Source organism: Streptomyces sp. NPDC107562 (assembly GCF_055657325.1).
In genome coordinates, this window is sequence record NZ_JBVKBE010000007.1 from 276,052 (window position 1) to 332,731 (window position 56,680).

The 56,680-nt window shown below is 71.8% G+C and carries 50 protein-coding genes, 1 tRNA gene and 1 pseudogene (2 of these 52 running past the window's edge); 26 read left to right on the forward strand and 26 right to left on the reverse strand.

The features are described 5' to 3' along the window. The 3 genes from ACZ7LV_RS21570 to ACZ7LV_RS21580 form a co-directional block, all read left to right on the forward strand. Window positions 1-128, forward strand: partial view of an LLM class F420-dependent oxidoreductase gene (locus ACZ7LV_RS21570; RefSeq protein WP_471941352.1) — the final stretch only. The gene continues 718 nt to the left of window position 1, outside the view; 128 of the gene's 846 nt are visible here — the last part of the coding sequence; the start codon falls outside the window, past its left edge; it ends in the stop codon at window positions 126-128. A gap of 142 nt (window positions 129-270) precedes the next feature. Further along, window positions 271-2,856: a bifunctional FO biosynthesis protein CofGH gene (locus ACZ7LV_RS21575; protein ID WP_471941353.1), complete on the forward strand. Its 2,586-nt coding sequence runs from the start codon at window positions 271-273 to the stop codon at window positions 2,854-2,856. Between the two features lie 75 nt (window positions 2,857-2,931). Beyond that, on the forward strand, window positions 2,932-3,501 hold the full coding sequence (locus tag ACZ7LV_RS21580; protein ID WP_471941354.1) for a hypothetical protein: 570 nt from the start codon (window positions 2,932-2,934) through the stop codon (window positions 3,499-3,501). Here ACZ7LV_RS21580 and ACZ7LV_RS21585 read toward each other — a convergent pair. Next, a complete protein-coding gene (locus ACZ7LV_RS21585; protein ID WP_471941355.1) occupies window positions 3,494-4,009 on the reverse strand; it encodes a DUF2165 domain-containing protein in 516 nt (171 codons plus the stop codon). The genes ACZ7LV_RS21580 and ACZ7LV_RS21585 overlap by 8 nt on opposite strands. Before the next feature lie 113 nt (window positions 4,010-4,122). Between ACZ7LV_RS21585 and ACZ7LV_RS21590 the strand changes: the two genes are divergently transcribed. From ACZ7LV_RS21590 to ACZ7LV_RS21610, 5 genes are all read left to right on the forward strand, one after another. Beyond that, window positions 4,123-7,416 (forward strand): tetratricopeptide repeat protein, encoded by a 3,294-nt coding sequence (locus ACZ7LV_RS21590; protein WP_471941495.1) that lies wholly within the window; start codon window positions 4,123-4,125, stop codon window positions 7,414-7,416. A gap of 176 nt (window positions 7,417-7,592) precedes the next feature. Then, a complete protein-coding gene (locus ACZ7LV_RS21595) occupies window positions 7,593-8,708 on the forward strand; it encodes an ADP-ribosylglycohydrolase family protein (RefSeq protein ID WP_471941356.1) in 1,116 nt (371 codons plus the stop codon). 99 nt (window positions 8,709-8,807) lie between these two features. Beyond that, on the forward strand, window positions 8,808-9,230 hold the full coding sequence (locus ACZ7LV_RS21600; protein WP_471941358.1) for a TM2 domain-containing protein: 423 nt from the start codon (window positions 8,808-8,810) through the stop codon (window positions 9,228-9,230). After that, window positions 9,223-9,648, forward strand: a complete 426-nt coding sequence (locus ACZ7LV_RS21605; RefSeq protein ID WP_471941359.1) for a DUF2752 domain-containing protein — start codon at window positions 9,223-9,225, stop codon at window positions 9,646-9,648. The genes ACZ7LV_RS21600 and ACZ7LV_RS21605 overlap by 8 nt, the downstream gene beginning before the upstream one ends. 236 nt (window positions 9,649-9,884) lie before the next feature. After that, entirely contained in the window at window positions 9,885-10,148 is a 264-nt protein-coding gene (locus ACZ7LV_RS21610; protein WP_401681914.1) for a TM2 domain-containing protein, read from the forward strand. Window positions 10,149-10,220: 72 nt separating this feature from the next. Here ACZ7LV_RS21610 and ACZ7LV_RS21615 read toward each other — a convergent pair whose 3' ends face one another. Both ACZ7LV_RS21615 and ACZ7LV_RS21620 read right to left on the reverse strand, forming a co-directional pair. After that, window positions 10,221-11,783: a sodium:solute symporter family protein gene (locus tag ACZ7LV_RS21615; RefSeq protein ID WP_471941360.1), complete on the reverse strand. Its 1,563-nt coding sequence runs from the start codon at window positions 11,781-11,783 to the stop codon at window positions 10,221-10,223. A gap of 148 nt (window positions 11,784-11,931) precedes the next feature. Then, window positions 11,932-12,720, reverse strand: a complete 789-nt coding sequence (locus tag ACZ7LV_RS21620; RefSeq protein ID WP_471941361.1) for an SDR family oxidoreductase — start codon at window positions 12,718-12,720, stop codon at window positions 11,932-11,934. A gap of 76 nt (window positions 12,721-12,796) precedes the next feature. Between ACZ7LV_RS21620 and ACZ7LV_RS21625 the strand changes: the two genes are divergently transcribed. Then, a complete protein-coding gene (locus ACZ7LV_RS21625; RefSeq protein WP_471941362.1) occupies window positions 12,797-13,627 on the forward strand; it encodes a hypothetical protein in 831 nt (276 codons plus the stop codon). Here ACZ7LV_RS21625 and ACZ7LV_RS21630 read toward each other — a convergent pair whose 3' ends face one another. Next, window positions 13,628-15,490 carry an MFS transporter gene (locus tag ACZ7LV_RS21630; protein WP_471941363.1) on the reverse strand — a complete coding sequence of 621 codons (1,863 nt, stop codon included), beginning with the start codon at window positions 15,488-15,490 and terminating at the stop codon, window positions 13,628-13,630. A 204-nt stretch (window positions 15,491-15,694) separates the two neighbouring features. After that, window positions 15,695-18,100: a D-alanyl-D-alanine carboxypeptidase gene (locus ACZ7LV_RS21635; RefSeq protein ID WP_471941364.1), complete on the reverse strand. Its 2,406-nt coding sequence runs from the start codon at window positions 18,098-18,100 to the stop codon at window positions 15,695-15,697. Between the two features lie 234 nt (window positions 18,101-18,334). Between ACZ7LV_RS21635 and ACZ7LV_RS21640 the strand changes: the two genes are divergently transcribed. The 3 genes from ACZ7LV_RS21640 (at window position 18,335) to ACZ7LV_RS21650 (ending at window position 20,867) form a co-directional block, all read left to right on the forward strand. Continuing rightward, entirely contained in the window at window positions 18,335-19,087 is a 753-nt protein-coding gene (locus ACZ7LV_RS21640; RefSeq protein WP_471941366.1) for a GOLPH3/VPS74 family protein, read from the forward strand. 539 nt (window positions 19,088-19,626) lie between these two features. Further along, window positions 19,627-20,484, forward strand: a complete 858-nt coding sequence (locus tag ACZ7LV_RS21645) for a helix-turn-helix domain-containing protein (protein WP_471941367.1) — start codon at window positions 19,627-19,629, stop codon at window positions 20,482-20,484. 191 nt (window positions 20,485-20,675) lie between these two features. Then, entirely contained in the window at window positions 20,676-20,867 is a 192-nt protein-coding gene (locus ACZ7LV_RS21650; protein WP_141311170.1) for a DUF397 domain-containing protein, read from the forward strand. Between the two features lie 116 nt (window positions 20,868-20,983). On the opposite strand, the gene ACZ7LV_RS21655 is transcribed toward ACZ7LV_RS21650, so the two are convergent. From ACZ7LV_RS21655 to ACZ7LV_RS21665, 3 genes are read right to left on the reverse strand one after another with little or no spacing between them, the layout of a single operon-like run. Next, window positions 20,984-21,880, reverse strand: coding sequence for a MerR family transcriptional regulator (locus ACZ7LV_RS21655; protein WP_471941369.1), 897 nt, complete (start codon window positions 21,878-21,880; stop codon window positions 20,984-20,986). A 52-nt stretch (window positions 21,881-21,932) separates the two neighbouring features. After that, on the reverse strand, window positions 21,933-22,442 hold the full coding sequence (locus ACZ7LV_RS21660) for a glutathione peroxidase (RefSeq protein WP_471941371.1): 510 nt from the start codon (window positions 22,440-22,442) through the stop codon (window positions 21,933-21,935). Continuing rightward, window positions 22,439-23,431, reverse strand: coding sequence for an ArsR/SmtB family transcription factor (locus ACZ7LV_RS21665; protein WP_471941373.1), 993 nt, complete (start codon window positions 23,429-23,431; stop codon window positions 22,439-22,441). The genes ACZ7LV_RS21660 and ACZ7LV_RS21665 overlap by 4 nt, the downstream gene beginning before the upstream one ends. A gap of 124 nt (window positions 23,432-23,555) precedes the next feature. Between ACZ7LV_RS21665 and ACZ7LV_RS21670 the strand changes: the two genes are divergently transcribed. Next, complete coding sequence (locus ACZ7LV_RS21670; RefSeq protein ID WP_471941374.1) at window positions 23,556-24,746, forward strand: MFS transporter; 1,191 nt, start codon at window positions 23,556-23,558, stop codon at window positions 24,744-24,746. A 232-nt stretch (window positions 24,747-24,978) separates the two neighbouring features. Further along, on the forward strand, window positions 24,979-26,310 hold the full coding sequence (locus tag ACZ7LV_RS21675; protein WP_471941376.1) for a phosphatase PAP2 family protein: 1,332 nt from the start codon (window positions 24,979-24,981) through the stop codon (window positions 26,308-26,310). 73 nt (window positions 26,311-26,383) lie between these two features. Here the strand turns inward: ACZ7LV_RS21675 and ACZ7LV_RS21680 are convergent, their stop codons facing one another. From ACZ7LV_RS21680 to ACZ7LV_RS21690, 3 genes are all read right to left on the reverse strand, one after another. After that, entirely contained in the window at window positions 26,384-26,989 is a 606-nt protein-coding gene (locus ACZ7LV_RS21680) for a hypothetical protein (RefSeq protein ID WP_471941377.1), read from the reverse strand. 66 nt (window positions 26,990-27,055) lie between these two features. Further along, window positions 27,056-27,499: a hypothetical protein gene (locus ACZ7LV_RS21685; RefSeq protein ID WP_471941379.1), complete on the reverse strand. Its 444-nt coding sequence runs from the start codon at window positions 27,497-27,499 to the stop codon at window positions 27,056-27,058. 614 nt (window positions 27,500-28,113) lie between these two features. After that, window positions 28,114-28,620, reverse strand: coding sequence for a hypothetical protein (locus ACZ7LV_RS21690; RefSeq protein WP_471941380.1), 507 nt, complete (start codon window positions 28,618-28,620; stop codon window positions 28,114-28,116). Between the two features lie 119 nt (window positions 28,621-28,739). Between ACZ7LV_RS21690 and ACZ7LV_RS21695 the strand changes: the two genes are divergently transcribed. Continuing rightward, a complete protein-coding gene (locus ACZ7LV_RS21695) occupies window positions 28,740-29,750 on the forward strand; it encodes a LysR family transcriptional regulator (protein WP_471941381.1) in 1,011 nt (336 codons plus the stop codon). A 186-nt stretch (window positions 29,751-29,936) separates the two neighbouring features. Further along, a pseudogene (locus ACZ7LV_RS21700) lies at window positions 29,937-30,151 on the forward strand (site-specific integrase); the annotation flags it as partial. Between the two features lie 50 nt (window positions 30,152-30,201). Here ACZ7LV_RS21700 and ACZ7LV_RS21705 read toward each other — a convergent pair. The 3 genes from ACZ7LV_RS21705 to ACZ7LV_RS21715 form a co-directional block, all read right to left on the reverse strand. Further along, a tRNA-Arg gene (locus tag ACZ7LV_RS21705) sits at window positions 30,202-30,277 on the reverse strand. Window positions 30,278-30,395: 118 nt separating this feature from the next. Next, window positions 30,396-32,069 (reverse strand): IclR family transcriptional regulator domain-containing protein, encoded by a 1,674-nt coding sequence (locus ACZ7LV_RS21710; protein ID WP_471941383.1) that lies wholly within the window; start codon window positions 32,067-32,069, stop codon window positions 30,396-30,398. Between the two features lie 186 nt (window positions 32,070-32,255). Further along, window positions 32,256-33,539, reverse strand: a complete 1,284-nt coding sequence (locus ACZ7LV_RS21715; RefSeq protein WP_471941385.1) for a M6 family metalloprotease domain-containing protein — start codon at window positions 33,537-33,539, stop codon at window positions 32,256-32,258. Window positions 33,540-33,831: 292 nt separating this feature from the next. Between ACZ7LV_RS21715 and ACZ7LV_RS21720 the strand changes: the two genes are divergently transcribed. Then, complete coding sequence (locus ACZ7LV_RS21720; RefSeq protein ID WP_401681852.1) at window positions 33,832-34,479, forward strand: TetR/AcrR family transcriptional regulator; 648 nt, start codon at window positions 33,832-33,834, stop codon at window positions 34,477-34,479. Window positions 34,480-34,682: 203 nt separating this feature from the next. Continuing rightward, on the forward strand, window positions 34,683-36,212 hold the full coding sequence (locus ACZ7LV_RS21725) for an MFS transporter (protein WP_471941387.1): 1,530 nt from the start codon (window positions 34,683-34,685) through the stop codon (window positions 36,210-36,212). Between the two features lie 252 nt (window positions 36,213-36,464). On the opposite strand, the gene ACZ7LV_RS21730 is transcribed toward ACZ7LV_RS21725, so the two are convergent. Further along, window positions 36,465-36,992: a MarR family winged helix-turn-helix transcriptional regulator gene (locus tag ACZ7LV_RS21730; protein WP_471941388.1), complete on the reverse strand. Its 528-nt coding sequence runs from the start codon at window positions 36,990-36,992 to the stop codon at window positions 36,465-36,467. A 109-nt stretch (window positions 36,993-37,101) separates the two neighbouring features. On the opposite strand from ACZ7LV_RS21730, the gene ACZ7LV_RS21735 reads away from it, so the two are divergent. Next, window positions 37,102-37,893: a dioxygenase family protein gene (locus ACZ7LV_RS21735; protein ID WP_471941390.1), complete on the forward strand. Its 792-nt coding sequence runs from the start codon at window positions 37,102-37,104 to the stop codon at window positions 37,891-37,893. Between the two features lie 96 nt (window positions 37,894-37,989). On the opposite strand, the gene ACZ7LV_RS21740 is transcribed toward ACZ7LV_RS21735, so the two are convergent. After that, entirely contained in the window at window positions 37,990-38,508 is a 519-nt protein-coding gene (locus ACZ7LV_RS21740; RefSeq protein WP_471941392.1) for a GNAT family N-acetyltransferase, read from the reverse strand. A gap of 183 nt (window positions 38,509-38,691) precedes the next feature. Between ACZ7LV_RS21740 and ACZ7LV_RS21745 the strand changes: the two genes are divergently transcribed. Next, on the forward strand, window positions 38,692-39,690 hold the full coding sequence (locus ACZ7LV_RS21745) for a sigma-70 family RNA polymerase sigma factor (RefSeq protein ID WP_401681840.1): 999 nt from the start codon (window positions 38,692-38,694) through the stop codon (window positions 39,688-39,690). Between the two features lie 449 nt (window positions 39,691-40,139). After that, window positions 40,140-40,829, forward strand: a complete 690-nt coding sequence (locus tag ACZ7LV_RS21750; RefSeq protein WP_471941393.1) for a TetR/AcrR family transcriptional regulator — start codon at window positions 40,140-40,142, stop codon at window positions 40,827-40,829. 262 nt (window positions 40,830-41,091) lie between these two features. Here the strand turns inward: ACZ7LV_RS21750 and ACZ7LV_RS21755 are convergent, their stop codons facing one another. After that, window positions 41,092-42,066, reverse strand: coding sequence for a helix-turn-helix transcriptional regulator (locus tag ACZ7LV_RS21755; RefSeq protein ID WP_471941395.1), 975 nt, complete (start codon window positions 42,064-42,066; stop codon window positions 41,092-41,094). A 63-nt stretch (window positions 42,067-42,129) separates the two neighbouring features. Between ACZ7LV_RS21755 and ACZ7LV_RS21760 the strand changes: the two genes are divergently transcribed. From ACZ7LV_RS21760 to ACZ7LV_RS21775, 4 genes are all read left to right on the forward strand, one after another. After that, on the forward strand, window positions 42,130-43,662 hold the full coding sequence (locus tag ACZ7LV_RS21760) for an MFS transporter (protein ID WP_471941396.1): 1,533 nt from the start codon (window positions 42,130-42,132) through the stop codon (window positions 43,660-43,662). A gap of 263 nt (window positions 43,663-43,925) precedes the next feature. Further along, window positions 43,926-44,687 (forward strand): DeoR/GlpR family DNA-binding transcription regulator, encoded by a 762-nt coding sequence (locus ACZ7LV_RS21765; protein ID WP_471941397.1) that lies wholly within the window; start codon window positions 43,926-43,928, stop codon window positions 44,685-44,687. Then, window positions 44,684-45,631 (forward strand): 1-phosphofructokinase, encoded by a 948-nt coding sequence (pfkB, locus tag ACZ7LV_RS21770; RefSeq protein ID WP_471941399.1) that lies wholly within the window; start codon window positions 44,684-44,686, stop codon window positions 45,629-45,631. The genes ACZ7LV_RS21765 and pfkB overlap by 4 nt, the downstream gene beginning before the upstream one ends. A gap of 253 nt (window positions 45,632-45,884) precedes the next feature. Next, window positions 45,885-47,942: a PTS fructose transporter subunit IIABC gene (locus ACZ7LV_RS21775; protein ID WP_471941401.1), complete on the forward strand. Its 2,058-nt coding sequence runs from the start codon at window positions 45,885-45,887 to the stop codon at window positions 47,940-47,942. 55 nt (window positions 47,943-47,997) lie between these two features. On the opposite strand, the gene ACZ7LV_RS21780 is transcribed toward ACZ7LV_RS21775, so the two are convergent. From ACZ7LV_RS21780 to ACZ7LV_RS21795, 4 genes are all read right to left on the reverse strand, one after another. Beyond that, window positions 47,998-48,744 (reverse strand): DUF6227 family protein, encoded by a 747-nt coding sequence (locus tag ACZ7LV_RS21780; protein ID WP_471941403.1) that lies wholly within the window; start codon window positions 48,742-48,744, stop codon window positions 47,998-48,000. 222 nt (window positions 48,745-48,966) lie between these two features. After that, window positions 48,967-50,181: a L,D-transpeptidase gene (locus tag ACZ7LV_RS21785; protein ID WP_471941405.1), complete on the reverse strand. Its 1,215-nt coding sequence runs from the start codon at window positions 50,179-50,181 to the stop codon at window positions 48,967-48,969. A 151-nt stretch (window positions 50,182-50,332) separates the two neighbouring features. After that, on the reverse strand, window positions 50,333-51,361 hold the full coding sequence (locus ACZ7LV_RS21790; RefSeq protein WP_471941406.1) for a P1 family peptidase: 1,029 nt from the start codon (window positions 51,359-51,361) through the stop codon (window positions 50,333-50,335). Window positions 51,362-51,442: 81 nt separating this feature from the next. Further along, the gene (locus ACZ7LV_RS21795) at window positions 51,443-52,681 is read right to left on the reverse strand and encodes a low temperature requirement protein A (protein WP_471941408.1); all 1,239 of its coding nucleotides are present in this window, start codon (window positions 52,679-52,681) and stop codon (window positions 51,443-51,445) included. Between the two features lie 98 nt (window positions 52,682-52,779). On the opposite strand from ACZ7LV_RS21795, the gene ACZ7LV_RS21800 reads away from it, so the two are divergent. Continuing rightward, entirely contained in the window at window positions 52,780-52,962 is a 183-nt protein-coding gene (locus ACZ7LV_RS21800) for a hypothetical protein (RefSeq protein ID WP_471941409.1), read from the forward strand. A gap of 82 nt (window positions 52,963-53,044) precedes the next feature. On the opposite strand, the gene mscL is transcribed toward ACZ7LV_RS21800, so the two are convergent. The 5 genes from mscL to ACZ7LV_RS21825 all read right to left on the reverse strand — a co-directional run. Further along, entirely contained in the window at window positions 53,045-53,530 is a 486-nt protein-coding gene (mscL, locus tag ACZ7LV_RS21805) for a large conductance mechanosensitive channel protein MscL (RefSeq protein WP_471941411.1), read from the reverse strand. A 141-nt stretch (window positions 53,531-53,671) separates the two neighbouring features. After that, a complete protein-coding gene (locus ACZ7LV_RS21810) occupies window positions 53,672-54,262 on the reverse strand; it encodes a hypothetical protein (protein WP_471941413.1) in 591 nt (196 codons plus the stop codon). A 261-nt stretch (window positions 54,263-54,523) separates the two neighbouring features. Then, window positions 54,524-55,357, reverse strand: coding sequence for an S-methyl-5'-thioadenosine phosphorylase (locus tag ACZ7LV_RS21815; protein WP_471941415.1), 834 nt, complete (start codon window positions 55,355-55,357; stop codon window positions 54,524-54,526). Window positions 55,358-55,463: 106 nt separating this feature from the next. Then, a complete protein-coding gene (locus ACZ7LV_RS21820) occupies window positions 55,464-55,784 on the reverse strand; it encodes an FmdB family zinc ribbon protein (RefSeq protein ID WP_471941416.1) in 321 nt (106 codons plus the stop codon). 67 nt (window positions 55,785-55,851) lie between these two features. After that, window positions 55,852-56,680, reverse strand: partial view of an MFS transporter gene (locus ACZ7LV_RS21825; protein ID WP_471941418.1) — the 3' portion only. 446 nt of this gene lie beyond the right edge of the window; 829 of the gene's 1,275 nt are visible here — the last part of the coding sequence; its start codon lies off the right edge, out of view — the gene reads right to left on this strand; its stop codon occupies window positions 55,852-55,854.

Consider the following 56,680-nt stretch of genomic DNA (forward strand, 5'->3'; position numbering starts at 1 on the left):
TCCACCCCGCCCCGGGCAAGCTCGCGCACTACGCGGAACTCGGCATCGAGGAGGTCGTCGTACAACTGCCGCCGGCCGGGGAGGCGGAGGTGCTGCGGGTGTTGGACGCGTACACCCCGTACGTGTAGCCGACCGGGCGGGGAGCCGGCCGAGCGGCGCCAGGAACCGCGCGACCGGCCCCGACGCACCCGCGCCCGGCGGCGCACCTCGCCCCCCAGGACCGACCCCGTCCCTCCCTGGAGCCGCGGAGCCCGACCGTATGCTCGAAGAATGACGACTTCCGCGACCTCCGGAACCGGACCCACCGAGAACTCCCTGCGTCGCGCCCTCAAACGCGCCCGTGACGGCGTCGCCCTCGACGTCCGTGAGGCGGCCGTACTGCTCCAGGCCCGCGGCGAGGCCCTCGACGACCTCGCCGCGTCCGCCGCCCGGGTGCGGGACGCGGGACTGGAGGCGGCCGGCCGGCCCGGCGTCATCACGTACTCGAAGAGCGTCTTCATCCCCCTCACCCGGCTGTGCCGGGACAAGTGCCACTACTGCACGTTCGTCACCGTGCCGGGCAAGCTGCGCCGCGCCGGGCACGGGATGTTCATGTCGCCCGACGAGGTCCTCGACATCGCCCGCAAGGGCGCGGCCCTCGGCTGCAAGGAAGCCCTCATCACCCTCGGCGACAAGCCCGAGGACCGCTGGCCCGAGGCCCGCGAATGGCTCGACGCGCACGGCTACGACGACACCATCGCCTACGTCCGCGCCGTCTCCATCCGCATCCTGGAGGAGACCGGCCTGCTGCCCCACCTCAACCCGGGCGTCATGAGCTGGACGGACTTCCAGCGGCTGAAGCCCGTGGCGCCGAGCATGGGCATGATGCTGGAGACGACGGCCGAGCGTCTGTGGTCGGAGCCCGGCGGCCCGCACCACGGCTCCCCGGACAAGGAACCGGCCGTCCGGTTGCGGGTGCTGGAGGACGCGGGCAGGTCCTCGGTCCCCTTCACCTCCGGCGTCCTCATCGGCATCGGCGAGACCTACGAGGAGCGCGCGGAGTCCCTCTTCGCGCTGCGCCGCGTCTCCCGGACGTACCACGGCGTCCAGGAGCTGATCATCCAGAACTTCCGTGCCAAGCCGGACACCGCGATGCGCGGCATGCCGGACGCCGAACTGGACGAACTGGTCGCGACGGTGGCCGTGGCCCGGCACATCATGGGCCCCTCGGGCTGCCTCCAGGCCCCGCCCAACCTGGTCGACTCCGAGTACGAGCGGCTGATCGGCGCCGGCATCGACGACTGGGGCGGCGTCTCCCCGCTGACCATCGACCACGTGAACCCCGAACGCCCCTGGCCGCAGATCGAGGAGTTGGCCGCCAGGTCCGCCGCCGCCGGCTTCGAGCTGCGCGAACGCCTGTGCGTCTACCCGGAGTTCGTGCGGCGCGGGGAGCCCTGGCTGGACCCCCGCCTGCGTCCGCACGTGGCGGCGCTCGCCGACCCGGAGACGGGCCTCGCGCGGTCCGGGGCGCTGCCCGAGGGGCTGCCCTGGCAGGAGCCGGACGAGGCGTTCGTCTCCTCCGGCCGCACGGACCTGCACACCGCCATCGACACCGAGGGCCGCACCTCGGACCGCCGCGAGGACTTCGACGAGGTCTACGGCGACTGGGGCGCCCTGCGTGAGGCCGCCGCCCCCGGCATGGCCCCGGAGCGCATCGACACCGACGTGCGCGCGGCGTTGCGCACGGCGGCGGACGACCCGACACGGCTGACGGACGAGGAGGCGCTGGCGCTGCTGCACGCGGACGGTCCGGCGCTGGACGCCCTGACCCGCGTCGCGGACGACGTGCGCAAGTCGGTCAACGGCGACGACGTGACGTACATCGTCACCCGCAACATCAACTTCACCAACGTCTGCTACACGGGCTGCCGCTTCTGCGCCTTCGCGCAGCGCCGCACCGACGCCGACGCGTACACGCTCTCCCTGGACCAGGTCGCGGACCGCGCCCAGCAGGCCTGGGACGTCGGCGCGGTGGAGGTCTGCATGCAGGGCGGCATCCACCCCGACCTGCCCGGCACCGCGTACTTCGACATCGCCAGAGCGGTCAAGGAACGCGTCCCCGGCATGCATGTGCACGCCTTCTCGCCGATGGAGGTCGTCAACGGCGCGGCCCGCACCGACCTGTCGATCCGGGAGTGGCTGAGCGCCGCCAAGGAGGCGGGCCTGGACTCCATCCCGGGCACGGCGGCGGAGATCCTGGACGACGAGGTCCGCTGGGTCCTCACCAAGGGCAAGCTGCCCACGGCGACCTGGATCGAGGTCGTCACGACGGCGCACGAACTGGGCATCCGCTCCTCGTCCACGATGATGTACGGCCATGTCGACCAGCCCCGCCACTGGCTGGGCCACCTGCGCACGCTGGCCGGCATCCAGCAGCGGACCGGCGGTTTCACCGAGTTCGTGACGCTGCCGTTCATCCACACCAACGCGCCCGTCTACCTGGCGGGCATCGCCCGCCCCGGTCCGTCGGTGCGGGACAACCGCGCGGTGACGGCGATGGCCCGGCTGCTCCTGCACCCGCACATCCCGAACATCCAGACAAGCTGGGTCAAACTGGGCGCGGACGGTGCGGCGGAGATGCTCCGCTCCGGCGCCAACGACCTGGGCGGCACCCTCATGGAGGAGACGATCTCCCGTATGGCGGGCTCGTCCTACGGCTCCTACAAGTCGGTGCGCGACCTGGTGGCGGTGGCCGAGGCGGCGGGCCGGCCGGCCCGCCCGCGCACCACGCTGTACGGCGAGGTCCCCGAGGAGCGGCAGCAGGCGGCGGCGGCCTCCGACGGCCACCTGCCCGAGCTGCTGCCGGTGCTGGACTGAGGGCGGGGCGTTCAGGCGCGCACAGTACGATGATCCGACCCTCGGTGTGTCGGGGGTCGGAGACTGAGGAGATGCGTGCCCGTGCCTGCCCGACGGCTTCCCTCCTGGGCCTGGGTGTCCGGCCTGACCGCGGGGGCGATCGCGGCGGTCGCCGTGCTGGCCGTGCAGGCCGGACAGGGGCAGCGCCCCGCCGCGGCGGCCACCCGGCCCAGTCCTTCGGCGTCCGTCAGCGTCAAGCCCAAGCCGAGCAAGCCGGCCCCGCCGGCCGTGCCCGACGGCTCCGGGACCGGACGGCGGATCGTGTACGCGCTGGGGGAGCGGCGGGTGTGGCTGGTCGACGCCAGTGACAGCACCCGCCGGACGTTCACGGTGTGGCCCGGCACGGTCGACCCCGACCCCGGCGCCTACACGGTCGGGACCCGGACCGACGCCACCACCGGCTCCGACGGCGTGGAGATCGAGCACATCGTCTACTTCGCCGCCAAGTCCGGCGTCAACATCGCCTTCTCCGCCGCGGTGGACGGCTCCTCGCCCCCGCCGGCCGCGTCCGGCACCCAGACCGGCGGTATCCGCATGAAGTCGGCGGACAGCTCGGCGCTGTGGACGTTCGGGACGGCGGGGACGAAGGTCACGGTCGTCAAGTAGTCGGTTCCGCCTGGCCGGTGGGCAGGTGGTTCACCAGCAGGACGACGCCGCTGACGAGGAAGATCCGGGTCGCCGCGTCCAGCCCGTTCCAGTTCTCCGACTGCCACATCGCGAACCACTCGCCGCCGATCGCGAGGAACCCGGCGCCGAACAGCGCCATCACCATGAGCAGCCCGTACGTCGACACCCGCCGTGCCAGCGGGTGCGGGCCGCGGACCCAGAGCCACGTGCCGGCGACGAGGACGAGCGCGGCGACGGTCTCCCACACGATGATCGCGACGTACGCCGCGTCCTGGAGCGCGGTGTCCGTGACGGCCCGCCACATCAGGTCCTCGTCCTTGAACGTGGTGTCCATGGCGAGAACATGGCGGACGAAGTCCTGGTTGGTCCCGAAGTCCGTGATGTTCCCGAAGGCGACGAGGGCGAGGTAGAGGGCCACGGATCCGGTGAGGACGGTGGCGGCTATGGGGATCGTGCGTCTGCTGGTGCGCGTGGTGGTTGTGGACATGCCTCTTCTCTTACCAGTGCCACGCGGCGTCCAAGCACGGTGCGTCAAAATGGTGGCACTGCTCTGGAGGGACGGACCGAGGGGGCCTACGGGTGGCGGGGACGCGACTGTCGATGCAGGAGCTGATCAAGCTGCGCAGACGCGTCGGATTCGTGGGGCGGGGCATGGAACGGGCCGCGTTCGGGGCGAACTTCGACGCACCGTGCGAGGACGAGCGGCATCGCTTCCGGTTCCACGTGCACGGCAACGCGGGGGTCGGGAAGACCTTTCTGGTCAGGGAGCTGGAGCACATCGCCCGCGAGAGGGGCGCCCTCACCGCCTACGTCGACGAGGGCGTCGGCAGCGTGCCGGAGATGATGGCCGCTGTGAGCAGCCAGTTCGCGGCACAGGGACACCGGTTCAAAGAGCTGGATCGCTTGCTCGCCGCACACAGGGACCGGCGCCACGAGGCGGAGGCCGCGATGGCGGCGCTCCAGCCGGAGCCCGAGGGACCGTCGGCCGGCAGCTTGGCCGCCGCTCGGGCCGGTCTCGTCGGGCTGGGCATGGTGCCGGTGGTGGGCCCCTTCGCCGGTGCTCTCGACGCGGACCGGCTCGCACAGGGCGCCGACCGGGTACGAGCCGGCGTCAGCGCACGCTTCCGCAGCCAGGAGGACGCGCAGCTGGTCCTCGATCCGGAACGGGTCCTCACGCCGGTCCTGCTCGGCCAACTGGCGGAGGTGGCGGCCGCCGTGCCCTGGATCGTCCTCTTCCTGGACACGTACGAGCTCACCGGGCCGTTCCTCGACGGCTGGCTGCACCAGGTCATGACCACGGACCGGCACGGCGCCCTGCCTGCCACGGTCGTCGTGGTCACCGCCGGGCAACTCCCCCTGGACAGCGCCCGCTGGGGTGGCTTCGCGGACTTCGTCACCGACGTGCCCCTCGGGCCGTTCACGGAGACGGAGGCGCGCGGGCTGCTGGCGGAGAAGGGAGTGGTCGCCGAGCCGGTGGTCGAGGAGGTCCTGCGGCTCACCGGTGGGCTGCCCGTGCTCGTCTCGACCCTGGCGGAGCAGCGCCCGGACGACCCCGCGGACATCGGTGACCCCAGTGCCACGGCGGTCGAACGCTTCCTGAAGTGGGAGCACGACCCGGCGCGCAGGGCGGTGGCCCTGGCCTGCGCACTGCCCCGGCGCCTCGACATGGACGTGTTCCGGGCGCTCGTGGACCGCCCCGTGGAGGAGGCGGAGGCCCTCTTCGGATGGTTGCGAGGCCTGGCGTTCGTCGACGACCGGGGCGACCGGCTGCGCTACCACGACCTGGTACGCGAGCCGATGCTGAGGTTGCAGCGACGCCGCTCACCACGCGGTTGGACCGAGCGGCACGAGAAGCTCGCGCAGGTGTACGGCGGCTGGCGTGAGGAGGCAGGGCGGGGCCTGGGCGACCTCGCGGTGTGGAAGCAGGAGGAGTGGCGCGCACTGCGGCAGGAGGAGACGTATCACCTGCTGTGCGCTCGGCCGTCCGCGGCGCTCGGTGATGCGTTGCGGGAAGTGGTGGAAGCCTGTCGCACGCACGTGGTGGTCGGCCGTCACTGGGCGCGCATGCTGGACGACGCCGGCTGGGCCACGGGGGCCTCGGACCTCCGTGACTGGGGCGGGCGGCTGCGCGAGGCGCTCGCCGACGAGGCGGACGGCGCGGTGAAGGCCATGGACCTCCTGCTGTCCCGCCCCGGACTCGACACCAAGGGCCGGGCCACGGCGCACGCGCTGCGCGGCACCAGACTGCGCAACGACGGGGAGTACGGGCGGGCCCTGCTCGAGTACGACCAGGCGATCGGACTCGATCCGGAGCTTTCCAGGGCCTATTACGGCCGGGGCTTCACCCATCAGCTGCGCGGCGACCTCCCGGCGTCCCTGGCGGACCTCGACCGTGCGAACGAACTGGCTCCGCAGGAAGGTTGGATCCTCGCCGCCCGTGGTGAGACGTGCCGTATGGCGGGCCGGTACGAGGAGGCCGTGGCCGACCTGGACCGCGCCGTGGCCCTCGATCCGACCGATCTCTATTCCCTGGCGTGCCGGGCCGAGAGCCGACAGGCGCTCGGACAGTACGACGAGGCCATGGCCGACCTGACGCTGGCGCTCACCGTGGACGGGGACTACGTGTGGGGCCTCGTGTACCGGGCCTCTCTTCTGGCGGCCCAGGAGGAGTGGGAAGCCGTCTTCGCCGATCTGGATCGGGCGGCCCGCATCGTGCCCGACTCGCCCTGGGTCGCGTGGGAGCGGGGCGAGGCCTACCGGCTCGCAGGCCGGTTCGAGGACGCCGTCGCCGAACTCGGCCGGGCCCTGTCCCTCGATCCCGATGATGACGAGGCCCTGGCGAGCCGCGGAGTGGCCCTGCACAGACTGGACAGGCCGCAGGAGGCGCTGGCCGACCTCGATCGGGCCCTTGAGCTGGATTCCGACTATGTGTGGGCTCTGGTGATGCGAGCCTCGGTGCGCCGCGAACGGGGAGACGGGGAAGGCGCCTTCGAGGACCTTCGCCGAGCCGTCGCCCTGAATCCGGACAGCGCCTGGGCCGGCGTCGAACTGGCGGAGGCCTATCGCATCGCCGGCCGGCACGAGGAGGCGCTGGCCGTCCTGGGGGATGTGCTGGAACGCGACCCGGACAGCGCCGCCGCGCTGGCGAGTCTGGGTGCGACACACCGGGCGGTGAAGGCACATACCGAGGCCCTGCGTTGTCTGGATCGCGCCCTGGAGCTGAAACCGGACTACGGATGGGCCCATGCCGGACGGGCGCAGGTCTGCCTGGCGGTCGGGCGGACCGAGCAGGCGCTGGCCGACCTCGACCGGTGCGTGGCGCTGGGCTGGGACGCGGACTGGGCGCGCTCCGAGGCCGTCGAGCTGCTGATGCGGTGCGACCGATGGGACGAGGCGCTGGTCAGACTGGCCGAAGCGGGCCGGACGGCGGTGTCCCGAAGCCCTCTCGACGAGTTGTGGTGCGAGACCTACCGGCGCGCGGGGCAGTGGGCGGCGGCGCGCTGGTACGCCGAGCGCATGCGTTCGCAGGACCCGGTCGGCGGCACCATCAGTCTGGCTCTGACAGTCGGTCGCTCCCAGGGACTTCGAGCCTCGGCGCCTCTTTGGCGGGAGCTGGCGCGACTGCTGGAAGACGAAGACACCGTGGCGGGTCCCTTGCGACTGTGCCTGGCGGGGTGGCCGCTCGGCGACTGGGGCCGGGCCGACCGGGGGCTGTCCGAGCTGCTGGCCTCGGCTCCTGACTGGAACCTGCTGGCGGCATTGGCCGACCTCCTCACCGAACTGCTGGGCAGCCCGGATGCCGACCGGGCTCGCCTGTCCCCACGCCTGGCAGCGGTGGCGGCGGCGCGCGACGCGGTGCGGACGCGGTACGCGGCACGACCCGCGAGCAGCTGAATGCCGCCACGGCGGATGGTCACGGCGTACGCGAACCGTTCGGCGTGGCTCGTAACCGACCAATCGCGACCATTGTTTTCAGAACTCGCATACCGATCCGCCCCCTGAACCGATCGTTCCCCGTCGAATACAGTGCTGAGCTGTCGTACGTACGGACGGTGCCCTGGGGAGGTCTGGTGGATGCGACAGCGGGCGCCGTGTGGGGTCGCACCGAGCAGCAGGACTTCCGTAGCCGGGTGCGCGGAACGCTGCTCGGTGTCGCCGTGGGGGACGCGCTCGGCGCGCCCGTCGACGGGCTGGACATCGACGGGATCCGGGCGGCGCACGGCCCGGAGGGCGTCGTGGACCTCGCCCCGGCCCACGGCAGACGCGGCGCCGTCACCCACCTCACCCAGCTCACGCTCTTCTCCGTGGACGGGCTGATCCGCGCCCAGGTCCGCCGCGACACCGGCGCCTGGCACCCGCCGACCGACCTGCACCGGGCGTACCTGCGCTGGGCCACCACCCAACGGGACTGGGGCCCGGACGAGCGCCGCAAGGACGACGGATGGCTGGCCCGTGAGGAGTGGTTGTACGCCCCCCGGGACCCCGCCCGCCACCTGCTGCTCGGACTCGGCGACGAGATCATGGGCACGCTGGAGGCCCCCAAGAACCCCGGCGAGACCGGCCCCGAGGCCGCCGCACGCTCCGCGCCCTTCGGGCTGCTCGTCGGCTGGGAGCCCCACCTCGTGGTGCAGCTCGCGGTGGAGTGCGCCGCCCAGACCCACGGCCACCCCACCGCCTACCTCGCGGCGGGCGCGTACGCCGCGATGGTGCACACCCTGGCGCGCGGTGAGAGCCTGGACGGCGCGGTGCAGCGGGCGCTGGCGCTGCTCGCCGCCCGGCCCGGCCACCAGCCGGTCTCCACCGCCCTCCAGATGGCTCTGGGCGCCGTACGGCAGGGCATTCCGACTCCGGACCGGGTCGCCGACCTGGCCGGTGACGGCGCCGCGGACCGGCTCGTCTCCGCCGCCGTCTACTGCGCCCTGGTCGGCGAGGACGTACGGCACGGACTGCGCCTGGCCGCCAACCACGACGGCCCCTCCGCCACCACCGCCTCCCTCACCGGCGGCCTCCTCGGCGCCCTGCACGGCGAGACCGCCCTGCCCCCGGCCTGGCTCGCCGAACTGGAGGGCCGCGCCACGATCCTCGAACTCGCCGACGACTTCGCGATGGAGATGACCCAGGGCCCGGCCCTGCACACCCCGGCCTCCGCGTCCCAGGCCTGGCTGTCCCGCTATCCGCGGGGCTGACCTGCGGGGGCGGGTTCCCTCCCGGTGGTCCCCTCCTGCAAGATGACCTTCGTTCATCTCATATGCCTCTTGAGCGATCACCAACGGGAGAAACCTCACGTGTCCGAGCAGCCGCAGCAGCCCCCGCAGCCGCCCCAGCCCCCTCCGTCCGGGTACGGCTACCCCGGCGCGGGGCCGTACGCGGGCGGCGGCCCCGGCCCGTACGGATACCCCCCGCAGTACCAGCAGCAGCCCGGCTACGCCGGCCCGCTTCCGCCCGGTACCTACACCGGAGACCCCAACGCGCCCTACGGCTACGACATCTACGGGCGCCCGTACTCCGACAAGTCGAAGATCGTCGCGGGCGTGCTGCAGTTCGTCCTGGGCAGCTTCGGTGTCGGCCGCTTCTACACGGGTCACGTGGGCATGGCACTGGGCCAGCTCTTCACCTGCGGCGGGCTCGGCATATGGGCGTTGATCGACGCGATCCTCCTGCTGACCGGTGACCACACCGATGCCCGGGGACGCGTCCTGCGTGGCTGAGACGGCCCGGCCGCCCCGCCGCGGCACCGCGCTCCGTCTGCTGTCGAGACATCCCGCGACGGCTCCGCTCGCCGTGCTCGCCGCCGGGGCGGCCGGCGCCGTCCACGTCTACGGCACCGACCCGCATCTGCCGGGTCAACTCCTGCCGCCGTGCCCCTTCCACTTCGTCACGGGCCTGCTCTGCCCCGCCTGCGGCGGCACCCGCATGGTGTACGACCTGATGCACGGCCGGTTCGACGCCGCCTGGCTGGACAACCGGGCCCTGCTCCTCGCCTCGCCCTTCGCGCTCGCGCTGCTGGCGCGCTGGATGGGGGAGGGGCTGCGCGGGCGTCACTGGAGGCCCCGTGTCGGCAGGCGGACCCAGGCGCTGATCCTCACCGCCGCCGTGGTCTGGACGGTGGCCCGCAACCTCGGGTGACGTCCCGTCCGTTGGCCTTGATCACGGAAAAGGCACAATCACTTCACGCCACTCCCGTCGGCCTCGATCATCTCCCTATGCTCCTGGTCATCGGGGGGACGGCCGGGCGTGACGGGGTCATGCGCGGGCGGATTCAGGACACGGCCGCGGTATGCGGACCTGCTCGAAGACGGCTGCCTCCTGCTGTCGGAACTCCCCGTTCCGGCCCTTCGCGTACTTCTCAGGAGCAACAGCACATGACCGTCCCCACCGCCGACGCCCCCTACGGTGTCGACCCGCTCGGCCGCCCGTACTCGGACAAGTCCAAGATCGTCGCGGGCATCCTCCAGATCTTCCTCGGCACCCTCGGCATCGGCCGCTTCTACGTGGGCTCCGTCGGCGTGGGTGTCGCGCAGCTGCTCACCTGCGGTGGCCTGGGCCTCTGGGCGCTGATCGACGGCATCCTGTTCCTCACGAGCAACGACCGCACCGACAAGCAGGGCCGCGTGCTGCGCGGCTGACGCCGGCCGGTCGACAGGCAAGGGCCGCGCTCCCGTCGGGGAGCGCGGCCCTTGCCGTACCACCGGCCTTCCCTACTCCACCCGGGCGCCGACACCGTCCGCCGGACCGCCCTGTGCCGGTACCGTCGCCGCCGCGCTGTCGTCGTCCGTGTTGATCTTCTCGATGACCGCGAGTCGCTCCGCCGTGTCCTCCGGCTTCAGGAAGCCGATGAGGATGTACAGGACCAGCGACACCGCCAGCGGGATCGACACCTGGTACTGGAGCGGCACTCCGCCCTCGACGCTCCAGTTGATCGGGTAGTTGACCAGCCAGAAGGCCAGCAGTCCCGCCGCCCAGCTGGTGAGCGCCGCCGTCGGACCGGAGCGGCGGAACGGGCGCAGCAGGCCCAGCATCATCGGGATGGCGATCGGGCCCATCAGTCCGGCCACCCACTTGATGACCACCGTGATGATGTCCTTGAACGTCGGCGAGTTCACCTGGGTCGCCACCGCCATGGACAGGGCGAGGAACACGACGGTCGTCAGCCGCGCGCTGATCAGCCCGGACCGCTCCGACCAGGTGCGCGCCTTCGCCGACAGCACCGGGGCGACGTCCCGGGTGAAGACCGCGGCGATCGCGTTGGCGTCCGAGGAGCACATCGCCATGGTGTGGGAGAAGAAGCCGACGATGACCAGGCCCAACAGGCCGTGCGGCAGCAGCTGTTCGGTCATCAGGGCGTACGAGTCGGAGCCGTCCGGCTTCTGCGCGTCGACCAGCAGCGGCGACATCCACATGGGGAAGAACAGCACCAGCGGCCAGACCAGCCACAGCACCGCCGACAGCCGTGCCGACCGTTCGGCCTCCTTGGCGTTCGGGGTCGCCATGTAGCGCTGGGCCTGGTTCAGCATGCCGCCGTTGTACTCGAACAGCTTGATGAACAGAAACGCCAGCAGGAACACCGTGCCGTACGGCCCCACCAGCGGCTTCTCGTGGCCGGCCAGCTCCGGCCGGTCCCAGACGCCGAAGAAGCCGCCGTAGTCGCCGAGTTTCACCACGACCGCGACGAACATCGCGACACCGGCGAGGAGCTGGATCACGAACTGTCCCAGCTCGGTCAGCGCGTCGGCCCACAGGCCGCCGATCGTGCAGTAGATGCCGGTGACGACACCGGTGATCAGGATGCCCTGGTTCAGGGAGACCCCGGTGAAGACCGACAACAGGGTCGCGATCGCGGCCCACTTGGCGCCCACGTCCACGATCTTCAGCAGGATCCCGGACCAGGCCAGCGCCTGCTGGGTCTTCAGGTCGTAGCGGTTCTTGAGGTACTCCAGCGGGGAGGCCACATGGAGCCTGGAGCGCAGCCGGTTGATCCGGGGCGCGAACAGCTTCGACCCGATGGCGATGCCGAGCGCGATGGGGAAGGACCACGTCACGAACGACGTGACCCCGTAGGTGTAGGCGATCCCCGCGTACCCGGTGAACATCACCGCGCTGTATCCCGACATGTGGTGCGAGATACCGGACAGCCACCACGGCATCTTGCCGCCGGCGGTGAAGAAGTCGCTGACGTTGTCGACGCGTTTGTGCGACCACACGCCGATCGCGACCATCACGCCGAAGTAGCCGATGAGCACGGCCCAGTCGAGACTGTTCATGTGTCAACCTTCCGGGGTCCGCCTGGTGAACGGCCCGCTCATCGTGGGTGCGTCGACGCGGGCACGACAAGCAAGTGGAAGGTCAAGAGCAAGCAAAAAAGTTCTGTACGATGACCTGTGTTCATCTACTTGAACGACCTCGGTGGGCTCAGCGCATCAACTCCCCCGCGTTGACCAGCAACGACTGCCCGGTGACCGCCCGCGCCCGGTCCGACGCCAGAAACGCCACCGCGTCCGCCACGTCCCCGTCCGTGGCCAGCTCCGGCAAGGCCATCCGGTCCCTCAGGCGCGCCAGCACCTCCTCCTCGGACACTCCCTCGGTGTGCGCCGTGAACCGCACGTACGCCTGCACCGGCGGGCCCCACATCCAGCCCGGGAGCACGGTGTTGACCCGGATCCGATCCGGCCCCAGCTCCCGCGCCAGCGAGTACATCGCGCTCGTCAGCGCCCCCTTGGACGCCGCGTACGCCGCCTGCCGCACCTGTGAAGGGGCGGCCACCGCCGACTGCGTCCCGATGAACACCACCGACCCGCCGCCCCGTTCCCTCAGTCCCGCCAGGCACGCCCGCGTCATCCGCAGCGCGCCCAGCAGGTTCACGTCCAGCACCGAGAGCCAGGTGGCGAAGTCGGCGTCCTCCAGTCCGCCGAAGTAGCTGTCCCAGGCGGCGACATGGACCACCGCGTCGATCCCCCCGAACCGCTCCCGCGCGAGCCCGGCCAGCGCCGCGCACTGCCCCTCGTCGGTGATGTCCGTCGCGCGGTACGCGGTACGCGCCCCGTCCGGATCGATCGCCGCGGCGCTCTTGGCGAGGTTCTCCTCGGTCCGCGCGCCCAGCACCGCGTTCCCGCCGTCGCGCACGACGGCTGCCGCGACCTGGTGTCCGAGCCCGGCCCCGACGCCCGACACGACGACGGTCCTTCCGCCGAGCAGTGACATGGGGGCCTCCCTGGGTCTGGCATGTCATCTGACGGACCGTCAGAGTAGGGGCAAGCGCAGGAGGAGGGAAGGTTCGATGTCCGAAGAGACCCGTGACGACCTCTACGCCGGCCTGGCCGCCGTCGGCCCCTACGGCGTCCGCCCCGGCCATGCCCTGATCACCATGGTCGAACCGCACCCCGGCCACGAGTACGCCTACAACCGCTGGTACGAGGACGACCACTACTACGCCGGTGCGATGGCCATGCCCTGGATGTACGCCGGACGCCGCTGGGTCGCCACCCGCGACCTGCAACTCCTGCGCCGCCCCGAGAAGTCGGCGATCGCCCGGCCCGTCACCGCCGGCTGCTACCTCTCCACCTACTGGATCACCGAGGGCCGCCACGCCGACCACATGCAGTGGACCGTCGCCATCAACAAGCGCCTCAACCGCGACGCCCGCGTCCACCACGCCCGCACCCACGTCTTCACCGCGTTCCAGGACCACGAGGCGACCGTCTACCGCGACGGCGCCGCCGGTCCCCGCGACTTCCACGCCCTCGACCACCCCTACGCGGGACTCGTCCTCCAGGTCGTCGACGCCGAGTCGGCGGGGCAGCGCGCCGCACTGCTGGAGTGGCTGCGCGACCGCCATCTCCCCAAGCGGCTCAGGAACTCCCCGGCCGCCCTGGTGACCGTCTTCCGCCCGGTCCCGCTGCCGGGCGAGCGCATGACCTACGTCAAGCAGGTCGAGGGCGTCGACACCCGGCTGACCCTGCTGTGGTTCCTGGAGACGGACCCGAGGGACTGCTGGGCCGAGCACTTCGAGGACCTCGACGTACCCGAGGAACGAGGCCGTACGGAGCTGGTCGCCCCCTTCATCCCCACGGTGCCGGGAACGGACCGCTACGTCGACCTGCTCCGCTGATCACCTGAGCTCCTCCGGACACGGCGTCCCCCGCGGCCACTCGTAGGGCGACGCCAGCCGGTACGTCCCCGCGCGCGGCGCCACCAGCACCGTCCACTTGTCGCCCTCGGCGTCCTCCTCGGTCTCCATCAGGCAGCCGTCCACGTTGCGGAACGTCTTCGGCGTGCCCTCGGGCCGGTCCTTGGAGGCCTCCGTCTCCTGGGGCGCCTGGATTCCCTCGCCCTCGGCGTCGACCAGCTTCAGCCACGGCGAGTACGGCACCCGGATCAGCACCCGGCCCGGCCGGCTCACCCCGAGCGTCATCTCCCCCTGTTCGGCGCGCTCGACGGTGGCCGGGGGATCGGCGAGCGGGGCCGGGTCGGTCACCCGGAACAACTGCCAGCTCGCGTCCCCCCAGATCTGCGTCAGATACGGCAGCCCACGCTGCACCAGCTGCCGCTCCCGCTCACCGCCGTCCCCGTCCGGCTCGTCCTTGGGCAGCACGACGTAGTGCACGGCCCAGCGCTTGAGCCACTCGTGGTAATTGGCCGAGTTGAGGGTGTCGTCGTAGAAGAGCGGGTTGCGCTCCATGTCCGCCTGGCGGTTCCAGCCCCGGGCGAGGTTGACGTACGGGGCGAGCGCGGAGGCCTCGCGGTGGGAGCGGGCCGGGACCACCTCGACGCGGCCCTTCCCGGCGCCCACCTCCTGCAACTCGTTGACCAGCGGGGCCAGCTCACGGGCCCAGGACGCCCGCGGCGTCGTGTTGACGACGTCGTCCACCGACTTGTAACCGATCCAGGCCACGAATCCGGTGAAGGCGACCACGATCGCGTACCACTTGCGCGAACGCGGCACCGCGAACGGCAGTGCCGCCAGCAGCGCCACCCCCGCGAACAGCATCGACAGCCGGGTGATGTTCGAGCCGATCTGCGAGCTGATCAGCCACACCAGCAGCACCGACAGGCCGTACACGGCGGAGGTGATGCGGACCGTCGTCCAGTCGCGCGGGACCAGCAGGACGACGAGGGCCGCGTAGACCACGGGCAGCAGGGCCGAGCCGAACGACATCGGCTGGGTGCCGGAGAACGGGAACGCCCATGCCGACACCCCCACCACCGCGGCCGGCGCGAGCCCCAGCGCCCACGCGCCGGGCCGCCGCTTCTGGAGGAACAGCGCGACCGCGACCAGCCCGACGAACAGCCCCGCCACCGGCGAGGACATGGTGGCGAGCGCGGCCAGCGGCGCCGCGCACAGGGCCTTCGCCCACCGCTTGTACCGCCAGCGGTACGGCCAGCAGAACACCACCGCCACCGCGCCCAGCGCGAACAGCGTGCCGAGCCCGAACGTCACCCGCCCCGACGCCGCGTTGCACAGCAGCCCGAACACCCCCGCGAGCCCGGCCCACAGCGGCTCTCGCACCACCCGGCTGCGCTTCAGGACGAGGGTCAGCAGTCCCGCCGACAGCGTCCCCGCGACCATCATCGTCGTCCGCACCCCGAGCAGCGACATCAGATACGGCGAGACCATGCTGTAGGAGACCGGATGCATCCCGCCGTACCAGGCGAGGTTGTACGCGGAGTCCGGGTGCCGGCCGACGAACTCGGCCCAGGCGTCCTGCGCCGCGAGGTCCCCACCGCTGTTCGCGAACGTGAAGAACCAGGTGACGTGGAGCACTCCCGCGACGACGGTGGTGACGAGGACGGGACGCCGTGCCAGCCGCTTCAGCCGCTCACGGACGGTCACGCCGTGCGGCGCGTCCGGCTCGTCCGGCGCCTTCGGCGCGGGCGTCGATCCGCCGGGCGGCCCGGCGGGCACGCGTATTCGCGAACCGGCTCCCGTCTCCGGACCGGTGTCGTCGGTGCGTGTCGGCTCCGCAGTGGCCACCTGTGGCGCTCCCCGTGTCCCGTCTTCCGTTCTCCCCCGCATACCCCGTTTCCCGGCCGTTCCCGGCCCTGTGACGAGGCATTCCCGTTCCCGTCCCGTACGCGGGCACCCTGTCCCGTTTCGTGACGCTAGCACGCACCCCGCCGACGGTTGCCCGGGGAGGGCTTCGTCGACGGGGTGCGAGGGCGGGCCGGGCCGCCCGGGTCAGGCGATGCGGGTCAGCTTGTCCAGGAAGGCCGGCTCGGCGAGGTCCGACCGGAGCGCCACCGGCACCTCGACCGCGCCGCCGCTGCCGTCACCCACGGTGAGCGTGCCCACCTTGGTCCCGGCCTTCGCGGTGTGCGGTACGTCGTCCGCGGCGAACGACAGCTCGACCTCGTGGTCGGCCCAGCCGACCGCGGTGACGTCCTGCGTGACGACGACCGGCGTCCGCCCGCCGAGCCCGTCGTCGACGTACCCGACGACGTCGCCCTTCTTGAGGATCTTTGCCGGGGTCAGGGCTTCACGCGCCGCGAGCAGCGCCGTCTTGCTGACGTCGTTGACCGTCTCGATGATCGGGGCCTTGTGCTGCCCGAGGATGGCGCCGACCACGGTCACCGTCTCACCGCCGACCTCCTTGCGGGCGGCGAAGAGGAGGTTGCCGCCAGCGGCGCTGGTGGTGCCGGTCTTGATGCCGATCCCGCCGTCGTAGGGGACCAGTTTGTTGTAGTTGTACCACTTCTGGCCGGACGGATCGATCCACTCTCCCATCGAGGTGATCTCCACCAGACCCGGGTCCTGGACCAGTTCGTTGCCCAGCTTCACCTGGTCCTCGGCGGTGGAGACGGTGGTCTCCTTCAGACCCGAGGCGTCGGTGTACGTGGTGTTCTTCATGCCCAGCTCCTTGGCGGCGTCGTTCATCTTCTTGATGAACGCGGCCTCGGTGCCGGAGTCCCAGCGCGCCAGCAGGCGGGCGATGTTGTTGGCCGAGGGGATCATGATGGCGGAGAGCGCCTGGCGCAGGGTGAGCTCGTCGCCCTTCTTGACGGTGTTCAGCGTGGACTCGCCGTCCAGGTTGTAGCCGCCCTCCTTCTCGGCGAGCGCGTCGACCGGGATCTTCGGGCCCTCCTCGCCGGACTTCAGCGGGTGCTTCTTCAGTACGACGTACGCCGTCATGGCCTTGGCGACCGAGCCGATGGCGACCGGCTCCTGCTTGCCGAAGTCGCTCATCGTGCCGATGCCGTTGACATCCATCCAGCCCTGCCCCTCGTTGGGCCACGGCAGGCTGACGCCCTCGCCCTCGAAGCTGTACGACTCCTTGGCCGTGAGCTCCAGCGTCGGGGTGGGCAGCGGGCGGAAGGCCTGCACGATCGCAAACGCGATGACCAGCAACAGGGCCAGCGGCGTCCAGATCTTGACCCGCCGCACCGCGGTCCGCAGCGGAGTCTCCGGCGGCGGCGGGGTGTTGGTCAGCTCGGCCAGCAGATCCAGCGGCGGCTTCGGCGGCAACGGCTGCTGCGTCGTCCGCTCCGGCCCGACCTGCGGCACGACGGCGGTCCGGTCGGCGGGCCCCTTGGACGCGTCCGCGGGGACCCGGGGCAGCGCGGTCGTCGCGTCGGCGGCCGGGGCGGCCGGGGCGGCCGGCGGGGGCTTGCGCGTCGACGGGTCGTCCAGCGGCTTGAGCGCGACGAACTTGCTGGTCCGCTCCGTCTCCGACTCCGGGGCCGGAGCGGGCTTCTTGGCGTCCCCGAGCTTCAGCATGGTCGTCGGCTGGTCGACGGCGGGCTTCACGGCCCGGAAGACGGCGGTGGGCTGGTCCACGGGGGGCGCGTCGGCCTTGGGGGCGTCGGCGGGGGAGGACGTGGCGGCGGGCTCTTCATCGGGCTGGGCATCGGTCGTGCGTTCGCCGTCGCCCTCCGGGTCGTCCGGAGCGTCCTCGGCGTCCGCCGGAACGGCGTCGCGCGGCCCGTCTTCCGCGTCGGGCTCGGTGTCGCCCTCGGCGTCGGCCGCCGCGTCGCCCTCGGAGTCGTCATCGGAGTCGTCGTCGGCCTCGACGGCGTCCTCGGTCTCCTCGGCGGCGTCCGTGTCGTCCTCGGGCTCCTCGGCGGCGTCCGAGGTGTCGCGCTGACCCTCCTCGGCGTCGGTGTCGGCGTCCGCGGACTCCGTGGCGTCGGCGGGGGCGTCGGTGTCGTCCCCGTCGGCCTCCTCGGCGGCGATGTCGGTGTCGTCGCCCACCTCGCCCTGAGCCGCGGGCTCTTCGGCGGAGGCCTGCTCGCCCGGGCCGGACGTCACCCAGGCCGCCACGGCCGCCCTGAGGCGCTCGTCGCCCGAGTCGTCCGTGCCACCCTCGGCAGCCTCGCGCTCCGCGCCGCCGACGGGCTCCTCGGCGGCCGTCTCCTCGGCGACCCCCTCCGACGCCTCCTCCGGCCGCTCCCTGACGGAGAGCACCCGCGTGGCCGTGTCCGGGCGCGTGTCCTCGGACTCCCGCGCCACGGCGAGCCGAGGGTCACGTGCGGTGGCGCCGCTCCTGGCCTCGGGAACCGGACTCGCGCTCCCCGGCGTCGGTTCTGCCGACGACTCGCGCTGCTTCGAACTGTCGGGGGACTCGCCCGCCACCGATGCCTCCTCCATGCGCCGCACGCCCGCGTGCGCGTACCGAACCGTGAACCGCCGTCCGGACGACCGCCCTCACAGCACTGCCCGAAGCGCTGTCCGAACCATGTACCAGTGTCCTGTGTGCGGACCCGGCCACCACCGAAGACGAGAACGACATACCTACTGGTTCCCTCTCAAACAGGTCACGCGCCCTCGACAGACCAATGTGAGAGGGGTCACCCTGTCATTCATCCACGCGGGGAGGCATGGATGGGCAGGAGCCGCAGAACAATTCCGGAGGAGCTTCTGCTGCTGGCACTGGACCCGGCCACGGGTACCACTGCACAGCCGCAGTCGCTCGACCTCGGTCTGGCCGGAGCACAGCTAGTGGAGCTGGCGCTGGCCGGACGGATAGCCCCAGACGGGGATCGTATCGCCGTGGTGGTGCCACGGCCGACAGGAGATCCGACACTGGATTGCGCGTTGGAGTTGCTGCGCAGACGCGGCGCCCCCGTACGGGCGGTCCACTGGATCGGCGGGCCACGACTGGGGCTCCGCCAGACCTACCTCTCGCATCTGGAGCGGTGCGGCATGGTGCATGCCGTGGCCGGACAGATGTGCGGGGTGTTGCCGACGACTCGTTACCAGGCGACGGACAACGCCATCAGCCGGGAGATCAGGGCCCGGCTGGACTCAGCGATCCGCACCGGCGTGCCGCCGGACCCGCGGACCGCGGCGCTCGCCGCACTGGCTCACGCGGTCGGCCTCGGCAAGCACCTGTATCCGGGCAACGAGGGACGCTCGTCCCGCTCCCGGCTGCGGGACCTGATCAGGCACGACCCGATGGGCGGCCTCGTGGCGCACGCCGTGATGGACGTCCAGAACGGTGTGGCGGCACAGCCGCGCCGCAGCCCGGCACCGGCCGGCCGTCAGGCCGCCCCCGGAGCCAGGCCCGCGGAAGCGGTCCGGGGTGTCCCGGCGCAGCCGCACCACGGCACGATGGCACGCGCCGTGGCCCACTGAGCCGCAGTACCACGGCAGCGCGCCGCCACGCCGCACCACCGGGGCACCGCCACGCACCACCGGGCACCGGGCACCGCCACGCGACGCCGAGCACCAACAGGCAACGCACGCACAGGCAACGCACGCACAGGCAACGCACGCACAGGCATCACCACGCACCGCCGGGCATCACCGCGCAGCGCTCGTCATGACCACGCAGCACCTGTCATGACTCGCGCCGCCGGCGCCGCAGTCGAGTCCCCGAGAACCGCTCCGGGAGCCGCAGCGGTCCGCGCGGGGCGCCAGGAGCCGTCGTCGGGACGACGCACGGCCCCGGCCGCCCCGCGCGTCCGCGTGCCCACGCGGTGCCGCGTCCGCGCGCCCGCGCCCGGGGGACTTCGCGTACCCCTTGAACGAACTGGCGTCCTGCCGCGTTCCCGCCGCGTATCCGCTGTTTCCCAGCTGTTTCCCAGCGGTAGGCAAGACCTTGGTGGCAGTCTGCTCAGCAGCAGATACGCATAGTTGCAAGTTCGAGGCACGCAGCCGGAGGTGCACGTCCCGTGGCGTCCAATGTCAATCCCACCGTCAGGCGACGCCGGTTGGGCCAGGAGCTGCGCAGGCTCCGTGAGCTCAGGGGCATGACGGCCGAGGAGGTCGCCGAGCGGCTGCTGGTGTCCCAGTCCAAGATCAGCCGGCTGGAGAACGGCCGGCGCAGCATCAGCCAGCGCGACGTCCGTGACCTGTGCGGTGTCTACGAGGTGGAGGACCACCGCATCGTCGACTCGCTGATGCAGATGGCCAAGGACTCGCGCCAGCAGGGCTGGTGGCACTCCTTCGGCGACATCCCGTACAGCGTCTACATCGGCCTGGAGACCGACGCGGCGAGCCTTCGGGTGTACGACCCGCAGGTGGTGCCCGGCCTGCTGCAGACCCGCCAGTACGCCGAGGCGCTGATCCAGGGCGCCCTGCCGGAGGCGACGCCGACCGACATCGACAAGCGCGTGCAGGTGCGGCTGCGCCGGCAGGAACGTATTGCCGCCGCGGAGACGCCGTTGCGGCTGTGGGCGGTGCTCGACGAGGCGGCCGTACGCCGCGAGGTGGGCAACAAGCAGGTGATGATCGACCAGTTGGAGCATCTGCTGGAGATGTCCCAGCTGCCGCACGTCACCGTGCAGATGATCCCGTTCCAGATGGGCGCGCACCCCGGCGTGAGCGGGCAGTACGCGATCCTGGAGTTCCCGGACGCCGCGGACTCCAGCGTGGTCTACATCGAGGGGGTCACCAGTGACCTCTACCTGGAGAAGCCGCTCGACGTGCAGAAGTACAGCGTGATGTACGAGCACTTGCGGGCGCAGGCCCTCAATGTCGACCAAACCCGGGAATTCCTCTCGGATGTGGCCAAGAGCTACGCCCGCTGAGACCTCCGGGACTGGCGGCGCGGAAAGATACACCGTCGCCCGGCTCGTGCGGAAGACCCCACTGGAATATGCCAGCCGGTCGAGTGAATAGTCGCTCCGCGCGGCGATGTTGGCGAGTAGCGTCGATCACGCCATCGAGCAAGAACGTTGGCGCAATCACAGCAACTCAGCAACTGCTTACCGGAGCGAAAATGGCAATCAAGCAGGGCGCGACGGACACGTGGGTCAAGTCCTCGTACTCCCAGGGCAACGGCGCGTGCGTCGAGATCAAGTCCCCTGTCCTGTCCGCAATCTCCGTCCGGGACTCCAAGGTGACCGAGGGCCCCGTCCTCGCGTTCCCCGCGACCGCGTGGAGCGTCTTCGTGGCCTCGGTCAAGGCGTAAGGGGGAGGGCCTCCCCTGACGCCTCCCGACGACAACTGCACAGCAGGACCACAAGAGCCCTCTCGACCAGTTCGCCGTCCTAGCCGAGAGGGCTCGGTCCTGCCCCGGCGCCGCCCCTACGACTTCTGCCGCGCCGGAGCGACGGGGAACGCCACGTCACAGGCCGGGTCCTCGGCCCCGACCGAGGCCCAGTCCGCGAAGTACACCTCCCGGCAGGGCCCGTCGTACGCCAGCCCCTTCGCCCTCATCCACTCCTCCACCGCCTCGAACGCGGCCAGGATCTGCGGATGCGCCACCTGCGCCTTGGTGATCCGGGTGTAGGCCAGCCGCCGCGCCGGCTCCACCCGCACCCGCGCCTGACGGGCCCGGCCCGCCGTCTCGGCCCACGCCCGTGCCGCCGCCTCGTCGGCGACCGGCACACACGCCTCCACCGGCCCGTCGCTCTCCATCGACACCTCGGAGTGATAGACGACGAACGGCGCCGCGACGACGCCGCCGCACTCCCGGGCCGCCTCCTCCAACCGCCCGAGCGACGCCCCGATCCAGGCCGGCAGCTCATGCGCCAGCGTGTGCCGGGACTCGGTGATCACCACCTGCGGCGGCACGTCGACCGTCTCGACCACGAACTTTCCGTACATCTCGGTACTCCTCCCGGACAACCGTCCACGGAGGTACGCGGCGAGCGTCCGCTGCCCCGCCACCCGCGCCTCGACGTCCGCCCAGTACGCGGCGAGCCGGTCGGCGGCCTCGGTACCGTCCGCCTCGACCACCTCGGCGATCCGGGACAACGGCATGTCCAGCCGGCGCAGCAGCGCCACCAGCCGGGCGCGTTCCACCTGACCGGCGCGGTAGTGGCGGTAGCCGCTGGCCCCGTCGACGTACGCCGGGACCAGCAGCCCCAGGCGGTCGTACAGCCGCAGGGCCTTGGCCGACAGCCGGGCCCGCGCCGCGAACGCGCCGATGGTGAGCAGTTCCTCGTCCTGGGAGTCGGTCACCACGTCATCCTCCGTCACCGGGCGCCTGCCGCCCGGTGACAGGAGGCTGATGTCTGCCCCAGGGGCAGGGTCAACCGGCCAGCTGCGCCTCGACGGCCGCCACCACCTCGGCCGCCTCCGGCTCGGTCTGCGGCGAGAACCGGGCGACGACCGTGCCGTCCCGCCCGATCAGGAACTTCTCGAAGTTCCAGCGGATGTCGCCGCTGTGGCCCTCGGCGTCGGCGAAGCCGGTCAGCCGCCGGTAGAGCGGGTGCCGGTCGTCGCCGTTCACCTCGACCTTCTCGGTCATCGGGAAGGTCACGCCGTACGTCGCCGAGCAGAACTCGGCGATCTCCTCGGAGCTGCCGGGCTCCTGCCCCATGAACTGGTTGCACGGCACGCCCAGCACGGTGAACCCACGGTCCGCGTACCGCTCGTGCAGCCGCTCCAGCCCGGCGTACTGCGGGGTCAGCCCGCACTTGGAGGCCACGTTCACGATGAGCACGGCCTGCCCGGCGTACTGCTTGAGGTCGGCCGCCCCGCCCTGGAGCGCCTCGATGTCGACGTCGAGAACTGATACGTGCGCGTCATTGGTCGTCATGGGGCGGATGCTACGTCCTGCCCCGCGGAGGCGAGGAGTACGTCCCCCGCCGCCGTGCGCGAGTACAGCACCGAGCGCCCCGCCCGCCGCCGCTCCACCAGCCCCGCCTCGCGCAGCACCCGCAGATGCCGGCCCGCCGAACCGAGCCCCTGCCCGGTCACCGCGACGACCTGCGTCGTGCTCATCGGTGTCGCCAGCAGCACGAGCACCTCGGCGCGCGCCCGCCCGAGCAGCGCGCCGAGACCGGCGGACACGGGCGGCCGCCCGCCCTCCCCGGTGAGCGCGCCCGCGCACGGGTAGACGACGGCGTACCGCTCCCTTCGCGGCTCCTCCCACGACACCCAGCCGGTCTGCGGTGTGACGGGCACGAAGAGCAGCTCCGCGCCGTCGATCTCCCGGGGCGGATACTCCTGCGCGTTGACCTGCAACCTGCTCCGGCCGAGCCACCGCGTCCGCCCCGGCCGCAGCGCGTCCAGCACGGACGCCCAGCCACCCCGGCTGACCTGCGCGGTCCGCGCCACCACATCGGCCTCCAGCACCCGCCGCCGGCGCTCCCAGTACGGCCCTACGCCCTCGTCCCAGACGTACTCCACGAGCCGCGCGGCCCGCTCGGCGAGGTCGTCCCGCTCCAGTGCGGCGGGCAGCGGGCGGCCCAGGGACCTCCGCAGATGCCCGCGCACCGCTTCCGGCGGCGCCGCCCGCACCCGGGCGATCGCCGCCGCGACGTCCTCCCCGTCCCACGGCGTCGGCGTCAGGAAGTCGGCGATCCAGTCCCGGCCCAGCCCGGCGTCGACCAGCAGCGCGGTGACGGGGTCGGCAGCGAGCCGGGCCCGGTACCCCGGCAGGTGGGCGCGCAGCCAGGCCTGCTCGCCGGGGTGGGCGCCGACGCCGGCGTGCAGCAGCTTGAGGCTCGCGAAGGTCTCGGCGTAGGGGGAGACGACGAAGCGACTGCGGACGAGCGTGTCGGCACTCACCTGCCACCACCCCATGGCCCCGGCCACTTCCTCTCGCGTGGGCGAACTTCTCGCGTGGGCGTTCCTTGCGCTTGGGCGTTCCTTTCGCGTGTGCGCGAAACAGTAACCACCCCGTGGCGGACGCCCCCAGACTCCGCCCATGCGCAGCTACCGCCACCTCTTCCGCATCCCGGAGTTCACCCCGCTCTTCCTCGCCTTTGCCGCCCAGGTGGCGGGCCAGACGATCGGCGGGCTGGCCCTGGGCACCCTGGTGTACCAGGCGACGCGCTCGCCGTTGCTGGCGGCGGTGAGCATGTTCGGTCCGTCGCTGGCGCAGGTGGTGGGCGCGACGCTCCTGCTCTCCTGGGCGGACGGACTGCCGCCGAGGCGCGCCCTCACCGCCGTCCCGCTGGCCTTCGCGGCCGGTACGGCACTCCTCGCGCTGCCCGGCCTGCCGATCTGGTCGGTCCTCGTCGTCGTCCTGGCGCAGGGGCTCGTCGCCTCGCTGGGCGGGGGAGTGCGGTGGGGCCTGCTGACCGAGATCCTGTCCAAGGACGGCTACCTGCTCGGCCGTTCGGTGTTCAACATGATGAGCGGCGTCACCCAGATCACCGGCTACGCGACCGGCGGCGCCCTCCTCGTGCTCCTCGGTTCGGCACGGGTGACGCTGCTCGTCTCGGCGCTGCTGTTCCTGTCGGCCGCGGTCATGGCCCGCGCCGGCCTCACCCCCCGCCGCCCGCGCACGTCCGCCCGCCCCTCGGTCGCGGCGACCCGGCGCACCAACGCCCTCCTGTGGTCCTCCCCCTCCCGCCGACGCCTCTATCTCGCGCTCTGGGTCCCCAACGGCCTGATCGTGGGCTGCGAGTCCCTGTACGTGTCGTACGCGCCCCGGGCCGCCGGGCCCCTGTTCGCCTGCGCGGCGCTGGGCATGCTGGTCGGCGACGTCCTGATCGGCCGCGTCGTGCCCCCGGCCCGCCGGCAGGCCCTCGGCATCCCCCTCCTGCTGCTCCTGGCCGCCCCGTACGCCTTCTTCTTCCTCGGCCCGGGGCCGGTTCTGTCCGGCGCGCTGGTGGCGGTGGCGTCGGTGGGCTTCGGCGCGAGCCTCGTACAGCAGGAACGCCTGGTGGCCGAAACCCCGGACGCCCTCGTCGGCCACGCCCTCGGCCTCCACTCCGCCGGAATGCTCACCCTCCAGGGAGCGAGCGCGGCAGCGGCGGGGGCGGTGGCCCAGGTGACGTCACCGGGGGTGGGGATGTCGGTGATGGCGGCGGGTTCGGTGGTGGTCACGGGGTGGGTGGCGCGTGGGATGAGGGGGGAGCAACGGAGGCCGCCGGTGAAGGCGGAGGCCTGACGCATGAACCCTGAACGCGGTTCTTCCGTCTTGCCACGTCGGACAGGCCGCCCTACGTGAGGGACGAGATGACCCCGACCTTAAGGTGGCCAGCGAAACCACTCTTACGTACATCTGAATTTTAGAAAATCGGCCCAAAAAATTGAGAAACATACCATCGCGGGCGTCCTCGCGAAGAGGCGACGGAAGCCCGCTCTCCCTCGGGCGTCGGCCACGGGCAAGACTCTGGGCCGTGGCGGGTGTCGTGACCCTCGGCTTCCTTGTCGCGCTGGAGGTCACCGCACGTCGCTACGGCCTGCCCGGGCCGATCGCCAACCAGGTACGAGAGGTGGTATTCCCTCCCAAATCAGGCTTTCTGCTGTATGCGGGCATGGCGTTGATGATGGTGGTGCTCACCTGGCGGCAGCGATTCCTCGCGGTCGGTGCCGCGATCGGTGTCGACCTCGCCTTCGCGGCGGTCCGGTGGGCGATCGGCGCCGAGACCGCGGGCGGCCACCCCTTCGGCAACGGCGCGCTGTGGGTGATCCTGGGCTGCGCCGTCGTCGCGCTCACCCGCCGCACCGGCCACGAACGCGTCCTGCTGCTGAAGGGCGTCGCACTCGCCCTGCTGCTGGTGGCCGGCCGCAAGACCGGCGACATCTGGCTGCTCATCACCTCCAAGAGCCGCCCCGAGGTGCTCGACCAGTACCTGGCGACCGCCGATCACGCGCTCGGCAACCCGTCGTGGCTTGCGGGCCGCGCCCTCACTGCCACCGGTTCGATCGGCTTCAACTTCCTCGACGTCGTCTACGGCCAACTCGCCGTGGCCGCCGTCGTCGTCGCGCTGTACCAGCTGCGCAACGTGGCGGTCGACCGGCGCTTCCCGCGGCACCATCTGGTCCGCACCTTCCTGGTGATCGGCCTCCTCGGGCCCGCCATCTACATGATCTTCCCGGTCGTCGGCCCGATCTTCGCCTACGGCACCGGCGCCGAGCACTGGGCATCGGTCAGCCTGTGGGCGGACACGCCGTCCAGCGAGCAGTGGGCGGTTGCCGACCTGTGGCCCGCGACGCCGCCGCCGGTCGCCACCCCGCAGCACATGCCGTTCGACGAGATCACCCCACGGAACTGCATGCCCAGCCTGCACACCGCGTGGGCCACCGCGATCTTCATCCACTCCCGTAGGGGGCCACGGTTCCTCCGGTTCGCAGGAACGTTTTGGCTCCTCGCCACGCTGGCCGCCACCCTGGGGTTCGGCTACCACTACGGCGTGGACCTCATCGCCGGTGTGGTGTTCACCCTGACCATCGAGGCCGCCCTGCGCGCGTACGACCGCGGCTGGGACCGGCCGGGGGTCCTCGTGGTCGCCTACAGCACGACCGTCTTCGCCGCGCTCCTGACGTCGTACCGCTTCCTCCCTTACGAGATGGCCACGCACCCGTGGGCGGCAGGACCGCTCCTCCTGCTGGCGATGCTCTCGGTGATCTACGCGTACGTCAGGACCGTCGAACCGCGGAAACCGAGCACGCCACCGAAGCGGCGACCGGAACCGGAACCGGAACCGCGGCCCGAACTGGCGCTGTAGCCGGCCGTGGCGCGGCGTGGGGCGGGGTGGGTGGGAGACGGCAGCCGTGTCCCCGCCCCGCCCCCCGCCGGCCTCACCATCCGCAGTCGATGTCGGCCCCTCCGCCGTGCAGAACCGGATCGGTGCTCGTCCCCCTGATCCGCAGACGTCCCCCGTCCTGCCCCCAGTTCAACTCGTACGAGCCCGCGCGCACGGGTCGGTACCCGTCGTCGACCGTCCATGACCCCGACTCGCCCAAAGCCAGGCCGGTGCGCCCCACCGCGTATGCCTCGCCGTTGCCGATCACCAGGACGGACGTCTCCCGCACCACGGCCGTACAACCGCCCGGCCCCGCGGGCCGCAGCACGTGGTACTCCGCCCCCGACAGCACGTCCGCCGCCGCGCCCCACGCGACACCGAGCACGGCCACGACGACGAGCAGACGGCGCCCCACCCGCTCTCCGGTGCCCCGTTCCCGCGGGACCCGCGAAGCGGTCGTCCGCCGCCGCACCCAAGCGGGGGCACACGCCAGCACGAGCAGCCCCGCCCCCACCCCCCAGCCGGGCACCACCCGTCCCTGTACGACGAGCAGCACCCCGCCCCAACTCGCCACGGCGGCGGCCCCCGCCCCCACGAGGCCGCCCGCCACCCGGAGGGCGGGCGGCACCTTCACGCTGCGCTGTACATCTGCATCGGCCACGGCGAGTACGACACTCCGGGGCGGCGGGCAGTTCCCCGTTCTCTCGCCCGTGCCGTTGGCTGTGCCTCAGTCCCCCGAGTAACCCCAGAAGTAGATCTCGTGGGGATCGCCCGCCTCGTCGTGCAGCACGGTGCATCGGCCGCTCCACCGGGACTGAGGAAAGACGCCGAAGTCCTTGACGTGCGCACGGGTCAGCTTGTCGGTCCCCAGCAACTCGCGCGCCTCCTCGGCCGTCACGGGTTCCACGGTGTGGTGATCCGGGGTGTCGTCGGGCCCCACGACGCGGAAGATGTCCAGGATCGAGTGGGTGCCGGTCTCCTGAACCAGCTCGTCCTCCCACAACTCCTCCAGCGACTGCGGCCGCGGCTCCCCTTCCTCATCCGGTTGCGGTTCGTCGTCGTGGACCCAGTAGTAGTCCCCCGTCGCGAACACCTCGCCCCGCAACCGCTGAAGCGCCGCCTCCAGGTCCTCCTGGTACGGCACGTAGTAGTCCCACGCCGAAGCACCCATCAGGCCCCTCCCCTTCCATGCCACTGAGAAGGCGGAAGGTAGCAACTGGATCTGACATCCAGGCGCCGAGCGCGGCGGACGACAGGAGGGCACTGTCAGTGGCCGCCGCTAGAGTCTCCGGCGCGTGGTCGACTTCCGAGGAACCCAGCTCTGTAGAGCAGCTGCATCCCCGGTTCTGTCCGGGGGCGGCCCGAATTCCCTTCGGGACCCAACCGACGACCGGGCTTCGCCGATGGCCAAGAGCGAGACCTGCCGGCGTCGACCACGCGTCAATCACGACGGCGCGTGGGGGCTACGCGTGCGTTGCCCGTCCGATACGACTGCTCGCAAGTGGTGCCGTCACAGGCTCCGAACAGTGCGTTCGGCAGGGCAACAACCGCGGTATACGTCGATCTCCTGGGCGCAACCGAACCTCCCGACCCCTCGCGGACTCGCCGAAGCCCGGAGGGCCGCGGCGGCGGACGATGCGGTGTGCCGCTTACGCCCGCTGCGTTTCAGGAGGCTGCCGACGGATACGCCGGGAGGCCGTCGATCGCGTCGCGCCCCTTGGCGGTGTCCGCGTACGGCCGGCCCCGGTGATCAGCCCGTCGTCGGCTGACGGGTACCGCCGCAAGTCAGTGGGACTGCGACGGGGGCCACTGACCGCGGGACAGGTCGTGGTCGAGCAGTCGGTCGCTGACATCGCCCTTGTAGAAGAGGTCCGAGCCGAACTCGTCACCGAAGTGCTCCCACAGCAAGGACGAGAACAGCAGGGCGGCTGACTGGGGCCGGTGGTTCATCACCAGCTGACTGGTCTCGCCCGCCTCGTTGAAGTAGACGACGACGAAGTTGTATATCTCGATTCCACCCGGACGGTAGGTCTCGCTGCCCCGGATGGTGGAGCGGTAGTCCTCCAAGAAGAGCTCGCCGCGCTGGCCGAAGAAGCGGAAGTCCTGGAAAGCGTAGTTGCTTCGAGCGAAGCTCAACAGCTTCCCTACCCTTTCCTTGCCGATCACCTCACCGTTGGCGAAATTGCCCTGGAGAATGACATCGTCGGCGAGATTGTCGAGCCACTCCGGGTAGTAGTCCAGGTGCAGCGCCTGGTTCTTCAGCCTGCCATTGGGCTCGTTCAATGTGGTCATGACAGTCGTCTCCTCTTTACTGGATTTGATGCTGCGTGGTTCAGGGCTCAGGGCGTCCGGAGGTTTTGAAAGATTCTCGTTCGAGTCGGCGAGATGTGCCGTGAGCAGTGCTTCCTGCTTTGAGCAGTTCCTCCAATAAAAGGGTCGTCGACCGCGACGGTCGCTGTCCAACGAAAGTCAGAGACAGCATTTATCTCACGGAGAGATGGGTGGAGGCCTTCTGTGATACTGGGACGGTGGAACTGCGTCATCTCGAGTACTTCGTCGCCGTCGCCGAGGAAGCGAACTTCACCCGTGCCGCCGCTCGGCTGCATGTCGTCCAGTCCGCGGTCTCCACCACCATCAAGAACCTCGAGCGAGAACTTGGGACGCCGCTGCTGGAACGCACCACCAAACGCGTGCTGCTCACCGATGCGGGCGCTGCCCTGCTGCCACGCGCCCATGCCGCTCTCGACGCCGCCCGGGAGGCGACAGAAGCGGTGGCTGAGGTCCGCGGAGGACTGCGCGGCACCCTGCGGCTGGGCACGATGACCACGGTGGGGCTCATCGACTTTCCTGCGCTCCTCGGTGAATTTCACCGGCGTCATCCCGGTGTGCTCCTGCAGACCAGCGCCGCCGCCTCCGGCTCCCAAGGCCTGATCGACGCCCTCCTCGAACGGCGGCTCGACCTCGCCTTCGTCTCCCTGCCCGGACCGCGCCCGACGGGCATCACGCTGACCGACCTCGTCACCTCGGTGCTCGACCTCGTCGTGTCGGCCGACCATCCGCTCGCGAAACGTCGCACCGTGTCGATCACCGAACTGGCCGGCCTGGACTTCGTCGACTTCCCCGTGAGCTATGGCATCCGGACCGTCGCCGATCGGGCCTTCGCTGCCGCCTCCGTGACCCGTCGCGTCGCCCTGGAGATCACCGACGTCCCCACCGGCGTGGCCTACGTCCGCAACGGCCTGGGCGTGGCGCTATTGCCGCGGCCCGCCCTCGCCAGGGCGGAGGACGTCGCCACGCTGACCATCGACGACGCCGACCTGGACTGGCCGTTTTCCCTGGCCGTTTCGTCCGAGCGCACGCCCAGTCGTGCGGCACGTGCCCTCATCGCGATAGCGCACGAGTTCCTCATCTGGCGAGGATGAGCATCGCTACGTGGTGTCAGGACCGGGTTTTGGTGTCGCGCACGTTTGACCCAGTGGACGATGCACGGACTGTCGGCCATGACCCGGGCGCGGAGGCTCCCGCCGGAGGACACCGAGCGCAGACTGGACCTGCTGGTGGACCAGATCGCCATCGTCTGACACACCGAGCCACAGCTCGCCAGACTCCGCGTCGCCGAGTCCGCCGGCCTCCGCGTCATCCGGCTCCACGACGCCCGCCACGGAACGGTCACCCTCCTCGCGGCGGCCGGAGTAGCGCCGCGCGTCGTCATGGAGATCCTCAGGTACTCCCAGATCAGCCTCACCATGGACGTCTGCACGCACGTCGTCCAGGACACCAGCGCGAGGCCATAAGCCACATGGACGGCGACCCGTTGATGTGAGACGTGGATGTCAAAGGCCCCGGACCATGATCGGTCCGGGGCCCTTTGTCTGGTGCCCCCGGCAGGATTCGAACCTGCGACACCCGCTTTAGGAGAGCGGTGCTCTATCCCCTGAGCTACGAAGGCGGGGCGCCCTGATGTGGGTCAGGGTGCTCGGTCCACAGGGTACCGGATCAGGGTGGGGCGGGGGTGCGGCACGGGGGCATGGTGCACGCCGTGGGGATGGGCTCCAGGGCTGCGGGCCCTAGGTCGGGGGGACTCGGGTGAACTGTTCTGATACGTGCAGGTCCGCCTCGATGGCGTCCGCGGTCTCGCGGAGTGCCGGGGCGAGGTGGTCGGCGCATTCCTGGAGGGTGTGCCGGGAGGTGTGCATCGCCGTGTTGAGGGCGGCCACCGCCCGGCCGGTGCGGTCGCGCACCGGCACGGCGAGGGAGCGCAGGCCCTCCTCCAGTTCCTCGTCGACCAGCGCCCAGCCCTGTTCCCGCACCTCGTCCAGGGTGCGGGCCAGGGCCGTGGGGTCGGTGAGCGTGCGGGGGGTGAGGGGGTGCAGTGGGCCGAGGGTGCGGTCGGCGGGCGGGAGGTCCGCCAGCAGGACGCGGCCCATGGAGGTGGCGTAGGCGGGCAGCCGGGTGCCGACGGTGATGTTCACGCTCATCACCCGGGCCGTGGCGACCCGCGCCGTGTACTGGATCTCCTCCCCGGCCGCCGTCAGCACGGCGAGTGACGTGGACTCGTGGATGCGTTCGGCGAGGCCCGCCAGGTGCGGGGCGGCGATGTGGGGCAGCGAGGTGCGGGACAGAAGGGGGTAGCCGAGGTCGAGGACCCGGGGGGTGAGGGTGAAGGTGCCGGGGCGGGGCTGGGCGACGAGGCCCAGGTGCTCGTAGGTGATCAGGGCCCGGCGTGCGGTGGCGCGGGCCAGGCCGGTCGCCTTCGCGACCTCCGTCAGGGTGAGTTCCGCCCGGCCCGCGCCGAACGCGGTGAGGACGGTCAGGCCGCGGGCCAGCGACTCCACGAACTCCCGTCCCAGTTCCTGCTTCGAGGCGCCCGTCCAGGTCGCGAGGCCCGAGGGTGCCGGGGTGGGTTCCGGGCGGGGGGCGGTGCGCAGTTCGTCCTCCATCGCCGCCACCGCCGCGCGCAGCCGGGGCAGCAGCGTGTCGCGCAGGCCGGCGGCAGTGTGCCGGCTGGTGTGGCTGACCACGCTCGCCGCGCACGCGATCCGCCCGGTGCGGGGGTCGCGTACCGGAACCGCCACCGCGACCAGACCGGGTTCGATCAACTGGTCGTCCAGTGTCCACCCGGCCGCCTGGGACTTGGTCGATCGGTGCGTGAACTCGTCTGCGGGCAAGGGGTGTTCGGCGGGGGGTACGGCGGGGAAGCCGAGGTTGGCCGGGTCCGCCGCCCGGCGGGCCCGCCAGCGTTTCCAGTCCTCGCCCGTCCACTCCGTGGCGAACAGCGGTCCCGGCGCGGTGCGTTCGGCGGGCAGCAGGTCGCCGATGCGGAAGCTCAGGGACATCGCGCGGCGCCGGGTGGCCTGGTGGATGAAGCGGATGCCGTCGCCGTCGGCGACCGCGAGGGAGACCGACTCGTCCAGTGCGTCGGCGAGGGCGTCCGCATGGCCGTCCAGCAGGGCGGGCAGGCGCAGGGCGGCCAGGTAGGCGTTGCCGAGTTCCATCAGGCGGGGGGCGAGGACCGCGTCACGGCCGTCCAGGCGGACGTAGCCCATGTGCGCGAGGGTCGAGGTGATGCGGTCGACGGTGGAACGGGCGAGGCCGGTGGCGCGCTCCAGGGCGCTGAGGCTCAGGGTGCCGCCCGCCTCCGTGAGCTGCCGCAGTACGGCGATCCCGCGGATCAGCGGGGTGACCGCCTCGTCCGGCGCGGCCGCGGCGGCGGCCTCCTTCAGGGTGGGGTTGGCGGGCATCTTCTCTCCGGTACGGCGATCGCGGCAGGCCTACGGTAACGGCGGATCCCCGCCCCGGGTCCGGCAGCCGCCCGGGCGCGCTCGCAGTCGTCGCCTGACCCGCACCGTACGTCTCCCCTTCGTGCCCCCCGTGGGACCACCCGCCCTACCCCGCCCCGTGGGACCACCCGCCCCGTCCGGCAACCCCTACCGTCGCGTCACCCGCACCGAATGGTTCCCCTCCACATCCGCCCCCGCGACCACGATCCGCATGCCCCGTTCCCGGTCCTCGAAGGCCTCCCCGGGGGTGAACGTGGCGTCCGACAGTTCCGCGTGGACGTTCGGGCTGCGGGTGCAGCCACCGCTGTCGCGGCGGGAGTCGTAGACCCGTATCGGGCCGTGGCCCGTGTCCACCTCCGCGTCGACCTTGTAGATCAGCAGACCCGGCCGGCACACCGCCTCGTCGTTGCCGTCGCGGGTGCGCAGTTCCACGGCGTACCCGGAGCGCCGGTCGATGGGTATGAAGATCAGCTTGACGCCGCCCGGTCGGGCCAGCGGGGTGAGGGTGTGCTCGGTGGTGCCGGGGGAGGACGCGCAGTGCACCTGGGACGCGTCCAGCCAGCCCAGCTTCCACTTGTGCCAGCCGAGGAGGTCGTTGTTGGCGCCCCAGTCCTCGCTCATGATGTCCCAGTGTCCGACCGTGCCCCCGCCTTCCTGGGTGTAGAGGTCGGGCAGGCCGAAGACGTGGCCGTTCTCGTGCGGGAGGACGCGGTAGCCGGTGTCCGTGTAGGTGCCGGAGCCGTCGTCCTGGCGGGAGTAGACGAACGAGGCGTTGGCGACGGGCACCCCGTCCGCCGTGGGCGCCTCGTCGTTGCCCGCGAAGGTCACCGACAGGACCGTGTCCAGGGCCGAGGGGCCCGCGTTCGGGGTGACCAGCACGTTCAGCAGGTCGTACTCGCTGAAGTCGACCTTGGGGTCGGCGGCGGCCACTATGTCCCGCACCAGCTGCCGGTAGCCGGGGTCGAAGGGGGCGCCGCGTTCTATGCCGTACGCCTGGAAGGACTTCGGCATCCGCAGCCAGTCGGCGATGGGGGTCTGCGGGCGGTAGTCCAGGCGGCCGTAGGAGCTGGTGCGGTACCAGTCCTGGGTCTGCGGGAAGAACTCGTCGAAGCGGTCCAGTGCCTTGCCCTTGCCGGGCGCGTCGGAGAAGTCGACCATCACCGTGAGGGCGCGGACGGTGCCGGTGGAGCGGGAGTAGCCGTCGGGGGTGGGTATGCCCTCCGACATCTGCACGTCGGGCTTGCCACTGATCATGCAGGGTCCGTGGGTGGAGGACCGGGCCAGGGCGGTGGTGGGCCGGGCTCCCGCCGTCGCCGAACCCACCGTATGGTGGCCCGTGCCGGCCGAGGTGCTCACTGCGAGGGTCACTGCGGTCACGGCGCCGAGCGCGGCCGCTCGGCGCGGGCGTATCCGACGGCGGGACGGCTGCATGCTTGGACCTTTCGCTCCAGGCAGCCACCCGTCTCCGGCTGCACCCTTGCGATTCACCCTGTGCCGGGTGCGGCGCGGGCGCGCGCTGGAGCGGACCGATCGTGGGTTTGCGGTGAGTGAGCGCAGGTCAGCGCGGGTGAGGCCGAGAAGGCGGGGTGCTGTGACGCGGGTCACAGCACTTCATTCGGCGGGTAGGAAATAACCGGGGACCGAATCCCCGTTTAACCCTGCGTACGAGCGAAACGGGGGATCACTCCCCGGATCGCGCCACCCACTCACGCAGGAGTACGCCGTGCAGACCGCCACCCCCGAACGCCGCAAGGCGACCCGGCCGCGCGCCGACGCCGTGCGCAACCGGGAGCGGATCGTCACCGCCGCCCGCGAGATGTTCGTCGAGCACGGGCCGGACGTGCCCCTCGACGAGATCGCCCGCCGGGCAGGCGTCGGCAACGCCACGGTGTACCGCAACTTCCCGGACCGCGACGCCCTGGTCCGGGAGGTCGTCTGCTCGGTCATGGACCGTACGGCCCAGGCCGCCCAGCAGGCGCTCGACGAGAACGGCGACGCCTTCGCCGCACTGGAGCGCTTCGTGCACGCGTCCGCCGACGAGCGGATCAGCGCGCTGTGCCCGATGATCTCCAGCACCTTCGACGAGCACCACCCCGACCTGCTGGCCGCGCGCGGCCGGGTCGAGCAGCTCGTCGACGAGGTCATGGCCCGCGCCAAGGCGGCCGGGCAGCTCCGCACCGATGTGGGGGTCGGCGATCTGATGATCGTCGTCGCCCAGCTCAGCCGGCCGCCGGCCGGTGCCGCGTGCTTCAGCCTCGACCGCTTCATACACCGGCACCTGCAGATGTTCCTGGACGGCCTGCGGGCACCGGCCCGCTCGGGCAGCCTGCCGGGCACGGCCGTGACCCTGGAGGACCTGCGCCAGGCCTGACAGTCGATTCCTTCCGTTCACCTCCGTTCTGTTCCGTAGCTCCGTAGGGCCGCAGGTCCGAAGCTCCGTAGGTCCGTAGCTTTCCGGCTGCCCGACTCCTCCGCTCTCCTGCCATACGACTCCTTGTCGTCCTGTCGTCGATTTTTCGTCCTGAAGTCTCTTTTTCCGTCCCGAAGTTCCGAAGTCCCGAAGTGGGTACACCCATGTCTGAAACAGCCGTCAAGGCTCCCGGCGTCCCCGACGCCAACCGCTGGAAAGCGCTGGTCTTCATCGCGCTCGCCCAGCTGATGGTCGTCCTCGACGCCACCATCGTGAACATCGCCCTGCCCTCCGCCCAGCAGGACCTCGGCATCTCCGACGGCAACCGGCAGTGGGTCGTCACGGCCTACGCGCTCGCCTTCGGTGGTCTGCTGCTGTTCGGCGGCCGGATAGCCGACCTGTGGGGCCGCAAGCGCACCTTCGTCCTCGGCCTGGCCGGCTTCGCGCTCGCCTCCGCGCTCGGCGGTGCCGCGACCAACGAGGCGATGATGTTCGGCTCCCGCGCCCTCCAGGGCGTCTTCGGCGCGCTGCTCGCGCCCGCCGCGCTCTCGCTGCTCGCGGTCATGTTCACCGACGCCAAGGAGCGCGCCAAGGCGTTCGGCATCTACGGCGCCATCGCCGGTGGTGGCGGCGCCGTCGGTCTGATCCTCGGTGGCTTCCTCACCGAGTACCTGGACTGGCGCTGGACGTTCTTCGTCAACATCCCGTTCGCGGTGGTCGCCGCGGCCGGTGCCTGGTTCGTCATCCGTGAGCCCGAGGGCGGCCGCAACCGCTCCCCGCTCGACATCCCGGGCGTCATCCTGTCCACCCTCGGCCTGGTCGCGCTGGTCTACGGCTTCACCCGCGCCGAGTCCGAGGGCTGGAGCGACTCCGTGACCATCACGATGTTCGTCGCGTCGGCCGTCCTGCTGGCCACGTTCGTGTTCGTCGAGGCACGGGTCAAGGCCCCGCTGCTGCCGCTGCGCGTGCTCACCGAGCGCAACCGTGGTGGCGTCTACCTCTCGCTCGGCCTCGCGATCATCGCGATGTTCGGCCTGTTCCTCTTCCTGACCTACTACCTCCAGGTCGTGAAGGGCTACTCGCCGGTCCGGACGGGCTTCGCCTTCCTGCCGATGATCGCGGGCATGATCACCGGCTCCACCCAGATCGGCACCCGTCTGATGACGCGGGTCGCCCCGCGCCTGCTGATGGGCCCGGGCTTCCTGGTCGCCGCGGTCGGCATGCTGCTGCTGACCCAGCTGGAGATCGACTCGTCCTACGCCGCTCTGCTGCTGCCGGCGATGCTGCTGCTCGGCCTCGGCATGGGTACGGCGTTCATGCCGGCGATGTCCCTGTCCACCCAGGGCGTCGAGCCCCGGGACGCCGGTGTCGCCTCCGCGATGGTCAACACCTCGCAGCAGGTGGGTGGCGCGATCGGCACGGCCCTGCTGAACACCATCGCCGCCTCGGCGACCACCTCGTACATCGCCGACCACATCGGCTCGGCGACCTCCCGCTCGCAGCAGCAGCTCGTCCAGCTGCAGGGGCAGGTCCAGGGCTACACCAGCGCCATCTGGTTCGCCGTCGGCATCCTGGTCGTCGCCGCGGCGATCGCCGTCACCCTGGTCAACGCCGGCCGCCCCGACATGGGCGCGGTCACGGGCGCCAACAAGGACGCCGAGGACGAGGTGCCGATTCCGGTGGTCGCGCACTGACCGCCTGACGGGGCCTCTCGGGAGGGTGCACCACCCCCGCGCCACCGCCACAGGTGCACCACTTCCGGCACACCGCTGAAGGTGCACCACTTCCGGCGCACCGCTGAAGGTGCACCACTTCCGGCGCACCGCTGAAGGTGCACCACCGCTACAGGTGCACCTCTCCGGGCGCACCGCCACAGGTGCACCTCTCCCGGCGCACCGCCACAGGCGCCGCACTTCCGGCGCACCGCTTCGGGCGACAGCAGGAGCTCAGCGGAGCCAGGGCAGATCCGCCCCGGCCTCGCTGGGCTGAAGTCCCTCGGCGACGATCCGCATGATCTCGCCGAGGGACTTCTGCTGTTCCGGGGTGAGCCGCTCGAACACCGCCTGCCGCACGGCGGCCACATGGCCGGGTGCCGAGCGCCTCAGGACCTGGAAGCCCTCCTCGGTGAGCACGGCGAACTGGCCCCGCTTGTCGGAGGAACAGTCCTCGCGTCGCACCCAGCCGTTCTTCTCCAGCCGGGCGACGGCGTGCGAGAGGCGGGAGCGGGTGATCTTCGCGTGCATCGCCAGCTCGGTCATCCGCAGACGGTGGCGCGGGGACTCGGCGAGCTTGACGAGCAGGCCGTAGTAGACGTGCGGCATGCCGGCGTCGCGCTGGAGCTGGCGGTCGAGATGGTCCTCCAGGAGCGTGGCGGCCTCGATGTAGGAACGCCACACGCACTGCTCCTCGTCGGTGAGCCACTGCGGCTCGTCGCCGGGCGCGGACGCGGGTGCGGATGCGGATGCCGTCTTCATGGGACCACTCTACGAGAGTCCTCCTTGAAACTTAAACAAATGCGGCGTACGATCCGCAGTAGAGATTGAGAGTTCAAGCAACTGGGTCCAGCCGGAGGGAGCCGCCGTCATGTCCGCCGCCGCTCAGGAGCGCATGCCCGCCCTGTACCTCAGTCACGGCGCCCCGCCGCTGGCGGACGACCCGGTCTGGCCCGGGGAGCTGGCCGCCTGGTCCGCCGGGCTGCCCCGCCCGCGCGCGGTCCTCGTCGTCTCCGCCCACTGGGAGGAGGCCCCGCTGGCCCTGGGCGCCACCCGGACCGTCCCCCTGGTCTACGACTTCTGGGGCTTCCCCGAGCACTACTACCAGGTCCGCTACGAGGCTCCGGGCGCCCCCGAGCTCGCCGAGTCCGTGCGCAAACTGCTGCGCGCGCCCGGCATGCCCGTGCAGGACGTGCCGGACCGCGGCCTCGACCACGGCGCGTACGTCCCGCTGGTCGAGATGTACCCCGGGGCCGACCTCCCCGTCCTCCAGGTCTCCATGCCGACCCTCGACCCGGTGCGGCTGATGGAGATCGGCCGGCGGCTGGCCCCGCTGCGTGACGAGGGCGTGCTCATCGTGGGCTCGGGCTTCTTCACCCACAACCTCGCCGCGCTGCGGCACCCCGGCGGGGGAGTGCCGGGGTGGTCGGCCGAGTTCGACGACTGGGGCCGGGAGACGCTGGCGGCCGGTGACGTGGACGCGCTGCTCGACTTCACCCGCACCTCGCCGGCCGGGCGGCTCGCCCACCCCCGCACGGAGCACTTCGCGCCGCTCTTCGTGACCATGGGCGCGGCGGACGCGGCGGGACAGCTCGGGGAACAGAAGTCCGTGATCGACGGTTTCTGGATGGGACTGGCGAAACGGTCGGTGCAGTTCGGCTGAGCTTCGGGGTTTGCCCGGCCGGGATCGAGGTACCTCACTGACCGGACAGGACCAGGCGGGACCAGTCAGGAGCGGTCCCGACCGGTCCCGACCGGGTCACAGGGGCTTCTCGTACCAGGCCACGTCCCAGTAGCGGCCGAACTTGCGGCCGACTTCGCGGTACGTGCCGACATGCCGGAAGCCGAAGCGTTCGTGCAGTCGCGTGGACGCGTCGTTCGGCTGTGCGATGCCCGCGTAGGCGCGGTGCAGGTCCTCGCCCGCCAGGGCCTCGAAGAGCGCCGCGTACAGCAGCGTGCCGACGCCGCGGCCGGCGGCGTGCGGGGCGACGTAGTCCGTGACCTCCACGGAGGTGGAGTACGCGGGCTTGGGGCGATAGGGGCTGGACGTGGCGTACCCGAGGATTCCCCGGGAGTCCGCGTCCGTGGCAACCATCAGGCGGTGCGGCCCGTCTACCGGATGGGAGAGCAGCCAGGGGCGGCGCTCCTCCGGGGTGAAGATCACCGTGTCGAATGTGATGGGCGTCTCACGTACATAGTGGTTGTAGAGGTCGGTGAGGGCCGCGAGATCTCCCTCGACTCCTGGTCTGACCTGCACCTCTGTACGTTCCGGCGACATCGGCCCTCCTCACGTGGCCGGACAGGGTACTGCATGATCAGAAAAATCGAGGGGTGGGTTGGGAATTCTGTCCTGATTCCAGTCGTTGTTTCCATCGGATGCAGGGCACCCGACGACTGACCGGAGAGGGTGTCGAGCGTCCGAAGGACCACCCGCTGACCTCACCATCGCAAGGGAGCACGCATGGCAACCCGTGCCGTCGCCCGTCGTACGTCCGCCTCCGGCGAGACCGTCGACGCGGCACGCAGTGTTCGCGCCCATGGCGGCGAGATCGCGGACCGCGATCTGGTCGGCATGTATCTGGACGAGATAGCGCGCACACCACTGCTCGACGCCGCCAAGGAGGTCGAGCTGTCCCAGACCATCGAGGCGGGTGTGTTCGCACGGCAGGTCCTCGACGGATACGAGGAGTCGAAGGCGGACGCCACCCGCGAGGAGCTCGAGGCCCTGGTCGCCGCGGGCGAGCGGGCCAAGGACGTCTTCATCCGCTCCAACCTCCGTCTGGTCGTCGCGGTCGCCCGCCGCTATCCGCGCAGTGGTCTGCCCCTGCTGGACCTGATCCAGGAGGGCAACGCGGGCCTGGTGCGCGCGGTCGAGAAGTTCGACTACCGCAAGGGCTTCAAGTTCTCGACGTACGCCACCTGGTGGATTCGTCAGGCGATCACCCGCTCCATAGCCGACCAGTCGCGCACCATCCGGCTCCCCGTCCACCTGGTGGAGGAGCTCGGCCGGATCCGGCGCATCCAGCGCGAGTTCAACCGCGACCACGGCCGGGACCCGGAGCCCGCCGAGATCGCCGGCGAGCTCGGCTCGACGCCGGAGCGCATCACCGACGTCCTCGACTGGGCGCGCGACCCCGTCTCGCTGAACATGTCGGTGGACGACGAGGGCGAGACCCAGTTCGGCGACCTGCTGGAGGACACCTCGGCGGTCAGCCCCGAGCAGTCCGTGATGACCCTGCTGCGCAGCGAGGAGCTGGACGACCTGATCGGCCGCCTCGACCAGCGCACGGCGTCCATCATCAAGATGCGGTACGGCATCGAGGACGGCCGGGAGCGGACCCTGACCGAGGTCGGCAAGGAGCACGGACTGACGCGTGAGCGCATCCGCCAGATCGAGAAGCACGCGCTCCTGGAGCTGAAGAAGCTGGCACGTCAGACCGGCTTCGACGCGGCGGCGTGAGGCCCGCGCGAGGTGCCGCACGGAGATCGTCGCGGGGGCGTACGCCGGGGGGCGAAGGCCCGCGCGAACATGGCTGTGTAACGCCGCTTCAAAAGGCCCGTCCCGGGAACAAGACTTCAGGGCACGGGAGTTCGGGCCCGAGGGAGAAACCCCCGGGCACCGGCGGCCCTCACGGTCCGACGCGGGGCACCACCCGTGACCAGCAGCAGACGCACGCCACATCACAAGCCACGTCCCGACGCACTCCCCCCGGCGCCGGGACCTCCCTGAGCCGGGCTTCGGCGCCTTCCCCCGGGCGTCGGGGCCCGGCTCTTTCCCGTCGGGGCAGGGCTTCAAGGCCCGTGGCGGGCCCGTCGCGGGCGTGCCCGGGCGGCGGGGCACCCCGTACCTGAACCACGGGGTGGCCCGCCGGAATGGCAGATTGTGCCACATGGGCATAACCTGCCGACGTGAGCAGCACCACCCCAGCACCGCGACCCCGGCCCTCGTCGCCGTCCTCCTCCCTGACCGAACGGCGCAAGGCGGAGACCCGGATGGAGATCGCCCGCGCGGCGGCGGGCCTCTTCGCACGGCACGGGCTGCGGGCCACCCGCGCCGAGGACATCGCACAGGCCGCGGGCATCGCGCCGCGCACCTTCTACCGCTACTTCGCCTCCAAGGAGGAGGCCGTCGCCCCGCTCTACGCGGCCGGCTCGCAGCGCTGGGTGGAGGCGGTGCGCCGCGCCCCCGCCGGCGCGTCCCTCGCGCAGGCCCTGGAACACGCCGTACGGCACACGCTGACGCCCGGCGTGGGCGTGTCGGCGGCGTCGTGGGAATGGGTGCGCACGCTGATCCGGATGGCCGAGGCGAGCCCGGCGCTGGGGAGGGTGTGGGCGGAGGTGTGCCGGGCCTCCGAGGACACGCTGGCGACGGCGCTCGCGGAACGGGCGGGCGCAGTCACCGAGGGTGACGACAACGTTGCCGCGAGCGCGAGCGCGTCGCCGGAGCTGCGCTTCACCGCGGCGGTCGCCAGCGCGGCCGTGAGGGTGGCGGTGGAGTCCTGGTCGGCCGGAACGGCCCCGGCGACGGGCCCGGAAGGCCCGGCAGAACTGGCCGTGCGCAATCTGCGGGCGCTGCGGGATTTCGCCTGGACGACCTGAGCGACGCCCGCCAGGACAGCGCGCGCCCCCGCCGCCCCAGCCACGTCGGGAGCCGTCGCCGTGCGGCCCGGTGTGGACCTCAGTCCGGAGCCTGGCCTGCTGCCCGGGTCAGGCGGGCGCCGAGTGCGCGGAACTGGCCGTGCGTAATCTGCGGGCGCTGCGGGATTTCGCCTGGACGACCTGAGCGACGCCCGCCAGGACAGCGCGCGCCCCCGCCGCCCCAGCCACGTCGCGAGCCGTCGCCGTACGGCCCGTGTGGACCTCAGTCCGGAGCCCGGCCTGCTGCCCGGGTCAGGCGGGCGCCGAGTGCGCGGACGTGGTCGACGAGTGCGGCGGGCTCACGGACCGTGAACTCGTGCCCCGTCATCGCCAGCCGCGCCGCCACCCACTCCAGAGGATCGGCCGTGCTGCCGCGCAGTTCGCAACGGGAGTCGTCGAGCGGCACGGGCGTGCCCAGCCACCCCCGCAGGCCGCCCGCGACGACATCGGCGGGCGCGTCGAACGTGACGGCGACCTCGTACGTCTCCTGCCGGCGCCGGATCGACTGGCGCAGGTACTCCGCCGCGCTTCCCGTCGGCAGCTCCCGTGGCGTGAACCGCGCGCCGGTCGCGAAGGGCTCGCTCAGCCGGTCGACGCGGAACGTGCGCCAGTCCTCGCGCCCGAGGTCGTAGGCCACGAGGTACCAGCGCCGGCCGGTGGACACCAGCCGGTACGGCTCTGCCAGACGCCGCGACTCACTTCCGTCCCCGGCGCGGTAGGCGAACCGCAGCCGTTCCCGGCCCGCGACCGTCGACGCCAGCACGATCAGCGTCTCCGGCGCGATCGAAGGCCCGTCGCCACTGGTCAGGGCCGTGGTCGCGGTCTGCAGGGTGGCCACCCGGTGCCGTAGCCGGCTCGGCAGCACCTGTTCCAGCTTGGCCAGCGCCCGTACGGACGCCTCGTCCACGCCCTCCAGCGCGTGCCCCGCCCCGGCCCGCAGGCCCACCGCGATCGCCACCGCCTCCTCGTCGTCGAGGACGAGGGGCGGCATGGCCTTGCCCGCGACCAGCCGGTAACCGCCGTCCGCGCCCTTGGAGGCCTGCACGGGATAGCCGAGTTCCCGCAGCCGGTCGACGTCCCGCCGCACCGTGCGCCGTGAGACGCCGAGCCGGTCCGCGAGCTCGCCGCCGGGCCATTCGCGGGGCGTCTGCAGAAGGGAGAGCAACTGAAGGAGCCGAGCCGGAGTGTCCGTCGTCATGGCTCCGAGGATGCCGCAGAAGTAGGACACGATCTGACCTAATGCGGACCTAGCTTTCACGTCATGACCTCCACCGAGACCTCTCTGCCCGGGCCCCGGACCGCCGTGCCGCCCCTGCCCGACCGCCGCCGCTGGTTCGCCCTCGCCATCGTGATGACCGCCGCCTTCATGGACCTGGTCGACGTCACGATCGTGAACATCGCGATCCCGTCGATTCAGCGCGACGAGGGCGCCTCCTTCAGCCAGATCCAGTGGATCACCGCGGGCTACGCGCTCGCCTTCGCCGCGGGCCTGATCACCGGCGGACGCCTCGGCGACATCCACGGCCGCAAGCGCGTCTTCCTCATCGGCATCAGCGGCTTCACCGTCGCCTCCGCGCTGTGCGGGCTCGCCGCGAACCCGGAGATGCTGGTCGCCTCCCGCATCCTGCAGGGCGCGATGGCGGCGCTGATGGTGCCGCAGGTCCTCGCGATCGTGCACGCCACCTTCCCGGCGCACGAACGCGGCAAGGTCTTCGGTCTTTTCGGCGCCGTCGTCGGGCTCGGCGCGGTCTCCGGCCCTCTGCTCGGCGCCCTGCTGACCGAGGGCGACCTCTTCGGCCTCGCATGGCGCCCGATCTTCCTGATCAACCTCCCGGTCGGTGTCGCCGGCCTGATCCTGGGCCGTCGCTTCATCACCGAGTCCCGGGCACCGCACGCCCTCAAGCTCGACGTGGTCGGAGTCGTCCTGGTGACGCTGGGCCTGCTGATGCTGCTCTACCCGCTGACCCGCGGCCGCGAGCTGGGCTGGCCGCTGTGGGGGTACGTCTCGATGGGCGGCGCGCTCGTCGTGTTCGGGGCGCTGGTGGCGTACGAACGGCGCAAGGCGGCGCGGGACGGGTCGCCGCTGATCGAGCTGTCGCTGTTCAAGGTCAAGAGCTTCGCCGCGGGCATCGCCGTGCAGACCGTCTTCGGGATCGGTCTCGGGGTGTTCTTCCTGGTCTGGACGCTGTACATGCAGACAGGGCTCGGCTGGAGCGCGCTGCGGGCCGGGCTGACCGGGGTGCCGTTCTCGCTCGCGGTCTCGGTCGCGGCCGGGGTGTCGGTGCAGAAGCTGGTGCCGCGCTTCGGGCGGGGCGTGCTCCAGGCCGGCGCCCTGGTGATGGCGGCCGGGCTCGGCCTGTACATCTGGGAGTCCGAGCGGTACGGCCTCGGCATCACCTCCTGGCAGATGGCCCTGCCACTCGTCGTCATGGGGGCGGGCATGGGCCTGATCGTCGCCCCCCTGACCGACGCGATCCTCTCCCAGGTGCCGCGCGAGCACGCCGGTTCGGCGTCCGGCCTGATCAGCACGGTGCAGCAGATGGGCAACGCGCTCGGCCTGGGCCTCGTGTCCGTGGTCTTCTTCGGTGTGGTCGACGACCGGCTGGCGCAGACAGGCCGGCCGGGTCCGGCGTTCGTGGACGGCTTCCAGAACGCGGTGGGCTGGGTCGTCGGCGTGATGGTGGTGATCTTCCTGCTGATGTTCGCCCTGCCGAGGCGGCCCGCACAGCACGTGGAGGGTGCTGGCGGCGAGCCGGTCGCGGCGGCGGCCAAGGAGGCGGAGCTGGTGCACTGACCCGCCGGCGCGCTCAGGGGCCTGGCACCTCGGTGCGGGGCCCTTGCGTCGTGGAGCGGGTGGAAGGCCCGCGAACGCGTGGGGGTCGTTCAGCCCGCCAGCCCGCCAGCCCGCCAGCCCGCCAGCCCGCCAGCCCGCCAGCCCGCCAGCCCGTAAGTCCGTTCATGTCCGATTGGAGTCCGTACCTGTTTACTTCGCCGATGTTCGGGCGTAGCCTCAGCCCCGAAACCACACGTTCGGGCATAGGTCGGAGGCGAACGGGCATGTACGCACCGGAGCGGCAGCAGGAGATCCTCCGGCTGGCCCGCGACGGCGGCCGGGTGGACGTCGTGTCGCTCGCCGAGGAGTTCCAGGTCACGGCGGAGACGATCCGCCGCGATCTGAAGGCCCTCGACCGCGCCGGCCTCGTCCGCCGGGTGCACGGCGGCGCCATCCCCGTCGGCCGTCTCGACTTCGAGCCGGACCTCGCCGAGCGCGAGTCCACGGCCGCCGACGAGAAGGACCGCATCGCCAGGGCGGCCCTCGCCGAACTGCCCGCCGAGGGCACGGTGATCCTCGACGCCGGCACGACGGTGGCCCGACTCGCCGCCGCCATCCCGCTGGAGACCTCGCTCACCGTCGTCACGCACAGCCTGCCGATCGCGGCCCGTCTCGCCGACCACCCCGGCATCCAGCTCCACCTCGTCGGCGGACGGGTCCGGCACCGTACCCGTGCCGCCGTGGACGCCTGGGCGCTGCGGGCCTACGGCGAGATCCGGGCCGACGTCTCGTTCGTCGCGGCCAACGGCTTCTCCGCCGAACACGGCCTGACCACCCCCGACCTCGCCGAGGCCGCCGTCAAGCGCGCGGCCCTCGCCGCCGCCCGCCGCGTGGTGCTGCTCGCCGACTCCTCCAAGCACGGCCAGGAACACTTCGCGCGCTTCGGCGACCTGGCGGACGTGGACCTGCTGATCACGGACGCCGAGCTGAGCCCCGAGGACGCCACCGCCATCGAAGGCGGCGGTACGGAGGTGGTGCGCGCATGATCCTCACCGTCACCCCCAACCCGTCCCTCGACCGCACCTACGAGGTCCCGGCGCTGGAGCGCGGCGAGGTCATCCGCGCGTCCGTCGAGCGCATGGACCCCGGCGGCAAGGGCGTCAATGTCTCGCGCGCCGTCGCGGCGGCAGGCCGGCGCACGGTGGCGGTGTTGCCGCTGGGTGGCGCGCCGGGCGCGGTGGTCGCCGAGCTGCTGGACGCGCAGGGCATCGAGGTCGCACCGGTCCCGGTCGCGGGCGCCACCCGCTCGAACATCGCTCTCGCGGAGGCGGACGGCGTCCTCACCAAGATCAACGCACCTGGCCCCGAACTGTCCGGGCCGGAGCGGGAACTGCTCTTCGCGACGGTGCGCGCCCAGGCCCGGGACGCCGACTGGATCGCCTGCTGCGGGAGCCTGCCACGCGGGCTCGCGCCCTCCTGGTACGCCGAGCTGGTCGCCCGTGCGCACGCCGGGGGCGCCCGGATCGCGCTGGACACCTCGGGGCCCGCCCTGCTGGAGGCGCTGCGGGAGCGGCCCGACGTCGTGAAGCCGAACGCCGAGGAGCTCGCGCAGGCCGTCGGCCGGCCGCTGGCGACGGTGGGTGACGCGGTGAAGGCGGCCGAGGAGCTGCGCGCACGGGGCGCGCGCGCCGTGCTGGCGAGCCTCGGCGCCGACGGTCAGCTCCTGGTGGACGACGCCGGCGTCTGGTTCGGCAGCGCCCGCGTGGACGTCGTGCGCTCCAACGTGGGCGCCGGCGACGCCTCGCTCGCGGGCTTCCTGATCGCCGGCGGCAGCGGCCCGGAGGGCCTCGCCTCCGCCCTCGCGCACGGCGCGGCCGCCGTACAACTGCCCGGCAGCGTGATGCCGACGCCGGGGGACCTGGACCCGGCCGCGGTCACCGTCACCTCGGACGTACCGGTCGACCGCGAGCTGCGGGAGCCGGTGTCATGAACGCCCGTACGCCGCCCGGCCCGACGCCCGCGGCACCACCCGCCGTACCACCCGGCGCGCGCCGGGCCTCCCCGCCATCCGTCGCGGCCGCCGCCCCCGCGCGGCTCGCGGCGATCTCCGCACCCGCGCTGCGCGCCCTCCCCGGCCCCGTCCGCCTGACCACCCCCCTTTCCCTTACCCGTCTCCTCCCCCTCCCGGTCCCCACCCCCGCCCACCGCATCTCCCGGGCGATACGCGTGCGAAGGAGCCCGCGATGAGCGACATGATCACCGCGGACCTGGTCGATCTCGACCTGTCCGCCGACACCAAGGAAGCGGCGGCACGTGCCCTCGCCGAGCGCATGGTGGCCCTGGGCCGGGTGACCGACCTGGACGGGTTCCTCGCCGACGTGGCCGCCCGTGAGGCGCAGATGCCGACCGGCCTCGACGGCGGCATCGGCATCCCGCACTGCCGCAGCGAGCACGTCACCGAGCCGACGCTCGCCTTCGGACGCAGTGCGGCCGGGATCGACTTCGGTGCCGCTGACGGCCCCGCCGACCTGGTCTTCCTGATCGCCGCGCCCGCCGGTGCCGACGACGCCCACCTCACGATCCTGTCCTCGCTCGCCCGCCAGTTGATGAACGCCGAGTTCACGGACGCGCTGCGGGCGGCCGGTGACCCGGCGGCCGCGGCGGCGCTGATCCGCGGCGACGAGACACCGGCGGCCGCGACGCCCGGCACGGACGCCGAGGCATTCTCCGAGGACGCCGTAGCAGCGACCCCCACCGACACCGGCCACGGCACGGGCGAAGGCCCCGGTGGTCCGGCCGGACAGCGTCCGTTCCGTATCGTCGCCGTCACCTCCTGCCCCACCGGTATCGCCCACACCTACATGGCCGCCGAGTCGCTGGAGAACGCCGGCCACGCGGCGGGAGTCGAGGTCGTCGTCGAGACACAGGGCTCGGCCGGCTTCACCCGGCTGGACCCGGCGGTGATCGCCGCAGCGGACGGCGTGATCTTCGCGCACGACCTGCCGGTACGTGAGAAGGACCGCTTCGCCGGAAAGCCCACCGTCGACGTCGGGGTGAAGGCGGGCATCAACCGCGCCGCCGAGCTGATCGCCGAGGTGCGAGGCAAGGCGGAGCGCGGCGAGGTCACCGCTGCCGCCAGGCCCGGCGGCACCCCCGTCGAGCGCGCCGGTGAACCCGGCGAGGGCTACGGCACCAAGCTCCGCAAGTGGCTGATGTCCGGCGTGAGTTACATGGTCCCGTTCGTCGCCGCGGGCGGTCTGCTCATCGCCCTCGGGTTCGCCATCGGCGGCTACCAGATCAACGAGGCCCGGTCCGTCACCGAGCACTTCGACTGGAGCCAGATGGACAGTTGGGGCGCCCTGCTGTTCCAGATCGGCGGCGCGGCCTTCGGCTTCCTCGTCCCGGTCCTCGCCGGCTACATCGCCTACGGCATGGCCGACCGCCCCGGACTCGTGCCCGGCTTCGTCGGCGGCGCCATCTCCGTGACGATCGGCGCGGGCTTCCTCGGTGGCCTGGTCGCCGGACTCATCGCCGGTGGGGTGGTCCTCGCCATCCAGCGCGTCAGCATCCCGGCACCGCTGCGCGGCATCATGCCCGTGGTGGTGATCCCGCTGCTCTCCTCGGCGGTCGTCGGGTTCCTGATGTTCGTGGTCATCGGCAAGCCCATCGCGGAGGCCCAGAAGGCCCTCACCGACTGGCTGAACGGCCTGTCCGGCGCCAACGCCGTCCTCCTCGGCGTGCTGCTCGGCCTGATGATGTGCTTCGACCTCGGCGGCCCGGTGAACAAGGTCGCCTATACCTTCGCGACGGCAGGCATCTCCGTCGCGGCCCCCAGCGACTCCGCGATGAAGATCATGGCCGCGGTGATGGCGGCGGGCATGGTCCCGCCGCTGGGCCTGGCCCTGGCCACCACCGTCCGCAGGAAGCTGTTCACCGACGCCGAACGCGAGAACGGAAAGGCCGCCTGGGTGCTCGGCGCCTCCTTCATCTCGGAGGGCGCGATCCCGTTCGCGGCCGCCGACCCGCTGCGCGTCATCCCCTCCGCCATGGCGGGCGGCGCGGTCACCGGCGCCCTGGCGATGTCGTTCGGCTCGACCCTGCGCGCCCCGCACGGCGGCATCTGGGTCACCTTCCTGATCGGCAAGCCGCTGCTGTACCTGCTGGCCATCGCCGCCGGTACGGCGGTCACGGCGGGCCTGGTCATCCTGCTCAAGGGGCTACGGGGGCCGGCTTCCGGCACCCGGGACACCGAGCCGGTGGCGATACCCGCCGAGGCCAAGCAGCCGGTGGCGGCGGCCTGACCAGGGGACTCGCCGGGGGGACATGAGGGGGAACGTAAGGGGGGCGGGCCGCCCTTCAGGACAGCTGGGCGGCCCTGCGCTCCATGGCCTCCCGGGCCGCGTCCTCCGTCGTGTACACCTCGCACATGTGCCGGCCGTCGGGCGTCGCCGTGTGCTCGACCTCCCACAGGGAGACCTCCTGCCCGTCGCACAGCAGGAACGCGTGCTCGTACAGCGAGAAGCCGAGACCGGCGCGTCCCGCCCGGCAGGGCCGCCCGAAGGCCTGCGTGATCTGGTGGGCGCACGCCGTGGCGAGCAGCTCGGCCGCCTCGGCGCCCGGCCGGTCCGGGTTCTCCGCGCGGCGCAGCAGCCGGCGGGCGTGATCCGCCGAGTCGTCCGGCACGTACGCGTGCCGTGGCGTGGGGATCGACGACAGGTCCACCGGCACCGGCAGCTCGAAGTCCGGCGCCTCCGTGGGCAGCGGGAGCCGGGCGCCCGCGGCGTGCAGCTCCTCCGCGTCGACGTACACCTCGTGCTGTGGGGTGCCGCCCGGCGCGGTGTTGTGGACGAGCTCCCACAGGGTGAGCGCCGAGCCGTCGGCCAGCAGCCAGGTGTGCCGGTACGTCTCCTGGTGCAGTCCGGCGCTGTGGTGCGCGGAGTGCAGCGAACTGTCGTGCGCCAGCGCGCTGTCCAGCCGCCCGATCGTCTCGTCGGGCAGCTCGAACGAGTTCAGAGCGCGTCCGAGCAGTCGCGCGAGGTGCTCCTCCGGAGACTCGGGCGAGTCGGGTGGTTCGTACGCTGCCGTCTCGTACGGAACGCTCAAGGTTTCTCCCGGCGTTGCTGCATGTCACCTTGTGGGTGCATACCGTAGCCCCTCGGTCGGACATCATGTCCGGGAACCGAGAAAACGTACGTCGGAAAAACGGCCGGGTCGCGCGAGAAGTTCCCACGCGACCCGACATCCCGTCAAAATCCGCTGGTGAAACGGCCGTCGTACGGTTCCGGCCCCCGGCGCCCCGCTGCGTTCCCCGGCGTACCGCCGTCCTCAGCCGGCGCTCCCGGCGGTCCACTCGCTCCACGGCATGTTCCAGCCGTTGAGGCCGTTGTCCGGCGCCACGGTGGAATCGGCGGAGTTCTTCACGATCACGACGTCTCCGAGGGCGGAGTTGTCGTAGAACCACTTGGCCGGGGTGTCGCCCTGCCCGCCCTGCACGTCCTGGAGCCCGACGCAGCCGTGGCTGGAGCCGTAGCGGCCGAAGGGCGGGTCGGACGGCTTGTACCAGTAGTTGCCGTGGATGAACGTGCCGGACGTGGTCAGCCGCATCGCGTGCGGCACGTCCGGTATGTCGTAGGCGTCGGCGAGGTCGACCGTACGGCTGTCCATCCGGGTCTCCGCCAGCTTCTCGGAGATCACCATCTGCCCGTTGTACGTGGTGAACTCGGGGCTGCCCGCCGAGATCGGGATCGTCCGCAGCGTCCGGCCGTCGCGCACCACCGTCATCGTCTGCGTCGCCGCGTCCACCGTCGAGACCTGGGAGCGGCCGATCGTGAAGGTGACCGTCTTCTTCTGCACCCCGTGGACGCCGTTGGCGCCTTCCACCCCGTCCAGGTCGATCTTCATCGTCACCTTGGAGCCGGCCTTCCAGTACTCCTGCGGCCGGAAGTCGAGCCGCTGCTCCCCGAACCAGTGGCCGACCACCTTCTGCCCACTGCTCGACGTGACCGTGATGTGGGACTGCACGGCCTTCTTGTCGCTGATCGCCTTGTCGAAGCGGAACGACACCGGCATCCCGACGCCGACCGTCGTGCCGTCGTCCGGGGTGTACGTCCCGATGAAGCTGGCCTCCGGCGTCACCGTCGTGAACGTGGAGTCGGCGGCGACCGACCTGCCGTCCGCGCCCTTGGCGGTGGCGGCTATCTCGTACTTCGTGCCCCGCTCCAGTTGCTCCTTCGGCTTCCAGCTGCCCCCGTCCGCGGAGAGAGTCCCCGGCACGGCCTGGTCGCTGTCGGCCACGGTCATCCGCACCTCGGTCAGCTTGCCCCCGCTGACCTTCACGCCGGTCGCGTTGATGGACGCGCCGGTCGAACCGTCCTTCGCCGAGATGACGATCCGTGCCGCCGGGTTCTTCGCCCCGCCGTCCCCCTTGCCGTTGTTGTCGGCCTTGGCGCTGCCCGTGCAGGCGGTGAGCGCGAGCGCGCCGACCACCAGGGAGGCGCTGGCCACCAACGTGCGCCGCGTTGCTGTGTCCCGCGTTGTCACGAGTTGCTCCAGGTTCGTGTGAAGTGGGTGATCCGCTCCGATGCGTGGAGAAAGAGGGGACCGGGGGCCTGTCGGGTTCCCTCCACCCTGAAGAAGCGCCATCACGTGACAGAACCGGGACAATCCCAGCGCGACCGGCCGCGCGGACCGCTCAACTGCTCCCGTACAGCTGCGAGTAGGACGGCCAGCTCCCGCCCCGTGTCTCCACCGGCCCGGCCGCCCGCACCGCCCGCACGATCGCGCGGGTCACCATGTCCGCGCCCGCCGCCAGGATCTCGTTCAGCGCCAGCGGTTGTCCGGCCTCCAGCCGCCGCGCCCCGGTCGCCAGCGCGAAGACGGTGTCGCCGTCGTGCAGCAGGTGCACCGGCCGCACCGCGCGCGCGATGCCGTCGTGCGCCGTCCCCGCCAGCTTCTGCGCCTGCGCCTTCGACAGGTCCGCGTCCGTGGCGACGACCGCGAGGGTGGTGTTGAGCGGGGGCGGCGCGTTGTGCGCGGCGCTCTCGGCGAGCCGTGCGCGGGCCGCCTCGTGCACCCGCTCCGGCGGGTACGTCACCCGCCCCTGGAACAACTCCCCGTACAGCACCCCCGTCTCCGGATCCGTCACCGAACCGGCCGCGTTGGCCACCACCAGCGCGGCCACCGTGATCCCCGAGTCGAGGACGACGCTCGCGCTGCCGACCCCGCCCTTCATCACCCCGGCCACGGCACCCGTACCCGCGCCCACGGAGCCCTCCGGCACCGGCGCGCCGATCCCGCTCGCCGCGGCCGCCTCGACGGCCGCCCGCCCCAGGGCGGCGTCCGGCCTGGCCCGGAAGTCACCGCCCCGCCCCAGGTCGAACACGCACGCCGCGGGCACCACCGGTACGACGTGCGCCGGTCGCGGACCGACGCGCACGCCGCGCCCCCGCTCCTCCAGCCAGGCCATCACCCCGGACGCCGAGTCGAGCCCGTAGGCGCTGCCGCCGGTCAGGACGACCGCCTCGACCCTCTGCACCACGTTGCGCGGATCGAGCGCGTCGGTCTCCTTGGTGCCGGGGCCGCCGCCGCGCACGTCCACCGCGGCGGTGGCCCCGCCCTCGGGGGCGAGGACGACGGTGGTGCCGGTGAGCCAGCCGTCGCCGGTGCGCGTCGCATGGCCCACCCGCAGGCCGGTCACGTCCGTCAGAGCATCAACTGTCATGGGGACCAGTCTCCTGCCCCCGGCGGGCCTTTCCCCGGGCGCCCGTCGGCGGGCCTCTCCCGGCGCCCGTCGCCGGACAGGTCAGGCGGCCGGCGTGCCCGTCCGCGCCTCGCGCGTCCGGGCGGCCCGGTGGGCCGACAGGATCTCCCCGACCGCCACGGACAGCGCCGCCACGACCCCGGCGGCCAGGACCGCCCAGTCGCCCAGGAAGGAGCAGAAGATCACCAGCAACGCGGTCGTCGGCAGCACGAGTTGTTGGGCGATGCCCACCTTGAAGTGGCCCGCGTGCAGAGCCCAGACCGTGAGCAGGAACAGCGCGGTCGGCAGGGTCACCGCGGCCGAGGCGGACAGCGTGGAGATGTGCGCCTTGCCGATGGCCTGCTCGACCGCCACCTCCAGGCCCGCGCCGATCGCGGCCGCCGAGGCGAAGATCAGGTAGTGGCCGTAGCCCCAGACGAAGGACTGCCGGTTGGACCGCAGCCGCCCGTGGACCGGCGCCACGAAGTAGATCCACCAGGCGGAGAACACGATCAGCAGTCCGCCCGCCGCGATCGGCAGCAGCTCGCCCAGCATGCCGCTCTCGTCCGAGCCCGTCTTCACGGCGATCGTGGCCGCGGCGATCGACTCGCCGAGCACGATGATCGTGAACAGCCCGTACCGCTCGGCGATGTGGTGCGGATGCCAGGTGGTCGGCTGGGAGCGCTCCGCGTAGAGCGGCACGCACAGCTCGATGATCACCATCACCAGATACAGCCGGGGCAGGTAGGTGTTCGGCAGGAGGGCGAGGCCCAGCCAGCCGATCTGGCAGAGCAGCACACCACCGGCGTACCGCAGCGCCGTGGTGCGCTCCGCGCCCCGGGCGGATCTCGCGGCCCGCAGCCACTGGGCGGACATGGCCACCCGCATCACGACGTAGCCGAGCCAGACCAGGGAGAAGTCGTGGCTGTCGAAGGCCCGCGGGATGCCCGCGGCGAGCAGCAGGACACCCGCGATCTGCACGAGGGTGACCGCGCGGTACAGCGCGTCGTCGTTGTCGTAGGCCGAGGCGAACCAGGTGAAGTTCATCCAGGCCCACCAGATGGCGAAGAACACCATCGCGTAGTTCATGATGCCTTCGCCGGCGTGCCCCTCGGCGACGGAGTGCACCAACTCCATTCCGGCCTGCGCCACCGCGACGACGAAACACAGGTCGAAGAAGAGCTCCAGCGGAGTGGCGACGCGATGCGCCTCGTCGCGACCGCGGGCGATCAGCCGGCGCAGCGGCCTCCGAGGGGCCGGCGCGCCGGACGAGGCGGGCGACGGAGTCGGACTGGACGTCATGAATCCAAGGACAGCAGATACCGGCCCGAAAATCTCCGCGAAGCGGGATGAACCAGGCGCCCCGGTGTCCCTCGTCCACCGCCCCGTACTCTGGAGGCATGAGTACCTCCCCCGCCCCCGAGCCCCGTGCGCCCAAGGCCGCGCTGATCTTCGACGATCCACTGGACGAGCAGTCCTCGGACGACACGGATCGCGGGTGGGGCGACCGGCCGCGCGGCGGGGGCGAGGCGGCCGAGGACCTCAGGCGGTTCCTGGACGAGAAGCCGCCCCACCACCTCTGAGCCGCCCGCGGGACCCCGGCGGCGCGGCGGACCGCCCCCACCACCGCTCGGAGTGCCCCCGCCACCGCTCGTTGTGCCCCCGCTACCGCTCGGTGTGCCCCGGGCCGCGCTGCGCGGCCTGCGCCACCAGCGTGTCGCGGATCTCCTTGAGCACCTCCAGCTCGGACACCTCGATGATCTCGTGCGTGCCCTCCCGCGCCTTCCTGCGCGCCTCCTGCCGGGCCAGGTACTTCGCCATCGGCAGCACCATCAGGAAGTAGACCACCGCCGCCGTGATCACGAAGCTCAGCGCCGCCCCGAGGACGGTGCCCCACAGGATCATGACCCCGCTGGTGACGGATCCGTCCGCCGCCATCTCGCACGGTCCCTTGAGGCAGGAGCTGTAGCTGTCGAGGTTCTTGGTGCCGATCGCTCCGACCAGCGGGTTGATGACGCCTTTCACCACCGCGTTGACGATGTTGGTGAAGGCGGCGCCGATGACCACCGCGACCGCCAGGTCGACGACGTTGCCGCGCATCAGGAAGGCCTTGAAGCCCTGCCAGACGCCCGGATCCTTCTGCTCGCTCACCTCGTGGTCTCTCCTCATCACATGGACTGCTTGTGGAACAAACAGTTCCGCAACCTACGGCAGGGCCGGGCGGCCCTGTCCAGTCCGGGCGCCGCGAGGAGGGACTCGACAGCGATTCGCGCACCGCGCGCAAGGCGTCGTTCAGCACAGCGTCAGCGCCAGCCGGGAGGTGGCGCTCGCGCCCGCCAGCCGCGTCGCGACGGCGCGCGGCACCGACAGGACGACCAGCGCCCCGCCGACGGCGTCGCCGTCCAGCGGATCGGGCACCTCGGTCACCAGCGCGCCGCGCGCGACCACCTCGGCCGCGCCGCCCGGCGCCGCCTCCTCCGCGGCGACCACGTCGATGCGGTCGCCGGGGTGGAGCAGCGCCGCCGTCGCCGCGTCGGCGATCCGCACCGGCGCGGACACCCGCTCGGTGGACCGGCGTTCCGGTGCCCGCTCCGTCGCCGGGTGTCCGCGGGCCCGGTCGTCCTGCCCCGCGCCGCCCGGGGCCCGGGGGCCGGCGGCCACGAGGGCGGCCGCGACGAGCGTGAGCCCGAAGGCGAGGGCCCTTCGCCGCTGCCGTACGAACCGGCGCAGGCGATACCGCCCGCCGCGCACGCGAACGGGTGCGAAGAGCGGTACCTCGCAGGTCGGGGGTGCGTCCGTGCCGAGCGGGCGAGGAGGAAACGGACCGGGGGGAAACGCGGAGGGCTGTGCGGGGGCCGGCTCGGAGGACGGGGCAAAGGACACGGGGACCACCACCTGTGACGACAGATCGGTTGTCGCCACGATGAGGCTTCGCGTCGCCACCCGCTCCGGCCCGTGCACGACCGACGCGTTGTGGAAAACTCCGCCACCCGAACGGGAAGTTCCGCGGCCCGCCCCGTCCAGTTCACGCGGCCCGCCCTGTCCAGTTTCACGCGGCCCGCCCCGCCCCGGACGGGACCGCACCGGACTGGACCGCCCCGGACGGGACCGCCCCGGACGGGACCGCACCGACCCCGCTCACCCCTACGGCAGCGGGAACCCCGGATCCATCCCACCCAGCGCGTTCACGCACAGACAGTCCCGCTCGTCGTTCGCGGGCAGCGCCGCCACGGCGTCGAAGAGCACCCCGCGCAGCCGGTCGACGTTGGCCGCGAACACCCGCAGCACCTCGTCGTGCGAGACGCCCTCCCCGGTCTCGGCGCCCGCGTCGAGGTCGGTGACCAGGTTCATCGAGGTGTAGCAGAGCTCCAGCTCACGGGCGAGCGCCGCCTCGGGATGGCCCGTCATGCCCACCACCGACCAGCCCTGCGCCTGGTGCCACAGCGATTCGGCGCGGGTGGAGAACCGGGGCCCCTCGATCACGACGAGCGCACCGCCGTCCACCGGCTCCCAGTCCCGCCCGCGCGCGGCCTTCAGGGCGGCCGAGCGCCCGGCGGGGCAGTAGGGGTCGGCCAGGGACACGTGCACCACGTTCGGCACGGTGCCGTCGGGCAGCGGCAGCCCGTCGAAGTACGTCGACGTCCGGGACTTGGTGCGATCGACGAGCTGGTCGGGGACGAGCAGCGTGCCGGGCCCGTACTCGGGGCGCAGCCCGCCCACCGCGCAGGGACCGAGTACCTGGCGCACGCCCACCGACCGCAGGGCCCAGAGGTTGGCCCGGTAGTTGATCCGGTGGGGCGGAAGATGGTGGCTTCGGCCGTGCCGGGGCAGGAACGCGACCCGCCGGCCGGCGATCTCGCCGAGGAAGAGGGAGTCGCTGGGGACCCCGTACGGCGTGTCCACCTGGAGCTCGGTCACGTCGTCGAGGAACGAGTAGAAGCCTGAGCCGCCGATTACACCGATCTCTGCGTTCGCCATGACCAGCACAGTAGCCGCCGTGGGCGCGGCGGCAGGAGGTGGTGCCGGAAAGACCGGAAACCCCACCGGCCGTACGGCGGTGGGGTCCCGTGAGCGTGTGCGCGCCTCAAGCGGCGGTGGTGCTGGACGAGCTTCCGGTGCTCGACGCCTTCGAGTCCGAGGACGAGGAAGACGACGTGGACGACGAGGACGCCGTGGAGGAGGACGCCGAGGACGACCCCGTCGACGCCGGCGCGCTGCTCGACGAGGAGCCGCGGCTGTCGTTGCGGTAGAAGCCGGAGCCCTTGAAGACGATGCCGACCGCAGAGAACACCTTCTTCAGGCGTCCCTGGCAGTTGGGGCACTCGGTCAGGGCGTCGTCGGTGAACTTCTGCACCGCCTCGAGGCCCTCGCCGCACTCGGTGCACTGGTACTGGTAGGTCGGCACTGTCTTCCTCCTGGCACTCTCACTCGATGAGTGCTAACGACGGTCCATAGTGACGTATTCCTCGGGATCAGTCCACTGTCACCGGCGCGCGGTGACCGACGCCACGTGCGACGGTACGGCTCCGGGGCCGGGCGTCCAGCCGCGACCGGAGCGCGATCAAGGTCACCAGCGCGAGCGCCGTGCCCCCGAGCGGGACCAGGAATCCGGCGCCGCCCCAGAAGCGGTCCTCCAGCTGTCCGGCGACCGTGACGGCGGCCGCCTGACCGAGCGCCACCGCGCCCGTCAGCCAGGTGAAGGCCTCGGTGCGGGCCCCTGCCGGGACCAGGTTCTCGACCAGGGTGTAGCCGGTGATCAGGGCGGGCGCGATGCACATGCCGACGAGCAGGCCGAGCGCGGCGAGCAGCGGCACGGACTGTGCCGCCCACAGGCCGGCGGCGGCCAGCGCGAGCGCGCCGTAGCCGACGACCAGGCGGCGCTGCGGGGCCGTCCGCCAGGCGATGGCGCCGCACACGATGCCGGCGAGCATGTTGCCCGCCGCGAAGGTCCCGTACAGGACGCCGTTCAGGCCGGGTCGGCCGATCGACTCGGTGAACGCGGCCAGCGACACCTGCATGCCGCCGAAGACGGAGCCGATACCGAGGAACGCCACGGCCAGCACCCGTACCCCGGGGACGCGTAGCGCCGAGGCGTGCTCCACGCGCGCGTGCCCCTCGGCGCCGACCGTCGGCTGGGTGCTCCTCTGCGCGGCGAACAGCAGGCCGCCCACGAGGGTCAGGGCGGCTTCCGTCACCAGGCCGGCCGCCGGGTCGACGGCGGTGCACAGGGCGGTGGCCAGCAGCGGGCCCACCACGAAGGTCAGCTCGTCCGTGACGGACTCGAAGGCCGCGGCGGTGGTC

Coding starts and splice junctions, on each gene's coding strand:
- ACZ7LV_RS21575 (WP_471941353.1), top strand. CDS start 271: ATGACGACTTCCGCGACCTCCGGAACCGGACCCACCGAGAACTCCCTG.
- ACZ7LV_RS21585 (WP_471941355.1), bottom strand. CDS start 4,009: ATGTCCACAACCACCACGCGCACCAGCAGACGCACGATCCCCATAGCC.
- ACZ7LV_RS21590 (WP_471941495.1), top strand. CDS start 4,123: ATGCAGGAGCTGATCAAGCTGCGCAGACGCGTCGGATTCGTGGGGCGG.
- ACZ7LV_RS21610 (WP_401681914.1), top strand. CDS start 9,885: ATGACCGTCCCCACCGCCGACGCCCCCTACGGTGTCGACCCGCTCGGC.
- ACZ7LV_RS21615 (WP_471941360.1), bottom strand. CDS start 11,783: ATGAACAGTCTCGACTGGGCCGTGCTCATCGGCTACTTCGGCGTGATG.
- ACZ7LV_RS21620 (WP_471941361.1), bottom strand. CDS start 12,720: ATGTCACTGCTCGGCGGAAGGACCGTCGTCGTGTCGGGCGTCGGGGCC.
- ACZ7LV_RS21625 (WP_471941362.1), top strand. CDS start 12,797: ATGTCCGAAGAGACCCGTGACGACCTCTACGCCGGCCTGGCCGCCGTC.
- ACZ7LV_RS21635 (WP_471941364.1), bottom strand. CDS start 18,100: ATGGAGGAGGCATCGGTGGCGGGCGAGTCCCCCGACAGTTCGAAGCAG.
- ACZ7LV_RS21640 (WP_471941366.1), top strand. CDS start 18,335: ATGGGCAGGAGCCGCAGAACAATTCCGGAGGAGCTTCTGCTGCTGGCA.
- ACZ7LV_RS21650 (WP_141311170.1), top strand. CDS start 20,676: ATGGCAATCAAGCAGGGCGCGACGGACACGTGGGTCAAGTCCTCGTAC.
- ACZ7LV_RS21660 (WP_471941371.1), bottom strand. CDS start 22,442: ATGACGACCAATGACGCGCACGTATCAGTTCTCGACGTCGACATCGAG.
- ACZ7LV_RS21665 (WP_471941373.1), bottom strand. CDS start 23,431: ATGGGGTGGTGGCAGGTGAGTGCCGACACGCTCGTCCGCAGTCGCTTC.
- ACZ7LV_RS21670 (WP_471941374.1), top strand. CDS start 23,556: ATGCGCAGCTACCGCCACCTCTTCCGCATCCCGGAGTTCACCCCGCTC.
- ACZ7LV_RS21685 (WP_471941379.1), bottom strand. CDS start 27,499: ATGGGTGCTTCGGCGTGGGACTACTACGTGCCGTACCAGGAGGACCTG.
- ACZ7LV_RS21690 (WP_471941380.1), bottom strand. CDS start 28,620: ATGACCACATTGAACGAGCCCAATGGCAGGCTGAAGAACCAGGCGCTG.
- ACZ7LV_RS21710 (WP_471941383.1), bottom strand. CDS start 32,069: ATGCCCGCCAACCCCACCCTGAAGGAGGCCGCCGCCGCGGCCGCGCCG.
- ACZ7LV_RS21715 (WP_471941385.1), bottom strand. CDS start 33,539: ATGCAGCCGTCCCGCCGTCGGATACGCCCGCGCCGAGCGGCCGCGCTC.
- ACZ7LV_RS21725 (WP_471941387.1), top strand. CDS start 34,683: ATGTCTGAAACAGCCGTCAAGGCTCCCGGCGTCCCCGACGCCAACCGC.
- ACZ7LV_RS21730 (WP_471941388.1), bottom strand. CDS start 36,992: ATGAAGACGGCATCCGCATCCGCACCCGCGTCCGCGCCCGGCGACGAG.
- ACZ7LV_RS21735 (WP_471941390.1), top strand. CDS start 37,102: ATGTCCGCCGCCGCTCAGGAGCGCATGCCCGCCCTGTACCTCAGTCAC.
- ACZ7LV_RS21740 (WP_471941392.1), bottom strand. CDS start 38,508: ATGTCGCCGGAACGTACAGAGGTGCAGGTCAGACCAGGAGTCGAGGGA.
- ACZ7LV_RS21745 (WP_401681840.1), top strand. CDS start 38,692: ATGGCAACCCGTGCCGTCGCCCGTCGTACGTCCGCCTCCGGCGAGACC.
- ACZ7LV_RS21755 (WP_471941395.1), bottom strand. CDS start 42,066: ATGACGACGGACACTCCGGCTCGGCTCCTTCAGTTGCTCTCCCTTCTG.
- ACZ7LV_RS21760 (WP_471941396.1), top strand. CDS start 42,130: ATGACCTCCACCGAGACCTCTCTGCCCGGGCCCCGGACCGCCGTGCCG.
- ACZ7LV_RS21765 (WP_471941397.1), top strand. CDS start 43,926: ATGTACGCACCGGAGCGGCAGCAGGAGATCCTCCGGCTGGCCCGCGAC.
- pfkB (WP_471941399.1), top strand. CDS start 44,684: ATGATCCTCACCGTCACCCCCAACCCGTCCCTCGACCGCACCTACGAG.
- ACZ7LV_RS21775 (WP_471941401.1), top strand. CDS start 45,885: ATGAGCGACATGATCACCGCGGACCTGGTCGATCTCGACCTGTCCGCC.
- ACZ7LV_RS21790 (WP_471941406.1), bottom strand. CDS start 51,361: ATGACAGTTGATGCTCTGACGGACGTGACCGGCCTGCGGGTGGGCCAT.
- ACZ7LV_RS21795 (WP_471941408.1), bottom strand. CDS start 52,681: ATGACGTCCAGTCCGACTCCGTCGCCCGCCTCGTCCGGCGCGCCGGCC.
- ACZ7LV_RS21800 (WP_471941409.1), top strand. CDS start 52,780: ATGAGTACCTCCCCCGCCCCCGAGCCCCGTGCGCCCAAGGCCGCGCTG.
- ACZ7LV_RS21815 (WP_471941415.1), bottom strand. CDS start 55,357: ATGGCGAACGCAGAGATCGGTGTAATCGGCGGCTCAGGCTTCTACTCG.